Genomic DNA, 55,097 nt, shown 5'->3' with positions numbered 1-55,097 from the left:
TCATCGCGGACGAGCCCACCACCGCGCTGGACGTGACCGTCCAGGCCCAGGTGATGGACCTGCTGGCGGAGCTGCAGGCCGAGTTCCACATGGGGCTCATCCTGATCACCCACGACCTGGGCGTGGTCGCCGACGTCGCCGACAAGATCGCGGTGATGTACGCGGGCCGGATCGTCGAGACCGCCCCGGTGCACGAGCTGTACGCGCGGCCCGCGCACCCGTACACCCGGGGCCTGCTGGACTCCATCCCGCGGCTGGACCAGAAGGGCCAGGAGCTCTACGCCATCAAGGGCCTGCCGCCCAACCTGCTGCGGATCCCCAGGGGCTGCGCCTTCAACCCGCGCTGCCCCCGGGCGCAGGACGTCTGCCGGGTCCAGGTGCCGGAGCTGTTTCCGGTCGCCGAGGACGACGGCACACCGCTGGAGGGGCGCGGCAGCGCCTGCTTCTTCTGGAAGGAGACCCTCCATGACCGCTAACGGGGCCAGCGCGACGAGCGGGGCGGTGCCGCAGGAAGCCGCCTTCGACCAGGAGGTGCCGCGCGGCGAGCCGATCCTGGAGGTCCGGAACCTGGTCAAGCACTTCCCGCTGACCCGGGGCGTGCTGTTCAGGCGGCAGGTCGGCGCGGTCAAGGCGGTGGACGGGGTGAGCTTCGACCTGATGCAGGGCGAGACGCTCGGCATCGTCGGCGAGTCCGGCTGCGGGAAGTCCACGCTGGCCAAGGTGCTGATGAACCTGGAACCGGCCACCGGAGGGTCCGTCCGGTACAAGGGGGAGGAGATCTCCCGGCTGTCCGGCAGCGCGCTGAAGGCCGTCCGGCGCAACATCCAGATGGTGTTCCAGGACCCGTACACCTCGCTGAACCCGCGCATGACGGTCGGCGACATCATCGGGGAGCCGTACGAGATCCACCCCGAGGTGGCGCCCAGGGGTGACCGCCGCAGGGCCGTCCAGGACCTGCTGGACGTGGTCGGGCTCAACCCCGAGTACATCAACCGGTACCCGCACCAGTTCTCCGGCGGCCAGCGCCAACGCATCGGCATCGCAAGGGGGTTGGCGCTCAAGCCGGAGATCATCATCTGCGACGAGCCGGTTTCCGCTCTGGACGTGTCCGTCCAGGCGCAGGTGATCAACCTGCTGGAGCAGCTGCAGGGCGAGTTCAACCTGTCGTACATGTTCATCGCCCACGACCTCTCCATCGTCCGGCACATCTCCGACCGGGTGGGGGTGATGTACCTGGGGAAGGTGGTCGAGATCGGCAGCGACACGGAGATCTACGACCACGCGACCCACCCGTACGCCCAGGCGCTGCTCTCGGCGGTGCCGGTGCCGGACCCGACGGCGCGCGAGTCCCGCGAGCGGATCGTGCTCACCGGGGACGTGCCCTCGCCGGCCAACCCGCCCTCGGGGTGCCGGTTCCGCACCCGCTGCTGGAAGGCGCAGGAGCGGTGCGTGGTCGAGGTGCCGCTGCTGGCCTCGCCGAGCTGGCTGGAGGGGGCGGCGTTCCACGACTCGGCGTGTCACTTCGCGGCGGAGCGCGAGATCGGGCAGAGCGCGGCGGAGCGCGAGATCGGGCAGAGCGCGGCGGAGCGCGAGAACGGACAGGGCGCGGACTGACCTCGCGCACCCGGGACGCGTCCTCGCGCCGAGGGCGCGCCCTTCGCCGTGATGCAACCGAGATCTCCCACAGCCTCCCCAAGTGCGCGCCGTTCCTTGATAGTTGCTCTGCGCCTGTCGATGCTCGCCACTGCGCTGAGGAGGGCTGCCCGGATGGACATGGTGGAGGTGACCGGCGGCGGTCGGGAGAACCTGGTGCCCGGGACCCCACTGCTGGAGGTCGACGACCTGCACATCGAGTTCCACACCCAGGACGGCGTCGCCAAGGCCGTCAACGGGGTGAGCTACTCGGTGGCGGCGGGGGAGACCCTGGCGGTGCTGGGCGAGTCCGGCTCGGGCAAGTCGGTGACCGCGCAGGCGGTCATGGGCATCCTGGACACGCCGCCCGGGAGGATCACCGCGGGGCGGATCCTGTTCCGGGGCGAGGACCTGCTGACCATGAGCCCCAAGCTCCGGCGGACGGTCCGGGGCCGGAAGATCGCGATGATCTTCCAGGACGCGCTGTCCGCCCTCAACCCGGTGCTCAGCGTGGGCTACCAGCTCGGCGAGATGTTCCGGACGCACCAGGGGCTGTCCCGTGCCGAGGCCCGGGCGAAGGCCGTGGAGCTGATGGACCGGGTGCGCATCCCGGCGGCCAAGCAGCGGGTCGGCGACTTCCCGCACCAGTTCTCCGGCGGCATGCGCCAGCGCATCATGATCGCCATGGCGCTCGCCCTGGAACCGGACCTGATCATCGCGGACGAGCCCACCACCGCGCTGGACGTGACCGTCCAGGCCCAGGTGATGGACCTGCTGGCGGAGCTGCAGGCCGAGTTCCACATGGGGCTCATCCTGATCACCCACGACCTGGGCGTGGTCGCCGACGTCGCCGACAAGATCGCGGTCATGTACGCGGGCCGGATCGTCGAGACCGCCCCGGTGCACGAGCTGTACGCACGCCCGGCCCACCCGTACACCCGGGGCCTGCTGGACTCCATCCCGCGGCTGGACCAGAAGGGCCAGAACCTGCACGCCATCAAGGGCCTGCCGCCCAACCTGCTGCGGATCCCCGAGGGCTGCGCCTTCAACCCCCGCTGCGACCGGGTGCAGGACCGCTGCCTGACCGAACTCCCGCCGCTGGTGCCGGTGGCGGACGAGGACGGGGCCGAGCTGCCGGGCCGACGCAGTGCCTGCCACTACTGGCGGGAGACCCTGCACGGCTGAGGCGGGGGCCTACTTGGTGAAGCCGACGTTCTCCCAGACGATGTCGGACAGGCCCTGCGCACCGATGTTGGCGAGGTCGGCGCGGGCGCCGAACAGCTGCGGGCGCTGGTAGAGCGGCAGCACGCCGGCCACCTTCCAGAGTTCGCCGTCGGCCTGGTTGATCGCCTCGGAGGCGGTGCCGGCGTCGGGCGCGGCGCCCGCCCGGTCGAGAGCGGCGTCCACCGCGGCGCTGCCCGCGCCGGCGCGGTTATTGGCGCTGTTCTGGGCGTAGCTGGCGCGGCTGCCGCTGGCCGGGAACGGGGTGCCGAGCAGGGCGTAGACGGCGATGTCGAAGTCGTTGCGGTTGACGTACTTGTCGAAGAACTCGTTGGGGGCGGCGGTCACCGGGGTGACCTTGACGCCGACGTCCTTGAGCATCCTGGAGATGGAGGCCGACTCGCCCTGGGCCACGGCGACCCCGGCCGGAACGATCATCCGCAGGTTCAGCTCGTGGCCGTCCTTCTTCCGCACGTCGCCGTCGAGCTTCCAGCCCGCCGAGTCCAGCTTGCGGGCGGCCTCGGCCGGGTCGAAGCGGGACAGGCCGAGGGAGTTGTCGCGGTAGCCGTTCTGGTTGGCGACCAGCAGGTGGTTGTTGAGCGGGACGGCCGGCCAGTCCAGGCCGTTGAGGTCGGCGCGGATCAGGGCGTCCCGGTTGATCGCCTGGAACACGGCCTGGCGGACGGTCGCGTCGCCCAGCAGCGGGCTGCGGGCGTTCAGGGTGAGCTGCCGGAAGTCCGGCCCGCCGGCCCGGCGGACGGCCGCGCCCTTGGTGTTCTTGATGACCTGGTAGCCGGCCAGGTCGGGGCCGTTGTTGAAGAGGTCGATCTGGCCCTTGGCGAAGGCGGCGCCCATCGCGTCGGGGGTCATGGCGTGGAAGACGATCCGGTCCAGCATCGGCTTGTCGCCCCACCAGTTCGGGTCGGCCACCAGGGTGACGGTCTGCGCGGCCGGGTCCAGGCGGTCGACCTTGAACGGGCCGGCGGTGAGCGGGATCGCGTCCAGGTAGGCCGAGTTGAACAGGTCCGGGGTGGAGACCCTGCTCGCGGGCAGCAGCGGGGCGTTGGCGGCGCCGTTGAACATCGACTGCCACTCGGAGAACGGCCGGTCGAAGGTCATCACGGCCTGGAAGTCGTCCTTGCCCCGCTCGACCGAGCTGACCAGCTCGAAACCGGAGGTGCTGGAGGGCCGGTAGGCCGGGTCCTTGCCGTTCAGGGCGTGCCAGTTGGCCTCGATGTCGCGCCAGGTGATCGGGGTGCCGTCGGACCAGTGGGCCTTCGGGTTGAGCGTCCAGGTGACCACCTGGTGGCCGTCCCTGACCTCGGCGTGGGCCTCCTGGAGGTAGGCCGGGTTGACGGTCTGGGTGCCGGCCGCGTCCGAGCGGAAGAAGGTCGGCAGCAGCGGCTTGCTGACGGCGACGGTCGAGGACTCGGTGCCGTCGCTGTGGATCGGCGACCACTGGTGGGAGAACTGGGCGATCGCCAGGTTCAGGGTGCCGCCCTGGCGCAGCTGGGCGCGGTCGTGCGCGTTGATGTCGATCGAGGTGAGCTTGGGCACCGTGGCGGCGGCGCTCGGCAGCGCGTCGGCGGCCGCGCCGTCCGGCCCGGAGGAGCAGGAGCAGAGTGCGAGGGAGAGCGTCAGGACGGTGAGACCGGCGAGCAGCGCCGTCCGGTGGTGCTGGAGGCGGTGGCCCATCGGCGTGGCTCCCGGAGTGACTGTGACGGATGGTGTGGCGTCACATCTTGCTGACCGGGAGGGGGAGTTGTCGAGGGGCGGGACCGCCGCGTCCGTTCGATGCGGCGGTCCCGCCCCTCGTTCGTGCCCGGCCCGTCAGGCGACGGTGAACTTGTAGGTGCGTTCCTTGTCGCCGGTCTTGTCGAACAACGAGGTGACGGCGTCCGCGACGTCCTGCGGGGTGATCGCGGCGGTCTGGCCGTTCTTCTTGATCTTCACCTTGTCGAACACGCCGTTCAGCTGGGAGTTCAGCGCGTCGAGGTCCCACTTGGGCGCGATCTTGCCGGAGGCGTCCGGGGCCAGCGTGAGCGCCTTGGCGGCGGTCTTCGCGCCGAAGTCCCAGGGCTTGGTGCCGGCCAGGAGGTGGATCTTCCCGTTGGTCACCTGCTTGCCGAGGCTGTCCGCGGCGGCCTGCAGGGCCTGGGTGGAGACCTTGGGCTGGGCGGCCGTGACGGCGAGCGCGATCGGCTGGTCGGGCTTGCCGGCGGCGCGGTCGCGGTAGGCCTGCTCGACCACGTCCATGGCGGCGTTGGAGTCCACCGCCTGCCCGGCCTTGCCGGGGACGACGACCGGGTCGCCGTTGTCGGCGAACTTGACGTAGCCCTCCTGGAGGCCCTGGCCCGAGCCGGCCGCCAGCGAGTCCAGCGCGGCCTTGAGCTTGGCGCGGTCGACCCGGACCTCCGGGGCGACGGCCTTGGTGCCGCCCTGGATCGACTCGATCACGGCGACCGGGTTGTAGTCGTGCGCGGCGAGGCCGTCCACGGTGGCCGTGGTGTCGAAGGTCAGCCCGGCGACCGTCGGGTCGAGGTCGACCGTCTGGTCGCCGATCTTCAGCTTCAGCGGCTGCTGCCCGGCCTTGCCGACGGACGCGTCCAGCGCGTGGATCGCCTGGTCACGGCTGTTGCCGCCGATGTCCGTGCCGAGCACCACGGTGCCCTTGGGAACGTCGGACTGGTTGAGCATCAGGCCGGTGCCGTACGCGGCGGCGCCGAGGAAGAGCACGCCGCCGAAGGCGTAGACACCGAGCTTGACGAGCTTCTTCGCGCCGCCGCGCTTGGCCTTGGCCTTGGCGGGAGCGGCCGGCTCGGCCTTCGCGGGGGCCGGGCCGGGCGGGGGAACGGGCGTCGCACCGGGCACGGACCCGGCGACGGACTGGGCTGCGGGGCCGCCGGGACCGCCCGGGCCGCCGGAGGCGGCCGGGGAGCCGGGGCCGGGGGCCGGGGTCGGCAGCGGGGTGACCTCGGTCGCCTCGGGGTCGCGGCCGGCCTGCCGGGGCCCGCCGGCGGCGGGCTGGGGCGCGCCCGGGAAGAGCCCGCCGGGGCCCGCCGGGGTGGCGAAGGGGTCCTGGCCGGGGGCGGCCGGGCGCTGGGTGGCGAACGGGTCGGCGCCGGTCGGCGCCGAGGCGAACAGGCCCGGCTGCGGACGGTCGTCGGCGCCGCGCGGGACGCCGTCGCGGGGCAGGCCGGGTATGGCGGCCGGCGGCGGGGTGTTCTCGCGGATCGGCGCGAAGCCGTCCACCGAGGTGTCGTCCGGGTTCGGTCCGGCCAGCGGGTCGGCCTGCGGCAGCCCGCCCTGCTGCGGGCCGTTCGGGCGGGCCCCGTTCGGCCGGGCACCGTTCGCCCGGGGCGCGCCCTGCCGCGGCGCCTGCTGCTGCGGACGGCCGCCGCGCGGGCCGCGGGCACCGGCGTCGTGGCCGGTCGGGGCGAACGGGTCGGCGACCGGCGCGAACGGGTCGGCGGCCTCGTACACCCCGGGCTCCTCGCCCGGGGCCCCGGCGCCGTACGGCGAAGCGGGAGCGGCGGGGGCGGGCGCCTTGCCCTGGCCGGGCAGCGGGCGGCCGTTCGGACGGGCGGTACCGGCGGCCGGGGCCGGGGCCGGGCGGGCGCCGTTCGGGGCGGACTGCGGACGGACCTCGGCGGCGGTGCCGGGCGCGGCCGGGGCCTCCGACGCGCTCGGGGCGCCGGCCGCCACCGCGGCCGGGGCGGGCTCGGCGGCCGGGGCCTTCTTCTGCCGCGGCCGGAACCACGCGCCGGTGGACTCGGACTCCGAGGTGGCCGGCGGGATCGGCGGGATCTGCCACTCCGGCGGCAGGTTCGGCGGGGTGGCCGAGCGACTGCCGTCCATCACGCCGAGAACGGGCGAGGCGGGCGCGGAGCGGTGCCGCGGGCTGCCCGGCTCGGCGGACCGGGCCTGCTCGGCCGGGCCATCATCGTTCCTGGCAGTCTCGTTCTTGACGGTGCTGCGGACGACGACCGGCGGGATCGGGCGCGAGCCGGGGATGTTGATCCGGACCCGGGTGGTCAGGGTGGTCTCGGTCTTCGGACCGTCGTCCTCGCCGCCCGACCCGGCGTCGGCCCCGGCCCGGTCGCCGCCGGGGAGGCCCGGGGTGCCGTAGGGCGGCGTGCCCGACGGGTAGGCGTCCGGACCCGTACGCCGGGGCGTCGGGTTGGCGTTGTCAGATTCGCGGCTGCTCAATGCTGCTCTGCTCCGGGTTCGCGGGCGGGCCGTGCGGCGCGACCGCGGTTCGTGGTCGCCGGGCCTGGGGCAAACGGCGGTCGGGTACGACGTACTGCGGGACCACCATACTGGGAAGAACTGAGCGGTGAACGGCTTCGGACAGATCCTGATACGTCCGGTTCCTCCGGTATGAGAGTACGGCGGAGTGGTCCTGACTGCGCGTTGTGTGCGCTACCGTACGCGGCTGGCCGCCGGGGTCAGCGAGGGGGGTTGGGCACGCCGGGGAACCAGCTGGTGCGGGTCGGCAGGGTGGCGCAGATCACGCCCAGGATCGAGCCGATGAACAGCCAGGCCAGCGAGGTGGCGTTGGACCACAGCACGTTGTCGCCCTCCGGCCGGGGCACCATCAGCATCAGCATCGCCAGGAACCAGCCCGCCGCGGGCAGCGCGGCGCCCAGCCGGGTGCCGGTGACCCGCAGGCCGGCGTAGAAGGTCGCGGCGGTGGCGGCGAGCGCCAGCAGAACTCCCACGGGCGGCCACAGGGCCTGCACAAAGGATCCGCAGACCGACACCGCGATGCCCAACAGGAAGAACAGGACATACGCCGCGATCCGGGCGGCGCGCGGGGGTTGGGGCTCGGCCAGCCGCTGCTGGCGGGTGCCGAGGGCGGCCACCGCGATCGAACGGCGTTTCGGCTTGGCGGCGGGCGCGGTCATCGGGCGTTCACCTCGCTGGGAGTCTCGCCGGCAGTCGGGTCGGTGACCGCCAGGCCGGCGAACAGGTCGCGCTCGGGCCGCTCCGGCCCGGCCTGGCCGCGCACCAGTTGGTAGTACTCGGTGGCGAACAGCGGCTGGCCGAGGTGGTTGGAGAGCGCGAAGGAGGCGCCGTTCACGGTGATCTGGGTGGCGTGCGCGGCCAGCGCGGCGGCCTTGTGCCCGGCGTACCCGGAGCCGTCGAGCACGGTGGTGACCACCTCGTCGGCCACCACCCCCGGCACGTCGGCGGGTTGGGCGGTGCCGGGGAAGGCCGACTCGGCGGCGGTCCTGGCGAGCCCGGCCGCGAGCACCGAGTTGGGCATCCGGTTCCAGTACACCTTGGCGATCCGCCAGGGGGCGCCCAGCTCCGGACGGTGCGCCGGATCGGCGGCCAGCTCGTACGCGCGCATCGCGACCCGGTGCGCCTGGATGTGGTCCGGGTGCCCGTAGCCGCCGTTGTCGTCGTACGTGACCAGCACCTGCGGCCGGACCTCGCGGACCACGGCGACCAGGTGGTCCGCCGCCTCGTCCACGTCGGCCCGCCAGAAGCAGCCGGGGGCGTCGTTCTCGGGCACGCCCATCATCCCGGAGTCGCGGTAGCGCCCCGGGCCGCCGAGGAAGCGGAAGTCGGTGACGCCGAGGGCGCGCATCGCCTCGGTCAGCTCGCCGATCCGGTGCGCGCCGAGGGTGTCGTCCCGATCGGCGGTCAGGTGGGCGAGCTCCGGCGGGATCACCTCGCCGCCCTCGCCGAGGGTGCAGGTCACCAGTGTCACCCGGGCGCCCTCGGCGGCGTACCGGGCCATGGTGGCGCCGTTGCCGATCGACTCGTCGTCGGGATGGGCGTGCACCAGGAGGAGGCGGCGGCCGGTAGTCGCGGTCATGGGAGGAAGCCTAACCACCAGCCCGCAGGGGTCAGAGCTTCAGGCCGTTGAGCATCCCGGCGAGGTTCGTGGTGAGCTGGCTGATCGACGGGGCGATCGAGCTGGAGGCCAGGTAGAAGCCGAGCAGCGCGCAGACGACGGCGTGCCCCAGCTTCAGGCTGGAACGGCGGATCAGCACCACCACGATGGTCAGCATCAGCATGACGGCGGAGACGTTCATGGCCATGTCGGCTCGTACCCCTTCTCGGGCGCCGGCCCCTGGAGAGGGCCGGCGGTGGGACCGTACGGGAATCGGGGTCGGGTGACCGGGGCCCGGGACGGGGCCCGACGATCACTCGCGTGACCAGTCATACCCGATGGGTAAGGGGAGCATTACATTCAGTGAGTCGACGCGCGCCGGGGTACCCGGGCACTCGAGGGGCGCGTGGGCCGGTCGGAGGGGGTTTGGACCTCTTTGGGGCGTACCTGGGGGCGATGCTCCGAACGAGTGATGGTCAGTCACCGGGCAGTCGGAGTCAGCCGTCGTAGGGTCTGGTGCCATGACCTCCCACACCCCTGCGGACACCTTCCCCCGGCAGTACGCGCGGACCCTGCGCTACACCGTCGGCGCCCCCCGCTCCTTCTCCGTCGCACCGGACGGCTCGCGGGTCGTCTTCCTCCGCTCGCGCTCCGGCAGCGACCGGGCCAACCTGCTCTGGACCCTCGACACCGCCACCGGCGAGGAGCGGATCGCCGCCGACCCCGCCGTCCTGCTCGGCGGCGGCGAGGAGGACCTCTCACCCGCCGAGAAGGCCCGCCGCGAGCGCAGCCGGGAGAGCTCGGCCGGCATCGTCGGCTACGCCCTGGACGGGGACGGCGAGCTCGCCGCCTTCGCCCTGTCCGGCCGGCTGTTCACCGCCGACCTGATCACCGGCGTCGCCCGCGAACTGCCCGCCCAGGGCCCGCTGCTGGACCCGCGGCTCTCCCCGGACGGCGCCCACGTCGCCTACGCCAACACCGCCGGCGAACTGCGGCTGACCCGCACCGACGGCACCGACGACCGGGCGCTCGCCGAGCCGGACGGCCCGAACGTCACCTGGGGTCAGGCCGAGTTCATCGCCCAGGAGGAGATCGACCGCGACCGCGGCTTCTGGTGGTCCCCGGACGGCGAGCGGCTGCTGGTCGAGCGCGCCGACGACAGCCCGGTGCGCCGCTGGTGGATCGCCGACCCGGCCAACCCGGACCGCGCGCCCGCCGAGGTCGCGTACCCGGCGGCCGGCACCGCCAACGCCGAGGTCGGCCTGTGGCTGCTCGACCTGCACGGCGGACGCACCGAGGTGTCCTGGGACCAGGAGGCCTTCCCGTACCTGGCCCGGGTGCACTGGTCCAAGGGCGGCGTGCCGCTGCTGCTGGTCCAGTCCCGCGACCAGCGCGCCCAGCGGATCCTCGGCCTGGACGTGGCCACCGGCGGCACCGAGGTGCTGTTCGAGGAGCGCGACGAGGCCTGGCTGGAGGCCTTCCCGGGCGCACCGGCCTGGACCCCGGACGGCAAGCTGGTCCGGATCTCCGACGACGGAGGGGTGCGGGCGCTGGTGGTCGGCGACCAGGCCGTCACCGGGGCCGACCTGCACGTCCGGTCGGTCGTCGCGGTCACCGAGCGGGAGGTGTTCTTCAGCGCCTCCGGCGGCACCGGGGAGACCGACCCCGAGCCCGGCTGGATCGCCGTCGGCCGGATCAGCCACGACGGCAAGCAGCTGGCCTGGGAGTGCGCCAACGGCCGCCCCTTCACCTCCGTCACCAGCGCGGTGCACGCCGGCGGGATCACCGTCCGGGCCACCGCCGAGCCCGACCTGCCCGGCACCCTGGTGCAGGTCGCCCGTGACCTGCCGGAGGGCGTGGTGGTCGACGACGTCGCCACCATCACCTCGTACGCCGAGACCCCGGCCATCACCGCCCGCCCGGTGTTCCGCTTCGCCGGCGAGCGCCGCATCCCGGCCGCCGTCTTCCTGCCCACCGGCTACGACCGCGAGCGCGACGGCCTGCTGCCCGTCCTGATGGACCCGTACGGCGGCCCGCACGGCCAGCGCGTCGTCCAGGCGCACAACCCGCACCTCAACTCGCAGTGGTTCGCCGACCAGGGCTTCGCGGTGGTCGTCGCCGACGGGCGCGGCACCCCCGGGCGCGGGCCGGCCTGGGAGAAGTCCATCGCCTTCGACTTCGCCGGGGTCACCCTGGACGACCAGGTGGACGCGCTGCAGGCGCTCGCCGGGGAGTTCCCGCTGGACCTGGACCGGGTCGCCATCCGCGGCTGGTCGTACGGCGGCTACCTCTCCGCGCTGGCGGTGCTGCGCCGCCCCGACGTGTTCCACGCGGCGGTGGCCGGGGCGCCGGTGACCGACTGGGAGCTGTACGACACCCACTACACCGAGCGCTACCTGGGCCACCCGGCCGAGCGGCCCGAGGTGTACCGGGCCAACTCGCTGACCGGCTACGCGACCGGGCTGGAGCGCCCGCTGATGATCATCCACGGCCTCGCGGACGACAACGTGGTGGCCGCCCACACCCTGCGGCTCTCCTCGGCCCTGCTGGCCGCCGGGCGCCCGCACACCGTGCTGCCGCTGTCCGGCGTCACCCACATGACCCCGCAGGAGGAGGTCGCGGAGAACCTGCTGCTGCTCCAGGTCGACTTCGTGAAGCGCTCGCTGGGGCTGTAGCACCCTCCTGACCGGCGCGATCGGCGGCCGGCCCCTCGTCAATGTCACTGGCCTGACGGGGGTACCGGCCGCCGGCATGACATCCGTCATGCCGAAGGCACGACGGCCGACACTGCCGTCGGCCCCCGCCCGCGCGGGACTCTGAGGTGGTGCGGACAGGACCGCACGCGACAACCGTCAGGGGAGAGGAGCCGGGCGATGGGTACCGAGGTGGCCGCCTTCCGCGGCGTGGGCAAGAGTTACGGGCGGGTGCGCGCCGTGGACGGGCTGGACCTGGTGCTGCGGCCGGGCGAGACCGTCGCCCTGCTCGGCCCGAACGGCGCCGGGAAGTCCACCAGTCTGGACCTGCTGCTCGGCCTGCGCGAGCCCGACCAGGGCAGCGTCACGCTGTTCGGCGGCACCCCGCGGGAGGCGATCGCGGCCGGCCGGGTCGGCGCGATGCTGCAGAGCGGCGGGCTGATGGCCGACGTCAAGGTCCGCGAGCTGGTCGAGCTCGCCTGCAAGGTGCACCCGAGCGGTCGGTCGGTCACGGGGGTGCTGACCGACGCCGGGATCACCGAGATCGCCGAACGCCGGGTGGACAAGCTGTCCGGCGGTCAGGAGCAGCGGGTCCGGTTCGCCCTGGCGATCGCGGGCAACAGCGACCTGATCGTGCTGGACGAGCCCACCACCGGCATGGACGTCAGCGTCCGGCAGGCGTTCTGGGCGAGCATGCGGGCACAGGCCGACGCCGGTCGCACGGTCCTGTTCGCCACCCACTACCTGGAGGAGGCCGACTCGATCGCCGACCGCGTCCTGGTGCTGCACCGGGGCCGGCTGATCGCCGACGGCAGCTCCGCCGAGATCAAGGCGCGGGCGGGCGCTCGCCGGATCGCCTTCGAACTCCACGACGGGGACGGCGAGTTCTTCGACGAGGGGGTGCTGCGCATGCTTCCGGGCGTGCAGTCACTGGACGTCACCGCCCGGGTCCCGGGGGTGCGGACGGTGCGGATCCGCACCGCGGACGCCGATGCGAGCGTCGCCGGGATCTACCGGGCGGGCCTGTACCCGCGCGGGCTGGAGGTGACCGGCCTGGGCCTGGAGCAGGCCTTCCTGACCATCACGGGCGAGCTGGACGAGCAGGACCTGGTAGAGGAGAGCGCACGATGACCACCCTGATCAAGCTGGAGGTCCTGCGGACCCTCCGCAACCGGCGCTACCTGCTCTTCACCATCGCCTACCCGGCGCTGATGTACTTCTTCTTCATCCACGCCTACGACTCCACCAAGCTGGCCGGCGGCCTGCCGGTGAAGACGTACTTCATGGTCTCGATGGCCACCTTCGGCGCGGTCGGCTCGGTGCTCTCCGGCAGCGCGCAGCGGATCTCGCTGGAGCGCAAGAGCGGATGGACGCGCCAGCTGCGGCTGACCGCGCTGCCGGGCCGGGCGTTCACCTTCGGCAAGATCGCCGCGAGCGCGGTGACCACGCTGCCGGCGATCCTGGTGGTCTTCGCGGTCGGCGCGAGCCAGGGCGTCTCGTTGAGCGTGGCGCAGTGGATCGGGCTGGCGGCCGCGCTGTGGCTGGGCAGCTTCGTGTTCGCGGCACTCGGGGTGGCGCTCGGGTACGCGGCGGCGCCGGACTCGGTGCAGACGATCGTGATGATCGCCTACATGCTGATGTCGCTGTTCGGTGGGACGTGGTTCCCGGTGAGCGGCTCGCTGGAGAAGTACGCCCAGTTCAACCCGGTGTTCCTGTACAACAAGCTGGCCACCTTCACCCAGCCCGGGCACTCCCTGGACCTGGTCGCGGTCGCCGGGCTGGCCGCCTTCCTCGCGGTGTTCGTCGCCGCCGCGGCCGCACTGTACCGGCGTGACACCCGCCGGGCATGATGATCCACATGAGTGACGCGCGCCGGACCCACCGCACCGACGAGCAGCCGGAGGTGGGTGTGGCGCGCACGTCGTTCATGAACGTTCCCGGCGCCCCGGTGGAGACCCGGCGGCAGCTGCTGGTCAAGGTCGCCTGGATGCTGCTGTGGATGCTCTACCTGGCCTACCCGGCGGGCAGCCTGCTGAACGGGCACCACAGCCTGGTCGGCCGGCTGTTCGGCTGGTGCTGCCTGGTGGGGTTCGTCGCCGGGTACGTCCTGCTGGTGATCTTCCGCTCGCAGGCGGGGATGAAGCCGCGGGCCTGCCAGGTGATCGTCGTGACGATGATCGTGCTCGCGGTCGCGGCCCCCTTCATCCTCGGCGAAGCCTTCCTGACCCTGTTCATCTACGCCTCGGTGTGCCTCGCGATCATCATGCCGCCGAACTACGCGCTGCGCGCGCTGGCCGGCATGGCCGGGCTCACCGCCGCGATCGGTCTGGTGATCCACGCCCAGAAGGACAACATCACCACCTTCGCGCTCAGCGCCTTCCTCTCCGGCGTCGCGATGACCGGCCTGCAGCGGCTGGTCGCCACCATGAAGGAGCTGCGCGAGGCCCGGGCCGTGGTGGCCCACCTGGCCGCCTCCGAGGAGCGGCTGCGGCTCGCCCGTGACCTGCACGACCTGCTCGGGCACTCGCTCTCGCTGATCACCCTGAAGAGCGAACTGGCCGGGCGGTTCATGGACGCGGGCAAGGACGAGGCGGCGCGGGCGCAGGTCGCCGACATCGAGCAGGTCGCCCGGCAGTCGCTGATCGACGTGCGGGAGGCCGTGACCGGCTTCCGCCGACCCACCCTGCCGGTCGAGCTCGCCGCCGCCCGGACCGCCCTGGCCGCCGCCCAGGTCCGGCTGGAGGCCGCGCCGGAGCTGGTCGACGCCTGGCCGTCGCTGGCCAACGAGGAGGCGGGCGCGCTCGCCTGGGCGCTGCGCGAGGCCGTCACCAACATCGTCCGGCACGGCGAGGGCGCCACCGTCTGCACGGTGACGGCGGACGAGAGCTGGGAGGGCGGCGGCGAGCGCTACGCCGTCCTGGAGATCAGCGACGACGGCCGCGGACCGGGCAAGTCCCAGCCGGGCAACGGGCTCTCCGGGCTCGAGGAGCGCCTCGCGCTGGTCGGCGGACGACTGGAGAGCGGCCCCGGCGAGCGCGGCAAGGGCTTCCGCCTGCGGGCCTCGGTGCCGCTGCGGACGGCGGCCGCGCCCTCCGAGACGTCCAGGATCTCCTGACGCTCAACTGCCGCACTCCCACCGTTCGCCGAGCCGGCCGTACCACCAGGGGGCCGGCCGGATGCGCTCGGCGAAGGGGTCGGGCAGGGTGCGCCGGAGGTAGGCGGCGTCCATCGGCCGGAGCACCCGGGCGAGTTCGGCGCGCGGCCGCGGCGGGAGGGCGGACAGCACCTCCGCCAGCACGTCCCGGGCGTGCCGGACGTCGTCGAAGGAGCAGCCGCGGCAGCTGCAGTGCGGCGCTCTCGGGTAGCGCGGGCGGGTCCCGACCGGGCTGAGGAACCGGCGGTACCGGCGCAGGGCCCGGTCGGTTGCGCCGGGGAAGACGTAGTACGACCCGTCCAACTGCTCGTAGCGCTGGATCGCGCGGCTGGTCGAGGTGGAGAGCCCGCGGATCCGGTCCGGTGGAGCGGTGTCCCAACGGCGGGCGGGGTCGGGGTGGGCGCGCAGCGCGCCGGGCCGCTTACGCGGCATCGGCCTTTCGGTAGATCGTCATGCCCGCCATCATGTCAGCTCCGCGCGGTCCAGGTCGCGGTGGTAGCGAACGGCCGGGCGGCCGTCCAGGACGAACTCCCCGGTGACCGTGAAGCCGTTGTGGGTGAGGACGGCCTGGGAGGCGGGGTTGTCGAGCGTGGTGGCGGCGGTCAGCGAGCGCAGGCCGTAGCTGTGGGCGGCGAGTCGGCGGACCTGGGCGACGGCGGCCTTGGCGACGCCCCGGCCGGCAGCGGATTCGGCGATCCGGTAGCCGAGTTCGGCGCTGCCGTCGACGAGGTCCATCAGGTTGATGCGGCCGATCAGGGCTCCGCCCGGATCGAGGATCACGTGGAACCGGCAGATGCCCGCGGCCTGTTCGGCGAGCAGCGCGGCGTGGCGGGCCGGGAAGTCGGCGAAGTACGCGTCGCCGCGGTCGGGCACGGTACGGGCGAACCAGGCCCGGTTGGCGAGTTCGAAGGCGAGCACGGCGTCGGCGTGGTCGGGGCGCAGCGGCTCCAGGGTCAGCATCAGACCAGTCTGGTGCGCACGGCCTCGGTGAACCACTCGAATACTCCAGCCCGTTGCCGCACCTGACAGGCCCTAAGGTCATGACCATGGGTAACACAGAGAACAGCCCCTCGATCCGCGTGCTGCTCGCCGAGGACCAGGGGATGGTCCGGGAGGCGCTGGCGGCGCTGCTCGGGCTGGAGGGGGACATCGACGTCGTCGCGCAGGTGGGTCGCGGGGACGAGGTGGTGGCGGCGGCGCTGGCGAACGAGGTGCAGGTCGCCGTGCTGGACATCGAGATGCCGGGCATGACGGGCATCGAGGCGGCCGCCGAGCTGCGCAAGAAGGCGCCCGGGACGAAGGTGGTCATCGCGACGACCTTCGGCCGTCCCGGCTACCTGCGCCGGGCGATGGAGTCCGGGGCGGACGCCTTCCTGGTGAAGGACGCGCCCGCCTCCGAGCTGGCCGAGGCGGTCCGCCGGGTGCTGCGCGGGGAGCGGGTGATCGACCCGGCGCTGGCGGCGGCCGCGCTGGCCGAGGGCGCCAATCCGCTGACCGGGCGCGAGCGGGACGTGCTGGGCGCCGCCGCGGACGGCGCGGTGAACGCGGACATCGCCAAGCGGCTGCACCTGTCGGAGGGGACGGTCCGCAACTACCTCTCGATGGCGATCCAGAAGACCGAGGCCCGCAACCGCACCGAGGCGGTCCGGATCGCCCGCGAGAAGGGCTGGTTGTAGCTAGTTGAGCCGGTGGCGGGCCGCCCGGGCCTCCTGGCGGACCTTGGCGGCGGTGTCCGGGTCGAAGGCGTCCAGGATCCGCGCGTAGTCGTCCATCTCGGCCGAGCCGCCGAGGAAGTCGCCCATCCGCACCAGGAGTTCGGCCCGTTCCAGCCGGAGCTGGGCCGGGTGGCGGGGGAGCAGCAGGGCGAGTTCGGTGGCCCACAGCTGGGTGCGGGCGTGCTCGGGCCGGTCGGCGGCCCAGGCCCGGATGTTGCCGAGCACCCGCAGCACGATGTCCAGCGGCTGGGCCGGGGTGAGCAGGGCGGGGGTGAAGTCGTACCCGGCGGCGGCGACCAGGTGCTCGACGCCGGCCGGGTCGAGCAGCCGTCCGCCGTGGAAGGGGTCGGCGAGGACGTACTCCTCGCCGCCCGACGGGCCGCCGACAGCGACGACGAAGTGGCCGGGCAGCGCGATGCCGTGGACGGTGAGCCCGGCGCGCCGCCCGACCTCCATCCACACCAGCGAGAGCATGATCGGCAGCCCGCGCCGCCGTCGCAGCACCTCGGGCAGCAGCGAGGACTCCAGCCGCCGGTAGTCGGACTGCCGTCCGTGGAACCGCTCCCGCCCGCCGAGCACGGCGGCGAGCAGGGCGGCGGTCTCCTCCGGTCCGGAAGGCGAGCGTTCGGCGACGGCGATCCGGACGGCCGCCGCGTGCCGTTCGAACGCGGCCTCGCAGGCGGCCAGCAGGGTGTCCGCGCCGGGCGGTTCGCCCGGATCGCCCGGGTCGAGGACGGGATCGTGCTCGGCGGCGGCAAGGAGGCAGAGCAGCACCGGGTCGGGCTGCTCGGCGCGGGCGGCGGTCCGGAAGCGGTCTCTGCTCTGCTCGGTCACGGTGACGGCGGCGGCCTTCGTAGGACGGACGGACAAGCGGACATACCAGGGTGGAACGGTCGGGTGGCTACTCCTGGGGAAGGAGCGCGTAGTGGTAAGTGTGACTGGTCGTGAAGCCGAGTCCGTCATAGAGCGCGATCGCACCGTCGTTCCCCGCCTCGACCTGCAGGAACGCGCCGCTCGCCGCTTCCTCCGCCGCGCGGGCGGCGAGCACCGCCATGACCGTCGTGGCCAGCCCGGCCCGACGGGCGTACGGCTGCACCTCGATCGCGCCGAAGCAGGCCCAGGGCCCGTCGACGACGCACCGTCCGATCGCCAGCGGCGGCTGCCCGGGGGCGCCGGGCACGGTGGCGAACCAGACCGAGGGGCCGCCGTGCAGCACCTGCCGGGCAGCCTCCTCCACCGCCGGGTCCCCGCTGACCCGGCGGTACAGCGACATCCAGTCGGCGTCCGCCGTGCGGGAGAGCCTCACCCGCTCGTGCCCGGCGCCGGCCCGGGCGACCGCGGCCAGCGGCGCGGTGAGCACCAGGGTGGGCGCGTACCCGGCGCCCAGCCGGTCGAGTTCGGCGCGCAGGTCCTCGGGCGAGCCGGGGGTGACCACCTCGACGTACGCGGGCAGTCCGCGCGCCGCGTACCAGCCCCGCAGGGCGGCCAGCGCCCGCGGCAGCGGCAGCCCCGGGTCGCCGAGCGCCTGGGCGGAGTTGGCCCGCCGGGTGAACCCGGACGCGGCGCGCAGCGTCCACTCGCCGAGCGCCTCCTGCTCGACGGCCGGCCAGCCGCGCCCGGCGATCCGCTGCAGCTCGACCGGGGTGGCGGCGGGCAGCGGTGCGCGCCGGGCCGGGAACGGCGGCACGACCTTGCCCGCGACCAGCAGCTTCTCCGGGAAGGCGACCGGCCCGCCCGAGCGCGGCTCGACCACCAGGCCATGATCGTCCCATGATGTGAGAATGCCGATCACATCGCGGAACACCGGCCGGTCGTCGACGAACTCCGAGAGGCGTCGCACGGACACGCGAAGTCCCACGTCAGAGCGGTCTATCCGGACTTCCGGACGGCTCTCCGACTGGTCTCGGGTCATGATCCGGCCACCTCCTGTGCATTTGCGGTCCCAGACCCGCGATACTAGGGGCGGGCATCGACGACGCCGCGCTCACCGCGCACGCGAGCAGAACAGAACGGGCCGCCAGGCCCTTCCGAGGAGGAACGACAGCGTGACCTACGTCATCGCGCAGCCTTGTGTCGACGTGAAGGACAAGGCGTGCATCGAAGAGTGCCCGGTTGACTGCATCTACGAGGGCCAGCGTTCCCTCTACATCCACCCGGATGAGTGTGTCGACTGTGGCGCTTGCGAGCCGGTCTGCCCGGTCGAGGCGATCTTCTACGAGGACGACACTCCGGAGGAGTGGAAGGACTACTACAAGGCGAACGTCGAGTTCTTCGACGACCTGGGTTCGCCCGGTGGTGCCTCGAAGCTCGGCCTGATCGAGCGGGACCACCCGTTCATCGCCGCTCTGCCGCCGCAGAACGCCGACCACTGACGATCGGTGGCTACTGAGCTGTGAGCACGAACAGCACGCGCGCGCCGTTCCCGGGTCACCCGGGAGCGGCGCGCCGCGTTTCGGACCGGCTCCCGGTGTTCCCCTGGGACAAGCTGGAGCCCTACAAGGCCACCGCCCTCGCCCACCCGGGTGGCCTGTGTGACTTCTCCGTCGGCACCCCCGTGGACCCGGTCCCCGAGGTGATCCAGAAGGCGCTCGCCGCCCACACCGACACCCCCGGCTACCCGACCGTCTGGGGCCCGCTGGAGCTGCGCGAGGCGATCGCCGGCTGGCTGCGCCGCCGCTGCGGCGCCGAGATCGGCCCCCGGGCCGTCCTGCCGACCATCGGCTCCAAGGAACTGGTGGCCTCGCTGCCGGCCCAGCTCGGCCTCGGCCCGGGCGACCAGGTCGCCTACCCGCGGCTGGCCTACCCGACCTACGAGGTGGGCGCACGGCTGTGCGGCGCCGAGCCGGTCGAGTACGACTCGGTGGACGAACTGGACGGCTCCCGGGTGCGCCTGCTCTGGGTGAACTCGCCGTCCAACCCGACCGGCCGGGTGCTCGGCACGGACGAGCTGCGCCGCGCCGTCGAGTGGGCCCGGGAGCACCGGGTGCTGCTGGTCAGCGACGAGTGCTACTTCGAGCTGGGCTGGGAGGCCGAGCCGGTCTCCGTCCTGCACCCGGACGTCTGCGGGGACGACCACGAGGGCCTGCTGGCCGTCCACTCGCTCTCCAAGCGCTCCAACCTGGCCGGCTACCGCGCCTCCTTCGTGGCGGGCGACCCGGTGGTGGTCGAGGAGCTGCTGGGGCTGCGCAAGCACGGCGGCATGATCGTGCCGGCGCCCGTCCAGGCGGCGACGATCGCGGCGCTGACGGACGACGCGCACGTGGCCGAGCAGCGGGACCGGTACGCGGCCCGGCGCTCGGCGCTGCGGGCGGCCCTGGAGGCGTACGGCTTCCGGGTCGAGCACTCCGAGGCGAGCCTCTACCTGTGGGCGACCCAGGACCGCCCGTGCTGGGAGACCGTGGCCGAACTGGCCGGACTGGGCATCCTGGTGGCGCCCGGTGACTTCTACGGGCCGTCCGGCGGCCGCTTCGTCCGGGTCGCGTTCACCGCGACGGACGAGCGGGTCGCCGCGGCCGTGGAGCGGCTGACCGCGGCGCGCTGACCGTACGCCGAAGGGGGCCGGTGCTCGCGAAGCACCGGCCCCCTTCGGCTTGCCCGGAGGGGTTACAGCGGCAGGCCGCTGATGTTGCCGCCGTTGACGCCGTTCAGCAGGCCGCCGACCGGGCCGAGCGCGCCGGTCAGACCGGAGAGCGGGTTGTTCGGGCCGAGGTCGGCGCCGCCGAGCCGGTTGGCCGAGCCGTGCTCCGCCAGGCCCAGGACGTCGGTGCCGGGCAGGCCGCCGGGCAGCGCGTGCTCGACCGGGCCGAGCGGCAGGGCGCGCTCCACCGCGCTGGTCGGCAGCGCGTCGGTGACGGCGTTGGTGCCGGGGACGGCGCCGGAGAGCTTGTCGGCGCCGGGCAGGGCCTGGGCGAGCCCGCCGACCGGGCTGGTGCCGGCGTTGGCGCTGCGGGTGCCCATGCCCTTGCCGGTGACGGCCTCGCCGAGCTTGCCGGCCAGGGCCGTGGCGACCTTCGGGGTGACGGCGGAGAGCTGGCCGGTGGTGGCGGCGGTCTGGTCGACCGGGGCGGTCAGCGAACCGGCCTTCTCGTTCGCCTCGGGGAGCTGGTGGGCGACGATGTTGCCCGCGGCGTCGGCGGAGGCCGGCACGCCCGCGGCGACGGTGGCCGCGCCGGTGGTGCCGGCCGCCTGGCCGAGCTGGTGGGTGGTGTGCTGCAGGGTGGAACCGGTGTCGGTGTTGGTCAGCTGGCCCAGCGGCGCCGCGAGGTCGCTCTTGGGAAGCAGGGCGTCCCCGCCCAGGGCGGACGCGGAGCCGGCCGCGACCAGCGGGGTCGCTCCGGCCGCCACGACGAGCGCGGCCTGGGCGATCCGGCGCGTGAGGGGGTGAGACATGGGGCTCCTCGAAGGGGTCTGGGTCCGTCCCGTCCGCCGGGTGGACGATCCGAGCGCGGACGGGACCTGGCGGACGACGTTGTTACCGCTTGAGGAGCCGGAAGGTTTCGGGTGACGCGGGAAAATACCTGACCGATCATCGGATCGTACGATCGCGGTGATGGTGCCCGCCGGGCCCCGCCGGGCACCGTCGGACCGGCCCCGGGCAAGGGGAGTGACGGTTCTCCACCCGGGGTCGCCGGAACGGGCGGTCGGTCCACTGCGGTTGACCGGAATCACCCGTTCGGCGGCAACCCGAACGAATGTGCGTCAGCCTTTGCCGGACGGGGCCAGGGTGACCTGGACGAGCTTGGTCGACGTCCCCGAGGTCTGGGTCTGCCAGCCGTCCTCCGACTGGGTCTTGCGCCAGATCTTCCCGTCGTAGGCGACCGTCGCGATGCCCAGCTGCTGCGCCTGGGCGACCGCCCAGTGGGCCACCTCCCAGCCGCTGGCCCGCTCGGCGCTCGCCCCGGCGTCGGCCCCGGAGTCCGCCGAGGAGGTCAGCGCGGCCGTGGCCGGGTCCGGGGTCAGCGCGACGGCGTTCTCGGCGCCCTTGATCGTCGAGGTGTAGCCGGTGGCCGGGGTGACCGTCCGGCCGAACTCCCGGCGCACGCGGTCCGACAGCACCTGGGTGCGGTCCGGCAGCGCGACCGGGATGGCCGAGGCGCCCGCGGTCGGCGACGGCGAGTCGCCCGGGTCCGGCTTGGCGTAGTCGTGCACCACGCAGTTGAACGAGCCGGGCTCCCGGCCGGCCAGCGCCGAGGTGAGCAGCGTCGCCTTGGTCTCGTGCTTGGCGTACGCCTGCGGGTAGCCGCTCTTCTGCACCGCCTGGGCCGCGTCGGTCAGCGGCATCCGGGTGTAGCCGGGGACCTTGACCAGACCGTCCAGGAACTTGTTGGTCGCGTACACCGGGTCCGCGATCTGCTCCGGGGTGCCCCAGCCCATCGAGGGCCGCTGCTGGAACAGGCCGATCGAGTCCCGGTCGCCGCCCGCGAGGTTGCGCAGCTTGGACTCCTGCATCGCGGTCGCCAGCGAGATCGCCGTCGCCCGGTCCGGCAGCCCGCGCGAGCGCGACACCGCGGCGATCGTCGCGGCGTTGGCGGCCTGCGGCAGCTCCAGCGTGCCGCTGCCGGCCGCGGTCTTCACCGTGCACTCCTCCGCGGCGCCCTGCCGGAACCCGAACCACCAGATCCCGACCACGGCCAAGCCCGCCACCATCGCGAGGCCGAGCAGTCCGACCAGCACGAGCAGCAGCGCGCGCACCGGACCGCGGTGGCGGGGCGCCACTTCGTCGCCCAGCTCCTCGCCCAGCTCCTCGCTGCGCCTTCTCCTGGCCACCGTCGCCCCTCTCGCGCCCGCCATCCTGATCCGACACCGTACCCACTCGGACGGGTGTACGGCGTACTCCGGTTGCCGATCCGGGGGCGTTCCGCGTCACAACACGACCACCCAGAGCACACGTGCGCACGGCTAGGCTGACGCCATGAGCAGCCCGAACCCGACGCCCCTGGACCTGACCCTCGACGGTGGCGCGCTGACCGCGCGCCTCGTCGACTTCCCCTCGGTGAGCGGCGACGAGCAGGCGCTCGCCGACGCCGTCGAGGCGGCCCTGCGCGGTTGCGCCCACCTGACCGTGGACCGCTACGGCAACAACGTGGTGGCCCGGACGAACCTGGGCCGCGCCGAGCGCGTCGTGCTGGCCGGCCACCTGGACACCGTGCCGATCGCCGACAACCTGCCGTCGTACGTCGAGGGCGACCTGCTCTACGGCTGCGGCACCTCGGACATGAAGTCCGGCGTGGCCGTCGCACTGCGCCTCGCCGCCACCCTGACCGAGCCCAACCGCGACCTCACCTACGTGTTCTACGACTGCGAGGAGGTGGAGGCCCACCGCAACGGCCTCGGCCACCTCGCCAGGGACCGCCCGGAGTGGCTGGCCGCCGACTTCGCGGTGCTGATGGAACCCAGCGAGGCCACGGTCGAGGGCGGCTGCCAGGGCACACTGCGGGCGCAGGTCCGGCTCACCGGCGTGCGCGCCCACTCGGCCCGCAGCTGGCTCGGCGACAACGCCATCCACCGCGCCGCCGAGGTGCTCACCCGGCTCGCGACGTACCAGCCGCGCCGGGTGGAGATCGACGGCCTGGAGTACCGCGAGGGCCTCAACGCGGTGCGGATCGACGGCGGCGTGGCCGGCAACGTGATCCCGGACGAGTGCGTGGTCACGATCAACTTCCGCTACGCGCCGGACCGCAGCGAGGCCGAGGCGGAGAAGCACGTCCGCGAGGTCTTCGACGGCTTCGAGCTGACCGTCACCGACTTCGCCCCGGGCGCCCTGCCCGGCCTGTCCCAGCCCGCCGCGCAGGCCTTCCTGGCGGCCACCGGCGGCCGGGCCCGGGCCAAGTTCGGCTGGACCGACGTCGCCCGGTTCAGCGCGCTCGGCATTCCCGCGGTCAACTACGGCCCCGGCGACCCGAACTTCGCGCACAAGCGGGACGAGCACTGCTCGCTGACCGCCATCGCCGAGACCGAGGACCGGCTGCGCGCCTGGCTGACCAGCTGAGTCGAGGGCGTTCGGGCGCGGCCGAACCGACGGTCGAACGCCACCTTCCGGTTGCCCAACCGACCTTCCCCCGTTGCCTGAAAACGGGGGAGGGCGGGCGTAGGGTTTCGTCATGACAGGCACAGGAGACGAGAAGCACTACGGACACGGCCCCGAGCAGGTCGGCGTGCCGCGGAAGAAGAAGGCCTGGCCCGAGAAGCAGAAGGGCCCGGTGCTGGTGCGCCGGGACCAGGTCGGCACCAGCACCACGGACCAGCGCCTGCTGGACACCACGGGGCCCACCGACTGGCTGCACACCGACCCCTGGCGGGTGCTGCGGATCACCTCCGAGTTCGTCGAGGGCTTCGGCGCCCTGGCCGAACTCCCGCCCGCGATCAGCGTCTTCGGCTCGGCCCGGACCGTGGCCGACTCGCCCGAGTACGAGGCCGGGGTGGCCATCGGCCGGGCCCTCGCCGAGGCCGGCTACGCGGTGATCACCGGCGGCGGCCCGGGCGCGATGGAGGCCGCCAACCGCGGCGCCTCGGAGGCCGGCGGCCTCAGCGTCGGACTCGGCATCGAGCTGCCCTTCGAGCAGGGCCTCAACGAGTTCGTCGACCTCGGGCTGAACTTCCGTTACTTCTTCGTCCGCAAGACCATGTTCGTCAAGTACGCGCAGGGCTTCGTGGTCCTGCCCGGCGGACTCGGCACGCTGGACGAGCTGTTCGAGGCGCTCACCCTGGTGCAGACGAAGAAGGTCACCCGCTTCCCGGTGATCCTCTACGGCAGCGCCTACTGGGGCGGCCTGTACGAGTGGCTGAAGAACACCCTGGTCGCGCAGGGCAAGGCGGCCCCGCGCGACCTGGAGCTGTTCCACATCACCGACGAGATCGACGAGGTGCTGAAGATCCTCGCCGAAGCCCGTCGGCCCGTGAACGAGATCTGACGCGAGCGCCGACAACCGGAGGCGAGCCGAGCGCCAAACAGAGGGGCCGCTACGCCAGCCCCCGGCGGGCGACCGCCGGGGGGCGGGTGCCCCGGATCGAGGCGACCATGTCCAGCACCTGGCGGGTCTCCTCGACCTGGTGCACCCGGTAGACCCGGGCCCCCAGCCAGGCCGAGACCGCGGTGGTGGCCAGGGTGCCGAGCAGCCGCTCGTTCACCGGCCGGTCCAGGGTCTCGCCGACGAAGTCCTTGTTGGAGAGCGAGACCAGCACCGGGAAGCCGGTCGCGGTCATCTCCGGCAGCCGCCGGGTGGCCTCCAGCGAGTGCCGGGTGTTCTTGCCGAAGTCGTGTCCCGGGTCGATGATCACCGCGTCCCGGCGGACGCCCAGCTCCACCGCCCGCTCGGCGAGCCCCACGGTGACCCGCAGGATGTCCGCCATCACGTCCTCGTACCCGACCCGGTGCGGCCGGGTGCGCGGCTCGGCGCCGCCCGCGTGGGTGCAGACCAGCCCGGCGTCGTAGCGGGCGGCCACCTCGGCGAGCTTCGGGTCCACCCCGCCCCAGGCGTCGTTCAGCAGGTCCGCGCCCACCTCGCAGACCGCCTCGCCGACCTCGTGCCGCCAGGTGTCCACGCTGATCACCGCGTCGGGGTGGCGCTTGCGCAGCTCGGCCACGAAGGGTACGGTGCGCCGCAGCTCCTCCTCGACCGTGACCTCGTCGCCCGGACCGGCCTTCACCCCGCCGATGTCCAGGATCGCCGCGCCCTCGGCCATCGCGCGGTCGGCGGCGGCGAACGCGGCCTCGTCGGCGAAGGTCGCGCCCTTGTCGAAGAACGAGTCCGGAGTCCGGTTCACGATCGCCATGATCACCAGCTCGTCGTCACCGAATTCCCGCGGTCCCAGGCGCAGTGCCACCGATGTCTCCTCCACAGCTCCTACGGGTGCGATGATGGCCCCCGGCCTCACCAGGACCATGCTGTCATGATCAGCCCGGTTCCCTGGCACCTCGGAGGAGGCCGACCGGGAGTTCGGGAGGACAGCTCGTGTTCTGGGTGATCGTGGTCGCCATGGCCGTGGTGGTCGGCGGCGCCGCGCTGGTGGCGCTCGGCGGGGGCGGCTCGATGCCGGAGGCGGTGCCGGACCGCATCGCCGCGCGGCTGCCGCAGGACCGCCCGCTGAACAAGACGGACGTCGACGACCTGCGGCTGCCGATGGCCGTGCGCGGCTACCGGATGGACGAGGTGGACGACGTCCTGGACCGCCTCGGCGCCGAACTCGCCTACCGCGACTCGCGGATCGCCGAACTGGAGGCCGCCGCCCACCTGCGCGGTGCGGTCGAGGCCACCACCGCCCCCGACCCGGCCGCCGAGCCGCTGCCCGGCCTGGAGTCCTTCGCCCAGGTGGTCGAGCCGGCGGTCACGCTCGCCGAGGAGCCGGCCCCCGAGGACGCGAAGCCGGTGAAGGACCAGTGACCCCCGACGGAGCGGTCCTCGGCGCGGACGGCCTGCGCCGCTGCGGCTGGGGCGACTCCACCGACGACTACCGGGTCTACCACGACACCGAGTGGGGCCGCCCGGTGCACGGCGACGACGCGCTGTTCGAGCGGGTCTGCCTGGAGGCCTTCCAGTCCGGCCTGTCCTGGCTGACCATCCTGCGCCGCCGGGAGGGCTTCCGGGCCGCGTTCGCCGGCTTCGAGATCGGCAAGGTCGCCGAGTTCGGCGAGGCCGACAAGGAGCGGCTGCTCGCCGACACCGGCATCATCCGCAACCGGGCCAAGATCGAGGCGGCGATCGCCAACGCCAGGGCCGCCCGCGACCTGGACGGCGGCCTGGACGCGCTGATCTGGCAGTTCGCCGCCGGCCCGGACCGGCCGACCCCCCGCACACTGGACGAGGTGCCGGCCGTCACCCCCGAGTCGACGGCGCTGGCGAAGGCGCTGAAGAAGGCGGGCTTCCGCTTCGTCGGCCCGACCACCGCCTACGCCCTGATGCAGGCCTGCGGCCTGGTCGACGACCACCTGGCGGACTGCCACGTCCGCACGGGCGGCCCCGAGCGGTAGGTGGACGTCAGCGGCCGACGTACTTCGGCTTCTCCTTGGCGATGAAGGCGCGCACCGCGATCCGGTGGTCCTCGCTCTCCCCGGCCAGGGTCTGCAGCTCGTCCTCCTTGTCGAGCAGTTCGTCCAGCGAGTGCGAAGCGCCGTACGCCAGCGACTCCTTGACGGCGCCGTAGGCCACCGTCGGGCCCTCGGCCAGCTCGCGGGCGAAGACCCGCGCGGTGGCGGCGAGTTCGTCGGCCGGCACGACCTTGGTGGCCAGGCCCAGCTCCATCGCCTCGGCGGCCTTGACCGTCCGGGGCAGCATCAGCAGCTCGGTGGCCTTGGCGTGCCCGACCAACCGGGGCAGCGTCCAGGACGCGCCGGAGTCGGCGGTCAGGCCGATCCCGGTGAAGGCGGTGTTGAAGCCGGCCCGGTCGGAGAGGATCCGGAAGTCGCAGGCGAAGGCGAGCGAGGCGCCCGCGCCGGCCGCCACCCCGCCGACCGCGGCGACGGTCGGCTTGCGCATCCCGGCCAGCGCGCGGGTCAGCGGGTTGTAGTGCTCGGCGACGGTCCGCAGCGCGCCCTCGCCGGTCTCCTCGAACCGCTTCAGCATCGCCAGGTGCTCGTTCAGGTCCTGCCCGACGCAGAACGCCCGCTCGCCCGCGCCGGTCAGCAGCACCGCCCGCACCGCCGGGTCCCCGGCCGCCTCGATCACGGTGTCGCGCAGCGCCACCTTGGTGGCGACGTCCAGGGCGTTCATCGCCTCCGGGCGGTTGATGGTGATGACGGCCAGGCCGCCGTCCAGCTCGTACAGCACGGAATCCGACATCGGCGAGGGCTCCCTAAACGATCGTCGCGTGGGTGGTGGTGCCAGGATGCCGGAGCGCGGGGCGGGCTGGGGAGTGTGAGGTATCGCACCTTCCGGCGGTAGCGGTGACGCCGCCACGCCGGGGCTTATGACGGCAATTGCGGCGGTTGCGGCCGGTCCGGCCGTGGTTGCACCGAGAGTGATGTTGGTCATCAGGCCGTGGCATGCGGGATAATGGCTTCCGATCAATGCGTTCGATACCGGCGGTGGACGGACTGCCGGTGCGTAGCTGAGCGGTTGCAGGAAGGGGAACGAGCATGGCGGCCATGAAGCCGCGGACGGGTGACGGCCCGCTCGAAGTCACCAAAGAGGGGCGGGGCATCATCATGCGCGTTCCGCTCGAAGGCGGCGGACGCCTCGTGGTGGAGCTCACGCCTGACGAGGCCGAAGCCCTGGGCGATGCCCTGATGAAGGTCACCGGCTGACCGCAGCGGGTGCCGCCGTCTCCTGGAGACGTACTGCCGGGCCCGGGTACGACGTCATGTCGGCCCGGGCCCGCGCGCTCTCCGGGGCCCGGGACTACCGTTTGACGGCGCAGAGCAGCCCGTCCGAGACGGGCAGCAGCGCGGGCAGCAGCGCCTCGCTCTCCCGCACGTCCCGGACCAGGTCCCGGACGGCGCCGGTCTGCGGGTCCTGCAGCTCCGGCTCGGCGAGGCGGCCCTCCTGGAAGACCCCCTCGAAGCAGACCATCCCGCCGGGCCGCAGCAGCCGCAGCGACTCCAGCAGGTACTCGCGCGACTCGGCCGGGTCCCCGTCGCAGAACACCAGGTCGTACTGTCCGTCGGCGAGCCGGGGGAGCACCTCCAGCGCCCGCCCCGGTATGAACCGCGAGCGGTTGGCCGCGAACCCGGCCGCCTGGTAGGCCTCGCGGGCCAGCTGCTGGCGCACCGGCTCCGAGTCCACCGTGGTGAGCACGCCGTCCGGCCGCATCCCGCGCAGCAGGTAGACCCCGGACACCCCGGTGCCGGTGCCGATCTCGGCCACCGCCTTGGCGTCCAGCGCCGCGGCCAGCAGCCGCAGGCACGCCCCGCCGCTCGGCCCGATGGCCCGTATGCCGGTGCGCGCGGACTGCGCCCGGGCGTAGGTCAGCACCGCGTCCTCGCCCACGTAGGTGTCGGCGAGGGCCGCGCGCGCGGGCCCGAACTCGCTGATGGCTGCCTCTTTCGGAGCCCCGGGTGGCGGCCCGGTGCCGGGGGATGTCGATATTTCCTGCCACAGATTACTGGCCGGGCGGGAACCGCGTACGGCGGCGGGCCGTTGTCACTGGCGACGGGTGCGCAAGACCTCCCGGGCACTTTTATCCGGGCTTGACGGGTGAGGTGGATATGGTGGTGGCCCTGCTGGGCAGAAGAGCCGACCGAGGAGGTGTGGCCGAGGGCGACGTTCCCGTGCGGCGGCACCCCCGCGGCACCGCGTCGGCCCGTACGCCGAAGCCCGTGATGAACCAGCCTGCGCACTCCGACCTGGACCAGCCCGCCGCCGAGACGTCGGCCGCCGGTACCACCGAGGCCCCTGTCCTCGCGACCTTCGCCGAGGGTCCCGACGCGCAGACCTGGACTCCTCCCACCTGGGAGGAGATCGTCGAGGCCCACAGCGCCCGCGTCTACCGCCTCGCCTACCGGCTGACGGGCAACCAGCACGACGCCGAGGACCTCACCCAGGAGGTCTTCGTCCGGGTGTTCCGTTCGCTGTCCACCTACACCCCCGGCACGTTCGAGGGCTGGCTGCACCGGATCACCACCAACCTGTTCCTGGACATGGTCCGCCGCCGCCAGCGCATCCGCTTCGACGCGCTCGGCGAGGACGCGGCCGAGCGGCTCGCCTCGCGCGAGCCGAGCCCGGCCCAGCACTTCAGCGACACCCACTTCGACGCCGACGTGCAGCAGGCCCTGGACACCCTCGCCCCGGAGTTCCGCGCCGCCGTGGTGCTCTGCGACATCGAGGGCCTGTCCTACGAGGAGATCGCCGCCACGCTGGGCGTCAAGCTCGGCACCGTCCGCAGCCGCATCCACCGCGGCCGCTCCCACCTGCGCGCCGCGCTCAAGCACCGCGCCCCCGGCTCGGCGCCGGGCCGCGAGCGCCGCGGCGGCTCGGAGGAGCCGGTGCCGGTCGGCGCCGTCGCCGAGGTCGCGGCCGCACCGGGCGGGCGCGGACGGAGGCGATCGTGAGCGGAACCAGCCGGTCCGGTCCGGACCGTTCGGATGCGTCCGAACGGTCCTCGACCTGGCGGAGCTGGGCGCTGCCGGGCCGTCGCGGCGCCGGGGATCCGGCGAGCGACGAACCCGGTCACCCCGTGCTGCCCGCCCTCCCGCTGCCCGCCGACACGGCACTGCGCGCGGTGCCCGTACGGCCCGCCGAACCCGCGGTCGAGGAGCACCACCTCGGCGACCGGCTGTCCGCCTTCCTGGACGGCGAACTCGGCCACGACTCCCGCGAGCGGGTCCTGGCCCACCTGGCGACCTGCCCGCAGTGCAAGGCCGAGGCCGACGAGGGCCGGTCCGTCAAGCACCTGCTGACCCGCACCGGCAACCCCGGCCCCTCCTCCGCGCTGATGGCCCGGCTGATGGCCGTCGGCAACCTGCCGGAGGACGCCCCGGCGGACGCCGGCCGGCCGCCCCGGCGCGGCCGCGACGACGACGACCTGCCCGGCGGCGGGATCCCCGCCGCCGGCACCTTCGGCGGCAGCCGGCTCACCGGCGGCTCCTTCGGCCGCGGCGCCGGCGCCTCCTTCGGCGCGGGCGCGCTCGGCGCCGACACCCCGGTGCCCGGGGTCGACCCGCGCGCCTTCGGCCGCGGTTCGGTGCTGCGACCGCTGATGGGGCGGCGCACCACCCGCCCCGAGCCCGCCGCCCGGCCGCAGCCCGCCGTGGCCGCCGTCCGCCCCCCGGCGGCGCGCGGGCGCCGGCTGGTGTTCGCCGCCGCGGGTGCCTTCTCGGTCGCCGCGGTGACCCTCGGCGGCGTCGGCGGCCTCACCCAGGGCGAGGAGCAGCACGGCACCACGGTCAGCCCGGTCGGCGGCAGCGGCACCAGCGACCGCACCGGCCTGGTCCCGATGACCGCGCAGGTCCCGGTGGACTTCCCGGCCCGCCCGGTGGCCGCCACCCGGGACTCGAACCCGCCGTCGTCCCCCGAGCGCTTCCCGGGAAACATCGCGGCCCTGCGCCAGCAGCTCCCCTAGCGATCCCTTCCCCGCCCGGCCACCGGCTGGTCTTTACCACGGCTTCATCCCGCTGTGGACCATGGACCCGCCGGTGGCCATTACCCTGTAGGAACCGTCGTCCGACGAGCTAGGGAGCAAAGGTTGTTCAGCGATGTAGGCGGGCTGGAGATCCTGACCCTGATCGTGATGGCGATCATCATCTTCGGCCCCGACAAGCTGCCGAAGCTGATCCAGGACACCATGAGCTTCATCCGGAAGGTCCGTTCCTTCGCCGACAACGCGAAGGAGGACATCCGCAGCGAGCTGGGCCCGGAGTTCAAGGACTTCGAGTTCGAGGACCTCAACCCCAAGACCTTCGTCCGCAAGCAGCTCATGGGCGACCAGCAGGACCCGCTGGGCCTGAAGGACATGAAGGAGTCGCTCGACATCCGCTCCGTCCTGGACGACAAGCCCGCGGTGGCGGTCAACGGCCGCGCGGGCAGCGTGGGTTTCGACAAGCCGGCCCCGGCGCCCGCCTCCACCGGCGCCCCGCTGCAGCCCGGCGAGCGGCCCCCGTTCGACCCCGACGCCACCTGAGCGCACGACGCGTGGACCCGACGCCACCGCCCCGCCCGGCCGCCCGGCTGAGCGGGGCGGTGGCGTGCGCGCCGCTATTGTGCTGATTGTTCCCGCTGAGCCGTCCGTCACATCCGCGTCCGCGCGGACCAGGAACGGCCCCCGGGAACGCCGAGGTGCGCCACCATGGGAGCGCGCCACGGCAGGCACACGTGCGGTTGAGGAGGCCCGGGGATGGACGCGACGAGTCAGGCGGGAGGGGCGACGGCCACGGCCGGCGGCCCGGTGGTCGGCGGGCAGGCCGGCCCGGCGGACCCCCTGCTGCCCTACCTGTCCGCCGACTTCCCCTGGTACGGCCTGGACGACGGCTGGACCGGCCGCCGCTTCCTGATGCAGGCGGGCGCCGGCGGCCCCCGCGGCGGCTCGGCCGGCGTCGACTACGGCACCCTCGGCCACGGCGACGAGCCGGCCAAGCAGTTCGAGCCGCGCGACGTGCGGAAGTTCGCCGTCGTGGTCACCATGGCCCGCCGGGACAGCCGCCGCAGCGCCGACAACACCGGCACGCTGGAGGCGACCTCCGTCTCCTCCGCCGCCTGGCTGGCCGGCTCCGGCCTGCTCGCCGCGACCTGGCCCGGCCAGCTGGACCGGGCGCTGCGCCAGGACTGGCTGGACCAGCAGAGCAACCTCGCCTGGGACCTCGCCGACGACCTGGCCGGCCCCGGCTGGTCCACCCTGAGCCTGCCGGTCAACGGGCTGCCGCAGCCCTTCCGCTACCGCGAGTCCGAGTACGGCTGGGTGCTCGCGGGCGAGGCCCCCGGGGTGCTGCTCGGAGCCTTCGGACGGGGCGTCAGCGCCTACGGCGTCGGCTTCTCGACCGTTCCGGACCTGGGCAGCTACACCCGGCCGTAGGGCCCGACGGACGACGAGGGCCGGGTGGTGTCCCGCACCACCCGGCCCCGTTGTTCGCCCGCTCGCCGGCCAAAGGGGCTCGGGGCGGGTGTTCGCCCGCTCGCCGGCCAAAGGGGCTCGGGGCGGGTGTTCGCCCGCTCGCCGGCCAAAGGGGGCTCGGGGCGGGTGTTCGCCCGCTCGCCGGCCAAAGGGGGTTCGGGGCGGGTGTTCGCCCGCTCGCCGGCCAAAGGGGGCTCGGGGAGGGGTCCAGCTCTCAGAACTTGTTCTTGGGCGTCAGCCCGAGCGACATCCCGGACAGGCCGCGCTGGCGGCCGCCGAGCTTGCCGGCCACGGCGCGCAGGGCGGCGCCGGCCGGGGAGTCGGGGGCGGCGAGCACGACCGGGCGGCCGTCGTCGCCGCCCTCGCGCAGCCGGACGTCGATCGGGATCGAGCCGAGCACCGGCACGGTCGCACCGACGGTGCGGGTGAGCGCGTCCGCGACGGTCTGGCCGCCGCCGGTGCCGAACACGTCGATCATCTCGTCGCAGTGCGGGCACGGCATGCCGGACATGTTCTCGATCACGCCGACGATCTTCTGGTGGGTCTGCACCGCGATGGTGCCGGCCCGCTCGGCCACCTCGGCGGCGGCCATCTGCGGGGTGGTGACGATCAGGATCTCCGCGTTGGGGACCAGCTGGGCCACCGAGATCGCGATGTCGCCGGTGCCGGGCGGCAGGTCCAGCAGCAGCACGTCCAGGTCGCCCCACCACACGTCGGCGAGGAACTGCTGCAGCGCGCGGTGCAGCATCGGGCCGCGCCAGACCACCGGGGCGTTGCCCGGGGTGAACATGCCGATCGAGATGACCTTCACGCCGTTCGCCTGCGGCGGCATGATCATGTCCTGGACCTGGGTCGGCCGGCCCTCGACGCCCAGCATGCGCGGCACGCTGTGGCCGTAGATGTCGGCGTCCACGACGGCGACCTTCAGCCCGTCCGCGGCCATCGCGGCCGCCAGGTTGACCGTCACCGAGGACTTGCCGACGCCGCCCTTGCCGGAGGCGACGGCGTAGACGCGGGTCAGCGTGCCCGGCTTGGCGAACGGGATCTCCCGCTCGGGGGCGCCGCCGCGCAGCAGCTGGGAGAGCTCCTTGCGCTGCTCGTCGCTCATCACGTCGAGCTCGACCTCGACGCCGGTCACGCCGGCGACCCTGCCGACCGCCTCGCGGACCCGGGTGACGATGGTGTCGCGCATCGGACAGCCGGAGACGGTCAGGTAGACCGCGACGCGCACCGCGCCGTCCTCGGCGATCTCGACCGATTTCACCATGCCGATCTCGGTGATCGGGCGGTTGATCTCCGGGTCGTTGACGGTCGCCAGCGCCTGGCGCACGGAGTCCTCCGTGACGCCGGCCGCGACCTCTGTCTCGTTGGCCATGCCTTGATGGTACGGCGCCGGGCGAACTGCTTAACCGGTCGGTAGCGTGCCGCCGGTCACAAGGGCTCGGAGGCGTCCCGCCGTTCGTCGATCTCCTTGAGCAGCGACTGCAGCTCGGAGCGGATGCTGCCCAGCTCGGAAGCGATGAAGGCGCGGGTGGCCACCTCGCCGAGCCCGTGCCGCAGGGCCGCGACCTCGCGGGCCAGGTACTCGGTGTCGGCGATGTTGCGGTCGCTGCGGGCCCGGTCCTGCTCCATGTTGACCCGGTCCCGGTTGTCCTGCCGGTTCTGCGCCAGCAGGATCAGCGGCGCCGCGTACGAGGCCTGCAGCGACAGCGCCAGGGTCAGGAAGATGAACGGGTACTCGTCGAAGCGCGCGGCCGGCGGCAGCAGGGTGTTCCACCCTATCCAGACCACGACGAACACCGTCATCCAGACGATGAACCGCCCGGTGCCGAGGAAGCGGGCGATCCGCTCCGACAGCACGCCGAAGGCCTCGGGGTCGTAGGACGGCAGCGTGATCAGGCCGGGACGGGCGGTGCGCGGCTGGTCGAGCCGGGTGCGGTTGGAGCCGGTGATGGGGGAGGTCTCCAGGCGGTCCCGGTTGCTGCCCTCGCGGGTGCGCAGTTCGCGCAGCTGGCGCAGCTCCCGCAGTTCGCCCTGAAGGCGCCGGCGCGCGGAGTCGCCCGGCCGTCCGTTGCGGTCACCGTCCACCGTGCAGCTCCTCTCCGTCGTCGCCCCCGTTGTGCAGCGCGGCGTCGCGCCAGTCCTCGGGCAGCAGGTGGTCGAGCACGTCGTCTACGGTCACCGCGCCGAGCAGGTGGTCCGCCTCGTCCACGACCGGGGCGGCCACCAGGTTGTACGTCGCCAGGTAGCTGGTGACCAGCGACAGCGGGGTGTCCGGCGGCAGCGCGTCCAGGTCGTCGTCCACCAGCTCGCCGACCAGGACGTACGGGGGCTCGCGCAGCAGCCGCTGGAAGTGCACCGCGCCCAGGTACTTGCCGGTCGGGGTCTCGTTCGGCGGCCGGCAGACATACACCTGGGCGGCCAGCGCGGGCTTGTGGTCGCGGATCCGGATCCGGGCCAGCGCCTCGGCGACCGTCGCGTCCGGCTCCAGGACGATCGGCTCGGTGGTCATCAGACCGCCGGCGGTGTCCTCCTCGTAGGACAGCAGACGGCGGACCGGCGCGGCCTCCTCGGGCTCCATCAGCCCGAGCAGCCGCTCGGCCTCGTCGCCGGGCAGCTCGGAGAGCAGGTCGGCGGCGTCGTCCGGGTCCATCGCCTCGAGGACGTCGGCCGCCCGCTCCTCCTGGAGCTTGCCGATGATCTCGACCTGGTCGTCCTCGGGCAGCTCCTCCAGGACGTCCGCGAGCCGCTCGTCGGGCAGCGCGGCGGCCACCTCGGCGCGGCGCTTGGCGGACAGGTGGTGCATCACGCTGGCGAGGTCGGCCGGGCGCAACTGTTCGAAGGTGGCCAGCAGGTTCGCCGCGCCCTGGTCCTGCTCGGGCAGCGCGAAGCCGGTGACGTCCTGCCAGTCCAGGGTCAGCCGCTCGCCCTTGCCCTTGCGCAGCCGGGTGGCCCGGCCGACCTGGACGAAGACCTTGCTGACCTCCCACTCGCGCAGCCGGGTCTGCACCATGCCGACGTCCAGCACGGTGACGTCCTCACCGGTCTTGGTCCAGGTGACGGTGCGGTCCAGCAGTTCGGCGAGCACCAGGGTCTCGGACGGGCGCTGCTCGAAGCGGCGCAGGTTGATCAGGCCGGTGGTGAGCACCTGGCCGGACTCCAGGCTGGTCACCCTGGTCATCGGCAGGAAGATCCGGCGCCGGCCGACGACCTCGACCACCAGGCCCAGCACCCGCGGCGGGCGGCCGCCCAGGCGCAGCGAGACGACGACGTCCCGGACCCGCCCGACCTGGTCGCCGTTCGGGTCGAAGACCGCGATGGCGGAGAGATGGGAGATGAAGACCCGGGTGCCTGGCCCTGCCATGGACTCCCTCGACTCGCTCGACTCGCTGGACGTGCTGGACTAGCTGGACGTGCTGGAGGCCGTCCGACGTGCGCCGGGGCGCGCGTTCGGCCAAGGCTACCGGTGCGGGGTACGCGAGGCCCGGTGGGGCACGTCAGCGACTGCGGGCGTACGCGGAGCCAATTCTCTCCGACGTTTCGGGCGGGCTTCAGCGGCGCTTGAAGAGCAGTTTGGGCAGCCCGGCCGGGATCGGACGGCGGGTGGTGGCCGGGGTGGGCATCGGCTGGGCGGCGTGCGAGCCGTCCGGCATCGCGCCCGGCCGCTCGGTCAGCGCCCCGACCGGCCGCAGCCGCAGCACCCGGCACTCGCGCGCCCAGCGCTCGGCGATGGCATCGGTGTCGGGTGCGTTCAGCCGCTTGCCCTTGAGCTCCTCGACGGCGCCCAGCCAGGCCTCGCCGTGCGGCGCCAGCTCGACGACCTCGGCGTTCCAGCCGGTCAGCCGACCGCCCTTGTCCTTGCTGCGTACGGTGATCACCGCCCCGGCGCCCGCGGTCAGGCCGTGCAGCGGCTGCTCGGCGCCCCCGCCGACCACCACCACCGCGCCGTCGTGCCAGGCGTGCCAGAGCGGGCGGGCCTCGGCCTCGCCGTCCGCGCGCACCCAGAGCAGCCCGGACTTCTTCGCGGCCTCCTCCAGCAGGGCCTGGTCGAGGAAGTCGTCGGCGGTCGGGGCGGCGGAGTTGCGGTCCATGGCGGACAGCGTACGGCTTTCCGGCCCGCGCCCGTCCGCCGGATGCCCGCGGGCGTCCACGGCCGTCCACCGGACGTCTCAGCCTCCGGGCGACAGTTCCATCGGCGAGCCATGGGCCTTACCGTATGACCGCCCCACCCCCGCGACCAGCGAAGGAGCGCCGTGCCCGCCGCCCGGCCCGCGACCGCCCCCGCCCCCACCACCGCCGCCGACGACCCGCGGCCCGCGCAGCCGCTCCCCACCCTCGACCTGCTGCTGCTCGCCGTCTCGATCGGCGGCATCTCCTTCTCCGGCCCGCTGATCTCCGCCACCGCCGCGCCCGCGCTGGCCATCGCCTTCTGGCGCAACGTCATGTCGGTCGGCGCCCTCGGCCCGTACGCGCTGCTGCGCCACCGCGCCGAACTGCGCGGGATCGGCCGGCGGGCGCTGCTGCTCGCGATCGCCGCCGGGGCGCTGCTCGCGGTGCACTTCGCGCTCTGGATGCCCAGCCTGCGGATGACCTCGGTCGCCTCCGCCACCGCCCTGGTCACCACCACCCCGCTGTGGACGATCCTGCTGATGCGCCTGTTCGGCGTCCGCGCGCCGCGGATGGTCTGGATCGGCACGATCGTCGCCTTCGCCGGCGTGCTGCTGCTGACCGGCGTGGACCTCTCGATGTCCCCGCGCGCGCTGCTCGGCGACGCGCTCGCCCTCGCCGCCGGCCTGGCCGCGGCCGGGTACATGCTGCTGGGCGCCGAGGTCCGCAAGACCGTCAGCACCACCGGGTACACGCTGGTCTGCTACACCACCACGGCGGTCGGCCTGCTGGCGATCTGCCTGGCCACCGGGACGCGGCTGTCCGGCTGGTCGGCCGGGGCCTGGTGGCAGATCGTGCTGCTGATGGTCACCGCACAGCTGCTCGGGCACTCGCTGAGCAACCGGGTGGTGCGCACCCTCGGTCCGTCGCTCACCTCCACCGCGATCCTGCTGGAGACCCCGGGCGCGGCGCTGATCGCCGCCCTCTGGCTCGGCCAGTGGCCCCCGGCGGCCGCCTATCCGGCGGTGGTGCTGATCCTGCTCGGCCTGGTCCTGGTCGCCCGCGGCGGGCGCGGGTAGCGGGCCCGGACGCGCCCTACAGCCAGCCGTTGCGGCGGAAGCCCCGGTACATCCCGATGCAGATCAGCGTGATCGCGCCGAGCACCATCGGATAGCCGTACGCGTGGTGCAGCTCGGGCATGTAGTCGAAGTTCATGCCGTACACGCCGGTGATCATGGTGGGCACCGCGAAGATCGCCGCCCAGGCGGTGATCTTGCGCATGTCCTCGTTCTGCGCCACCGACACCTGCGCCAGGTTCGCCTGCAGCAGCGAGTTCAGCAGCTCGTCGAAGCCGTGCACCTGCTCGGTGACCCGGGCCAGGTGGTCGGCGACGTCCCGGAAGTACTTCTGCATGTCCGGGTCCACCAGCCGCTGCAGCGGCTCGGACAGTTGCTGCATCGGGCGCAGCAGCGGCACCACCGCGCGCTTGAACTCCAGTACCTCGCGCTTGAGTTGGTAAACCCGGCCGACGTCCGCGCTGCGCGCGCCCTTGGCCGAGAAGACGCCGTACTCGATCTCGTCCACGTCGTTCTGCAGCCGGTCGGCGACCAGCAGGTAGTTGTCCACCACGTGGTCGGCGATCGCGTGCAGCACCGCGGCCGGGCCCTTGGCGAGCAGCCCGGCCTCGTCCGCGTCCGCCTCCAGCCGGTGCCGCAGATCCTGCAGCGAGCCGTGGCCGCCGTGCCGCACGGTGATCACGAAGTCCCGCCCGGCGAAGACCATCAGCTCGCCGGTCTCCACCACCTCGCTGGTGGGCGTGAGTTGGTCGTGCTCGACGTAGCGGATGGTCTTGAAGACGGCGAACAGGACGTCGTCGTAGCGCTCCACCTTGGGGCGCTGGTGCGCGTGCACCGCGTCCTCCACCGCGAGCGGGTGCAGGCCGAAGCGCTGGGCGATGCCCTCGAACTCGGCCTCGGTCGGCTCGTGCAGCCCGATCCAGCTGAACGAGCCTGCGGGATCCGGGAGTTGGTGCGCCGCCTTGACCCGGCGGGCGGCCTCGCGCGGGCTGCAGGCCTCGCCGTTGCGCCGGCCGTGCTGGTAGACCGCGCAGTCCACGACCGCCGAGCCGCTGCCCTCCGGCACGGCGTCGTACGGGCCGGCGGCGCCCCGGCGGCGGTTGGTGCGGACGGCGGCACGCAGGCTGTTGATCATCGACATGGCAGGCTCCCTGGGAAGGAGCCGTCGCACGGCGGCGCGGAAGGGACGCGGGCATGGCCGTGGTGCGACGGCGCGGAACACCGGTGAAGGGGATGAGGGTGCTCTCCCGGCCGGTCCGTCCGACGCCGACCCGCGCCCGGGCCACTACGGCTGGATCAGCCGCTACGGCCTGCGAGGCGAGGGGTGCGGGGAAGTCGGGGCCGGGCAGAGCTGCCGGTACTGCATGGTCGGCCGGTATCCACCGCAACCACCTCCTTCGCGCCGCCGCCCCGAGACGTTCGATCCCGGTGGCCAGTCGCTCACCCTAACATCTGACCGAGCATCGGCGCCCCGGGGTTTCCCGGGCCTTCGCCCGTACGCCCCCGCGCGGACGCCACGGCCGCGCGGGTTACGCTCACCGGCATGGCGCACGACTTCCCGTCCTTCGGCGACCCCCACGGCGGCGACTCCCCGGAACTCACCCGGGAGGCGGTGCTGGCCGCCGTCGAGGCCCGGCTGATCTCCACCTTCGGCGAACCGAGCGGACGCGCCGCCGTCACCTTCCTCGGCACCGACCGGATCGAGGTGCTGCGGTTCGGCCCGGACGCCGAGGGCCTGGTCCGCTACGCGACGCTCGGGATGTCCGCCGCCCCGATGGCCGACCCGACCGCGCTGGTCGCCGACCAGCTGCGCGGACCGCGCGCCGAGCTGGTGCTGACGGTGCGCGGCGGACGCGACGGCGTGCTGCGCAGCCTCGCCACCTTCGCCGCGACGCCGCAGGTCGAAGGCCTGGTGGTGGCCCCGGGCGGCTCGCTGGACCTGGGCGCTCCGCTCTGGGACGGCGCCCCCTTCACCTCGGTGCTGGCCGCCGAGCCGGGCGGCCTGGTCGAGGACCTGGAACTGGCCGAGCCCGCCGAGCCGGTGCGCTTCCTGCCGCTGCTGCCGATGACGCCCAACGAGGCGGGTTGGAAGCGGGTGCACGGCGCGGCGGCCCTCCAGGAGCGCTGGCTGAACCAGGGCACCGACCTGCGCGACCCGCAGCGGCGCGGCGTCAAGCTCGACTGACGCTGCGGTCCCGCGCAGGCCCCTTGCGGCGAGGCGTACGGCTCCGCCCACACGCCTCGCCGCACTCCGGTACGCCGGAGCGCGACCCCACGCGCCGTCAGCGCACGATCGGCTTCGCCCCGGTCGCCTGGGCCAGCAGCGCCTCGTACACCTCCGGGTCGGTGGTGTGCTCGCCGAGCCGGACGGTCTTGCGGCTGCCGTGGTAGTCGCTGGAGCCGGTGACCAGCAGGCCGAGCTCGCCCGCCAGACCGCGCAGCCGCTGCCTGGTCTCCTCGTCGTGGTCGGTGTGGTCGACCTCCAGCGCGGCCAGCCCGGCCGCCGCGAGGTCGGCGATCACCTGGTCCGAGACCGTCCGGCCGCGCTTGACCGCGCCGGGGTGGGCGAACACCGGCACGCCACCGGCCGCCCGGACCAGCCGGACCGCCTCCACCGGGTCGGTCTCGTGCTTGCGGACGTCCGCCCGGCCGCCGTTGGCCAGCCAGTCCCGGGTGAAGGCGTCCGAGACGGTGGTCACCACGCCCGCCTCGACCAGCGCGCTGGCGATGTGCGGCCGCCCGACCGAGCCGGCCCCGGCGATCCGCTGCACCTGCTCCCAACTGATGTCCGCCCCGAGCTCCCGGCAGCGCTCGACGACCGCCCGTCCGCGCCGGAACCGGTCGGTGCGCACCAGTTCCCGCTCGGCCTCGAACTCCGGCTCCGCCGGGTCGAACAGGTACGCCAGCAGGTGCATGCTGATGCCGTCCACCACGCAGGACAGCTCGGCGCCCGGGACGACGGTCAGCCGGGCGCCGTCCGGCAGCGCGTGCACCGCCCCGGCGGCCTCGGCGTGGCCGGCGACGGTGTCGTGGTCGGTCAGCGCGACCACGTCGAGGCCGGCGGCGACCGCCGCGGCGACCAGCTCGGCCGGGGTGTCGGTGCCGTCGGAGGCGTTGCTGTGGGCGTGCAGGTCGATGCGCACGGGGCGGACTCCTGGGGCTCCGGGGGCGTGGGTGCCGCCCAGGATAGGCCGTTCGGACGGTCAGCCGAGCAGACGGGGGGTGAGCGCCCCGCAGGGCAGCAGCTCCAGTTCGGCGCCGGCCTCGCGCAGGTCGGTGAGCACCAGTTCGTCGTACATCACCAGGGCCGACTGCTCGGGCCAGGCGATCGCCCAGAGCCAGAGCCCGCGGGCCTCGCCGACGAACACCGCGCGGTCGGCCGGGGCGTCCGGGACGTGGAACATCGGGGTGGGCCGCCCGGCGGCCATCAGCTTGGCGTCGGCGGGCTTGTAGAGGCCGACCGAGTCGCCCGGGTCCGGCCCCGGGAGGCCGGCGTAGCGGGCGCCGAGCCCGACTCCGAGCTCCTCGGCGACCAGCACCAGCTCGCCGAAGCCGCCGAGCGGGGCGGGCCCGGAGCAGGCGACGGCGGTGGCCCGGGCGCCCGAGACGTCGTCGCCGACGTGGGCGATGCCGGTGTAGAGCCAGCCGACCGGGAGCGGCCAGGGCAGCCAGACGGGGACCTGCGAGCGGGCGACGGCGACACCCAGGGCTTCCACGCTCGGGGGTAGCACCGGCTGCATCGGCTGCACGGCTCCGTGCCGGTCGCACTGCCAGGTGTCCGAAAAAAGACCGGGGGCGCGGACCCGACCGGCGCACCTCGGGCAGCTTGGCTCGCCCCTCATAGCCGACAACGCTCCTCCCTCCGGACCGCCGCGTCAAGGACGATCACCCGTACGGACGGCTCGGTGGCACCTGTCGGTGCTGGACGCCCGGCCGGCGCGGGTGGGGGTGCGGCGCGGGCGGTCCCCGTTGGGGGATGTCCCGTGGCGGGTGGCGGCAAACGTCCCGGGGGCGGGGGTGGGTCGGGGCAGGGGGCGCGGCCGGGTCGGGGGCCGGACGCACTGACGCCCCGTCATCGGCGATCGCGGTGACGGGGCGTCAGTCGGGTATCGGTACGTCCGGATCGGACGTTCCCGGCTCGTCGGCGGCGGGTGAGGCCTCCCGGTCGGGGGCGCCGCGCCGGGTCAGGCGGTCGGGCACGGGCGGATGAGCAGGCGTTCGCCGGTGCGGGCGGCGTCCTGGACGAGCTCGCGGACGGTTTCGGCGTCGGCGATCACGCGGTCGGTCGCGGAGCCGTTGGCGTCGTCCAGTCGGAGGATCTCGAAGCGCATGGGCTTGGTCATGGGCGTCTCCTTTCCGGGCCCCGACGGGCGGGGCGATTGCGGCTGAGTGGGTATCAGCCCTTTCGGGGTCTTGCGGATCCGGCGCTGAAGCCGGACCGGGCGGGTCGTGCGTGCGGCGGTCTGCTGCGGCAAGGGCTCCCCCTGCTTGCCTGGTGCGTCCAATGCCTCGTGAACCACGGTGTCGTGGCGGTGCTACTGGGCCGTTGCCCGTCCGTAACGTCCAGGTTTCGGCTGATCGGCACCCGTGTGCGGGCCGGCGATGATTCCCGGACAGAATCAAAGATTACCGTAACTAACGAATTTTGTCCTGCGCCGAGACCGGTCGAACTTCCGGAAGTGGTAGAGACCACTTCGGTGGAGGTGGCCGCCCGGGGCGCCGCTCAGGCCCAGAACGCGGCCAGCGCCTCGGCCGTGGCGGCCGGCCGCTCGGCGTTGGGGGAGTGGCCCGCGCCCGCGACGACCACCCGGCGGGCGCCCAGCCGCTCCGCCATGGCGCTCTGCTCCGGCACCGGCCAGGCGTAGTCCCGCTCCCCGGACAGCACCAGCACCGGCAGCGCCCCGGCGGTCACCGCGGCCAGCTCGTCCACCCGGTCCGGCGCCGCCACCAGGTGCCCGCCGGTGACGGCCAGCGCCCGCGGCACGTTGGCCACCCAGCGACGGTGCAGGAACTCCGCGACGGCCGGTGCCAGGACGGGCTTCGGCTCCCCGCTGCTCTCGTCCATCTGCCGCATCACCTGCCAGATCTCCTCCAGGCTCATGACCGGCAGGACATCCAGCAGCAGTTTGGTCCGGGCCGCCTCGGCCGGATCGATCGCCCCCGGGCCAGTAGCGAGCAGGGTCAGCGAACGCCACGGCAGCGGGCCCTCGGCGGCCGCCGCGAGCACCGCCTCCCGGACCACCTGGCCGCCGAAGGAGTGCCCGAGCACGTGCACCGGCCCGCCCTCCGCCGCCAGCACCCCGGTCAGCGCCCGGACGTCGGCGCCCAGCGCGTCCACGGCGTACGCCGCCGCGTCGTCCGGCCCGCCGGTCTCGTACTGTCCCCGCTGGTCCACGGCCGTCACCCGGTACCCGGCCGCCGCGAGCGGCTCGAGCAGCGCGATGAAGTCCTCCTTGCTGCCCGTGAACCCCGGCACCAGCAGCGCCGACCCGCGCACCGGGCCGGCCGGCTCCGCCCGCAACGCCGCGAACTCCCCACGCGCGGTCACCACCCGCTCCGCCCGGGCACAACCGGGCAGGGTCAGGAACGGCGGAGTACTCATGAACGGCTTCCCTCCCGCGACACGCCACACGCGACACCCCGAGCCTATGCCGTCCCGGCCCCCCACCCCACCAGCCCGGACACCCGGTGGCGGAGGCTGGTGGCGGACCCCCTGAGGCGGCCCCGCTGCCGCTGCTCGCGGCGCGACCGGCGGCGGAAACGCCGGACGGGGTGGGGCGCCGCTGCCTCAGGCTGTGCGGACACGGGGGCGCGCGCGCTGGGGGGCTTGGGGGAGTAGAAGCGCCCGGAGCAGGGGGCTGGCAGCTGCCCGGGGCGGTATGGGGGCTTCATGACAGGGCAGCCGCGCGGTACTACCCGCGTGGCGCGCGTGCACCGCGGGCCTGCCGGGGTGGAAGCGCCCGGGGGCCGGCTTCCTGCTGTGGGGTGGCGGCGCGGGGGCGCGCCGGGAAATGCCCGAGGGGGCGGGCGGGCTGGTGTGGCCCGGCCCGCCCCCTCGGGGGTGGGGTGTGTCAGCCCTCCGGAGTGGTCTCCGGGGTGGCCACGGCCTTGCGGGCGCGGGTGCGCTTGCGCGGGGCCGGCACCTCGGCGGCCGGGGCCTCGGTGGCCGGGGCCTCCGGGGCGGGCTCGGCGACGGCCTTGGGCTTGCGGGTGCGGGTCCGGGTGGCCGGCTTCTCCTCGGCCGCGGCCTCGGCCACCGGGGCGGCCTCGACGGCCTCCGCCTTGGGCTTGCGGGTCCGGGTGCGCGTCGCGGGCTTCTTCTCGGCCGGGGCCTCGACGGGAGCCTCAGCCGCCGGGGCGGCCTCGACGGCCTCCGCCTTCGGCTTGCGGGTGCGGGTCCGGCGCGGCTTCTCCTCGGCCGGGGCCTCGGTCGTCTCGACGGTCTCGACGACGGCCTCCGCCTTCGGCTTGCGGGTCCGGGTGCGGCGCGGCTTCTCCTCGGCCACCGGCTCCACCGGCTCCACCGGCTCCACCGCGACCACGGCGGCCTCGACGACCGCGGCAGCCTCGGCCACCGCCTCGGCCGCCACCGGGGCGGTCTCGCCCCCGGCGGCGCCACCGCGCGAGCGGCGACGGCGGCGGCGCGGGGCGGTGTCGCCCTCGGCGCCCTCGACGGCCGGGGCCGCCTCGGTCACCGCGGCGACGGCAGTCGCCTCGCCCTCGCCGACCTCCGCGCCACGGCGGGTGCGGCGGCGCTCCCGGGTGCGGCGCGGCTTCTCCTCGGCCGGGGTCTCGACGGCGGGACGGCCGGAACCGGCGCGACCGCCGCGACCACCGCGGCCGGAGCGCGAGCCCCGTCCGCCGGTCTCGCCGAGGTCCTCGATCTCCTCCGCGCCGAGCCCGGCCCGGGTGCGCTCCGAGCGCGGCAGCACGCCCTTGGTGCCCGGCGCGATCTTCAGCAGCTCGTACAGGTGCGGCGAGGTGGAGTAGGTCTCCTCCGGGTCGTTGAACGACAGGTCCAGCGCCTTGTTGATCAGCTGCCAGCGCGGGATGTCGTCCCAGTCGACCAGGGTGACGGCGGTGCCGGAGGCGCCGGCCCGGCCGGTGCGGCCGATCCGGTGCAGGTAGGTCTTCTCGTCCTCGGGGCACTGGTAGTTGATGACGTGGGTGACGCCCTCGACGTCGATGCCACGAGCCGCCACGTCGGTGCAGACCAGCACGTCGACCTTGCCGTTGCGGAAGGCGCGCAGCGCCTGCTCGCGGGCGCCCTGGCCGAGGTCGCCGTGGACGGCGCCGGCCGCGAACCCGCGCTGGGTCAGCTGGTCGGAGACGTCGGCGGCGGTGCGCTTGGTGCGGCAGAAGATCATCGCCAGCCCGCGGCCGTCGGCCTGCAGGATGCGCGAGACCATCTCGACCTTGTCCAGCGAGTGCGCACGGAAGATGTGCTGCTCGATGTTGGCGACGGTGGTGCCGGTGTCGTCCGGGGCGGCGGCCCGGATGTGGGTCGGCTGGCTCATGTACCGGCGGGCGAGGCTGATGACCTGGCCCGGCATGGTGGCCGAGAACAGCAGGGTCTGCCGCTTCGCCGGCAGCATGGTGATGATCTTCTCGACGTCGGGCAGGAAGCCCAGGTCGAGCATCTCGTCGGCCTCGTCCAGGACCAGCGCGCGGACCTTGGACAGGTTCAGCTTCTTCTGCCCGGCCAGGTCCAGCAGGCGGCCCGGGGTGCCGACCACGATGTCGACGCCCTTGGTGAGCGCCTCGACCTGCGGCTCGTACGCCCGGCCGCCGTAGACGGCCAGGACCCGCACGTCGCGGACCTTGCCGGCGGTCTGCAGGTCGTTGGTGACCTGGGTGCAGAGCTCGCGCGTCGGGACGACGATCAGCGCCTGGGGGAAGTCGGAGAGCTGCTCCTCGGTCGCCCGGCCGGCGTCCACGTCGGCACGCACGGTGACCCGCTCGATCAGCGGGAGGCCGAAGCCGAGGGTCTTTCCGGTGCCGGTCTTGGCCTGGCCGATGACGTCGTGGCCGGTCAGCGCGACCGGGAGGGTCATCTCCTGGATCGGGAAGGGATGGACGATGCCGACGGACTCGAGCGCCTCGGCGGTCTCCGGGAGGATCCCCAGGTCCCGGAACGTCGTCTTGATGGGTTCAGCGGTGGTGGACAGGGTGCTGCCTCTTCCGTTTTCGGAGGGGCCGAGAGCGAGCGGCGGGCGGGCAGCCGCGCGGCTGCGTACGGGCCTGGGCGGCCCCGATTACAGCTGCGCGGACGCACAACCGCGCCGGTCCCTGCGGCCGGCCGGTGCGCGCGGCCCGATGGCGGGGCGCGTCGCCGGCGGCGTCGGGGAGGGTTCCCGTGAGGGACCTGCGCGGGACCTCCGCCAGGTGGGCGTGGTCTCGGCGGCCCTCGCTCGGCCACTGATGCGGTGCCAAGGCTTGAAGTCCAAGCCATGGTCGGAGCCGATCGGCTCTCCGACCGGGCATCCGCGTACGTGAGTACCCGTGCCTCCGGTGCGGACACGTCCGAGGGGACGGCGCCGCTACGGAGCGGGCTCGTGCGGGCCACCGAGACGGCGGTGACACCGTGCGAGCACGACGGGGCTCCGTACCACCATACAGTCAGGCGACGACTCGAACACGTGACGCGTCTGACATTGCCCCGGGCGACCGGGCCGCGAACGGCCGATCCGGCAGGTCACCCGGGTGCGCCGGGTGGTGGGGCGGGCGGTCGGGCGGGACTAAGGTGGCGGGTCATGGAGACCCATGGTGAGACGCAGGACGGCGCCGGCTCGATCGGCGACTGGGCCACGTGCTCGGCCGAGCCGGGCTACCGCGCGGCGGTGCTGGATCTGCTCGGCGCGCTCGCGTACGGCGAGCTGAGCGCCTTCGAGCGGCTCGCCGAGGACGCCAAGCTGGCGCCCGACCTCGCCGACAAGGCGGCGCTGGCCCGGATGGCCTCCGCCGAGTTCCAGCACTACCAGCGGCTGCACGACCGGCTCGCCGAGATCGGCGCCGACCCGCAGGAGGCGATGCGCCCCTTCGTCGAGCCGCTGGAGCTGTTCCACCGGATGACCGCGCCCTCGGACTGGCTGGAGGGCCTGGTCAAGGCCTACGTCGGCGACGCCATCGCGACCGACTTCTACCGCGAGGTGGCCGTCCGGCTGGACGACGACACCCGCGAGCTGGTCCTCGGCGTCATGTCCGACACCGGCCACGGCCAGTTCGCCGTCGACAAGGTCCGCCAGGCCATCGAGGCCGACCCGCGGGCCGGCGGGAGGCTCGCCCTGTGGGGCCGGCGGCTGATGGGCGAGGCGCTCAGCCAGGCCCAGCGGGTCGTCGCCGAGCGGGACGCGCTGTCCAACCTGCTGGTCGGCGGCGTCCAGGTGCAGGGCTTCGACCTGGTCGAGGTCGGCAAGATGTTCAACCGGATCACCGAGGCGCACACCAAGCGGATGGCCGCCCTCGGCCTCGCCTCCTGAGCCGCCCCGGGCCCGCCCTCAGGCCGGCCGGTGCCGCCGCGGCGCGCGGTGGGCGCCGGCCCGGTGCGGGTGGTGCCGGTGCGCCGGGGCCAGCCCGGCGGCCAGGTCCGGCCGGGCCAGCAACGAGGTGAAGACGCCCGCGGCCAGCGCCGAGAACGCCACCGCGACCACCGGGTAGCGCCCGTTCAGGCAGAAGTGCGCGACCACCCCGCCGAGCAGCGCGGCCGCCAGCGCCGTTCCCGCCACCGTGAGGCGCGACGCCCGGAAGTACGCCGGCAGGCCCAACAGCGCGATCGCGGCCGCGACCAGGCCGACCAGGGCGAAGACGAGCGATTCGATCAGCAAGGCGGCCTCCCCGGGGGACGGGCGGACGGCACCGGCGCCGTCCCTGTCGCCGTACCCCGGCCGATCCGCCGGTACACACGACGGTGCCCCGCTCCCGGCGGGGAACGGGGCACCGGAGGATGAGCGGCGGCGCCTCAGAGGGTGCCGAAACCGACCTTGCGGGCGGCCTGCTCGCCGATCTCCACGTACGCCAGGCGCTCGGCCGGGACGATAACGCGGCGGCCGTGCTCGTCGGTGAGCGAGAAGAGCTTGGTGGAGCCCTCCAGCGCCTTCGCGACCGCGCTCTCGACCTCATCGGCAGTCTGCGAGCTCTCGATCACGATCTCGCGCGGCGCGTTCTGCACGCCGATCTTGACCTCCACGGCTTCCGTCCCTCCGGGGTTGCAGCCTCCACGCGCGGGCACCGGACCGCCTGGAACAAGCGTTCGCGGCGACCGCGCCGTACGGCTTCACCATAGAGCACCCGATCACCGCACCGGCGAAGGTCGGCGGATCGTCAGCGCTGAGCGGAACCCTCCGCCGGCACGTCGCCCGGGTGCATCGGGAAGCCCTTCAGGCCCCGCCACGCCAGGCTGGCGACCAGCCGCACCGCCTCGTCGCGCGGGATCTCCAGCCCCTGCGACAGCCAGTACCGGGCGGTGATCTGGGCCAGCCCGCAGACCCCGGCGGCCAGCAGCTTCGACTCCGCCTCCGGCAGGTCGGTGTCCTCCTGGATCACCTTGCTGACCAGCGTCGCGCTCGCCTCGGAGGCCCGCTCCACCCGCTCCCGCACGGCCGGCTCGTTCGTCAGGTCCGACTCGAACACCAGCCGGAAGGCGCCCGACTCGCTGGAGACGTAGTTGAAGTACGCCTCCATCGTCGCGGCCACCCGCAGCTTGTTGTCGGTGGTCGTGCCCAGCGCCTCCCGGGTCGACTCGACCAGGGCGTCGCAGTGCTTGTCCAGCAGCGCCAGGTAGAGCTCCAGCTTCCCGGGGAAGTGCTGGTAGAGCACCGGCTTGCTGACCCCGGCGCGGTCGGCGATGTCGTCCATGGCGGCCGCGTGGTAGCCCTGCGCGACGAACACCTCCTGGGCGGCACCGAGCAGTTGTTCACGGCGGGCGCTTCGCGGCAGGCGGGCACCGCGCGGGCGCTCCTGCGCCTCCTGGATGGCCGTCACGGCGCTCCTCACTTCGGGCTTGTTCGGGGCTGGCAAGAGGGCCGATTCTACTTTTCGGTAACCACGCCCGCGTTCGGCGAAGGTGAGAAAAGCTGCCCGATCCGCTTGTCAGGAGCCCACAATACGGCGCTGACCTCGGCGTCGGCAGTGGTCCGACGAGGGATGGGACAGCCGCACCACCACCCCCGCCACCCCCGGTCGGGGCTCACTACCATCGTCCACCATGAGCAGCGCTGAGCAGCAGGTACGTACGGTCGAGGTCCCCGGCGCGGTGCTCGCGGTGCACCGGCCCGCCGGGGAAGCCCCCGCCGACGGGCGCGAGCCCGGCCTCTTCGTGCACGGACTCGGCGGCTCCGCGGCCAACTGGACCGCCCTGATGGACCGGCTCTCCGGCCAGGTCGACGGCGAGGCCGTCGACCTGCCCGGCTTCGGCCACTCCGACCCGCCCACCGACGGCAACCTCAGCCTCTCCGGCCACGTCCGCGCCGTCATCGGCTACCTGGAGGCCTCCGGCCGCGGCCCCGTCCACCTGTTCGGCAACTCGCTCGGCGGCGCCGTCGCCGTCCGGCTCGCCGCGCTGCGCCCCGACCTGGTCCGCAGCCTCACCCTGGTCTCGCCCGCCCTGCCCGAACTGCCCCCGCAGCGCTCCGCCTGGCCCACCGGCCTGCTCGCCCTGCCCGGCCTGCCCGCACTGCTGCGCCGGCTGCCGGCCGGGCGGCGCGACGCCGAGGCGGCCACCGAGGACCTGCTGCGCCTGGTCTACGGCGACCCGGCCGGTCTGAGCCCGGCCGCCCGGGCCGAGGCGGTGGCCGAGTACCGGCGCCGGCTGGAGCTGCCGCACGCCGTGCCGGCGCTGATCGGCTCGGCCCGCGGCATCGTCTCCGCGTACACCGAGCGCGGCGACCAGGCGCTGTGGCGCCAGGCCGAGCAGGTCGCGGCGCCGGTGCTGCTGGTGTACGGGCTGCGCGACAAGCTGGTCGCCTACCGCTCCGCCCGCCGCGCCTGCGCGGCCTTCGCCGACGCCCGGCTGCTGGTGCTGCCCGAGTCCGGGCACGTGGCGATGATGGAGCACCCCGACGCGGTCGCCCGGGCCGTGCGCGAGCTGATCGCGGCCACCGCCCGCTGAGGCGGGCGGGGTACCCCGTATAGCGCCCGGTAACGGCCCGGTTCGGGGCGAGGTCACGGCGGTTCACTCGTTCAGGTGGCACGCAGGCAGGTGAGCGATGGGTGACCGGAGGCCGGTCCTACCGTTCTGCTGCCGGACCGAACAGGTGTGGGGGAGAGCCGCAGACACCGGACCACCCGGTGGGCGGCGGGCAACAGCACGGGTCCCGGCGTACCGCCCCACGGCTCCGGTAGCCCCTCGGAGGGGGTAGCAACCAGAGGAGGTCTTCCGTGCGCGTCGCCCTGCTCACCGAGGGTGCCCGTCCGCATCCCGACCGTGGCGCCGGAGCCTGGTGCGACCGGCTGGCCGAGGGCCTGCCGGAGCACGAGTTCGAGCTGTACCTGCTGACCGGCCCGGAGGGCCTCGGCGCCGCCGCCCGGCTCTCGCCCGCCTGGCGGGACGCCCGCGACCTGACCCTGTGGGGGCGGCCCCCGCGCGGCCGGGCGCCCGGGGCACCGCGCAGACGCCAGTACGCCCGGGCGTACGAGGAACTGGTGCGGGCGCTGGTGCTGCCGGGGGAGCGGGCCGGCTTCGGGGCCGGGCTGTACCGGCTGGCGGCGCTGGCCCGGGAGGACGGGGGCACCCTGCCCGCCTTCCTCGCCTCCGCCCACGCCCAGCGGGTCCTGGAACGGACCTGGCGGCTGCCCGGCGCGGCCACCTCGGCCGGACAGCCGCTGGTCCGCGACGTGCTGGTCGCCGCCGACCTGCTGGAGCAGTGCCTGCGCCCGCTGTCCGCGCCCTGGTACGGCGCCGGGCCCGGCGGCCTGGGCGGCGCCGACCTGTGCCACGTGGTCGGCGCCGGCCCGGCCGCGCTGCCCGCCCTGGTCGCCCGGCACCTGCACGGGGTGCCGTTCGTGGTCACCGAGCACGGGCTGCACCTGCGCGAGCAGTACCTCGGCTTCCCGCCCCGAGCCGAAGGGCGCGCCGGTGCCGAAAGGGTGGGCCCCTCCTGCCCGCTGGCGGGCAAGGAGGGCGAGCGACGAGCGAGGGACGAGCGCCGGAGCGACGACCGTCGGCATCGGGTTCGAGCACCCGGAGGCGAGCGGGCGAGTCATCCGCCCCGAGCCGAAGGACGCGCCGGTGCCGAAAGCGAGGAGCGACGAGCGAGGGACGAGCGCCGGAGCGACGACCGTCGGCATCGGGTTCGAGCACCCGGAGGCGAGCGGGCGAGTCACGAGGCGCCGTACCTCCCCCAGCCTTCGGCCGGGGGGACCCCCACGCCGGTCCGGGCGCTGCTGCTGTCCTTCTTCCGGGCGCTCACCGAGGAGACCTACCGGCAGGCCGCGATACTCACCCCGGGCAGCGCCCACGACCAGCAGTGGCAGCGCCGCTGCGGGGCCGACCAGGCGCGCACCCGGGTGGTGTACGAGGGCACCTCGGCCGTGGACCGCCCGGCGGCCGGCCCGGAACCCGCGCGGCCGACCCTGGTCTGGGCGGGCGCGCTGGAGCCCGGGCGCGACACCGAACTGATGCTGCACGCCTTCGCCCGGGTCCGCGCCGAACTGCCCGCGGCGCGCCTGGTGGTGCACGGCGAGGAGGCGGCTCCCGGCTACCTGGCGCACTGCGTGGCGGTCGCCCAACGGCTGGGCGTGTCGCGCGCCGTGGACTTCGCCGGACGGCCCGGCTCGCTCGCCGAGGCGTGGCAGGGCGGCACCGTCGCCGTCTTCTCCGCGCTCTCCCAGCGCAGCCCCCGGCTGCTCGCCGACGCCATGCTGAGCGGTCGCGCGGTGGTCTCCACCGACGTCGGGGTGGCCCGCGAGGTGGTCGGCCCGACCGGGCTGCTGGTGCCCGCCCGCGACCCGCGCGCCCTGGCCGGGGCCTGCCTGGCGCTGCTGCGCGACGAGGAGCGGCGCTCGCGGCTCGGCCTGGCCGGGCGGCTGCGGGCGCAGGAACGCTTCGCCGTCGAACCGGTGATCGGCGCCTTCCGGGAGATCTACCTGGAGCTGGTCTCGCAGTACCCGGCCTTCCCCGGGGGCGGCGGCGCCGGCCAGGGCGGCCGGGCGCCGCGCCCGTTCGCCCGGCCCGCCGAGTACTGGCTCACCGACGGGCCGCGCGGCCGGGACGAGCGGGACGACCGGAGTGAGCGGGGTGACCGGGACGACGCCCGGGCGGACGGAAACGACGGCTCCGGGGGTGCGCGGCCGCCCGCCGACGACGGGCTCCGGCCCGATGCTTCCGCGCCCGGTCCGCGCCGCCGGGGCGGGCAGTTCGCCGCACTGTCGGCGCTCGCCGACACCCCGACCGGACGGTCCGGGCCCGAGCCGACGCGATCCGCCGGGCAGGCGCTCGCGGAGGCCGTCTGATGTCCGGCCCGACAGGCCCGACAGGCCCGAGCGCGAACGCCGACCCGGTGCGCGAGGTGATGGCCGAGCACCGGGAGCTGTGCGAGCGCGCAGTCGATCCGCTGGAGATCGCCGCCGGACTGGAGGAGGCCGGGCTCGGGCCGGACGCCGCCGCGCGCTGCCGGCACGCCGACCTGTTCTCGCTGGCCGAGGAGCTGTACGCCCGGGTGCCCCGGCGGCCGCCGGGGCCCGGGCCGTCCGGGGAGCGGCGGGGCGGGGCCGTCGGCCGGGCGGCGCTGACCGCCGCCGTGCTGGCCACGCTGCCCTGCGCCGGGGTGGTGGCGCTCGGCGCCCGCTGGCCGGTGCTGCTGCCCGCCGCCGTCCCGCTGGTGCTGCTGCCCGCGCTGACCGGACCGGCCCCGGTCGAGTCCGGCCCGCCGCCGTGCGGGCCGGCCTGCCCGGGGGAGCTGGGTCCGGTCGGTGTGCCGGTCCGGCCCGCCGGCTCGCGGTGGCGCCCCGCCGCGCTCGGGTACGGGCTGGGCCTGGCGGCGCTGCTGCTGCTTCCGCTGGCGGCGCCGGGCCGGGACCGGCCGCTGGCCGCCGCGCTGGTGCTGGCCGCCGCGGTGTCGGCGGGCTCGACCGAGCGGGCGGCCCGCTGGTACCGGCAGGTCGGCCGGGGGCACCTCGGGGCGGCCCGCACGCTGGCCGAGTTCCGGGCCCGGATGCGGCCGGTGCTGCCGGTCGCGGTCGCGCTGCACCTGGCGGTGCTCGCGGTGCTGACCTACGCCGCGCTGGCCGTCCTGGCGGTGGTCGCGCCGCGTCCCGGTCCCGGTCACGGCGACGGGCTGCTGCACCTGGCCGCCGAGCGGGCCGGCGCCACGGCGTGGGCGGCGCAGGGCGTGCTGGGCCTGCTGCTGGTGCTGCCCGCGCTGCTGGCGCGCTGCGGCCGGGCGACGTCGGCCGCGCTGGGCGCCGTGGCCGCGCCCGCCGCGACGGCGGTGCCGCTGGCCCTGGGCCGCCCCTGGCCGTCGGCCGTCCTGCTGGGCGGTGGGGCGGTCGCCGCGGCGCTGCTGGCGCACGGCTGCACGGTGCTCGGCCGGGCGGGCTCGCACCGGTGAGCCCGGCCCGATGAACCCCTGTCAGATCTCGTTCGCTGTTTTCAGTCCGCCAGGTCGTCCCCGACCTCGCTTCGTGGAAGGACGCCCCCGATGAGGGTGCTGCTGCTGGGCGCCGACGGCTTCATCGGCCGCCGGGTGACCGATCGTCTGCTGATGGACCAGGAGTTGCAGGTGACGGTGCTCGGCCGGCGCGACTCGGCCGACATCCGCTTCGACCTGACCACCGGGAGCCCGGGCGCGCTGGCCCGTTTCCTGGACGCGGTCGCGCCGCAGGTGGTGATCAACTGCGCGGGCGCCACCTACGGCAGCTCGCGCACCCTGATCCGGTCGAACACGCTGGCCGTCGCGACGGTCTGCGAGGCGATCCGGCGCAGCCGGGAGCCGGCCCGGCTGGTGCACGTCGGCTCGGCCGCCGAGTACGGGCCGGTGCCCGGCGGGGTGCCGGTGTCCGAGCAGGCCGAGCCGCGGCCGGTCGGCCCGTACGGGGTGTCCAAGCTGGCCGGGACGGAGCTGGTGCTGGCGTCCGGGCTGGACGCGGCGGTGCTGCGGGTGTTCGACGTGGTCGGCCCGGGGGCGCCGACCGCCTCGCTGTTCGGGCGGCTCGCGGAGGGCCTGCGGCGGGCGCTGGAGCGGGACGAGGGCCAGGTGCGGATGCCGGACCTGTCCGGATACCGGGATTTTGTGGACGTGCGGGACGTCGCGCGGGCGATCCAGGCGGCGGCGGTCTCGGCCGCCACGGGGGTGATCAACGTCGGCAGCGGGCACGCGGTGCGGGCCCGGGACGCGGCCCAGCTGCTGGTCCGGGCGTCGGGCTTCGAGGGGGCGATCGTGGAGGAGAACCGGCAGGTCCTGCTGCCCGCGCAGGTCGGCGGGCAGGGCGGTGACCACCTGCCGGGCCATGGTCACCAGTCGGGGCAGTACCTGCCGGGGCACCGGGTGGAGGAGCGTCGGCCGGAGGGGCGGCCCGCCCCGGGCGAGCCGGTGCCGTGGCGGCAGGCGGACGTGCGCACCGCCCGGGACCGTCTCGGCTGGCGGACACAGGTGCCGCTGGAGGAGTCGCTCGGGGACGTCTGGCTGGAGACGGCCTGCCGGGTCTGAGGTCGGTCCGGCGGTGCCCCGGGCCCGGAATCAAGGGCCCGGGGCACCATCGACGGCGCGGTGGGCGGTTCCACGATCCGGCGCGGCCCGTCTCGCCCATCGGACGTGCTGTCTCGGAATACCGGCGGGGCATGACACTGTTGGCGTAGAGAGCCACCCGCGTGGCGGAGCAACAACCCCGTCCGAGGCTGGCCCTTGGCCACCTGAACAAGACACCCATCGGAGTCCCCGTGTCGTTGCCACCCCTGGTCGAGCCGGCCGACGAGCTCACCGTTGACGAGGTCCGCAGGTACTCCCGCCACCTGATCATCCCGGACGTCGGGATGGCGGGGCAGAAGCGGCTGAAGAACGCCAAGGTGCTGTGCGTCGGCGCCGGCGGCCTGGGCTCGCCCGCGCTGCTGTACCTGGCCGCCGCCGGTGTCGGCACTCTGGGCATCGTCGAGTTCGACGTGGTCGACGAGTCGAACCTGCAGCGCCAGGTCATCCACGGCCAGTCGGACGTCGGCCGCTCCAAGGCGGAGTCGGCGCGCGACTCGGTCAAGGAGATCAACCCCTACGTCGACGTGGTCCTGCACGAGGAGCGCCTCGACAACTCCAACGTGATGGAGATCTTCTCCGGCTACGACCTGATCGTGGACGGCACCGACAACTTCGCCACCCGCTACCTGGTGAACGACGCCGCGGTGCTGCTCGGCAAGCCGTACGTGTGGGGCTCGATCTACCGCTTCGACGGCCAGGCCAGCGTGTTCTGGGCCGAGCACGGCCCCTGCTACCGCTGCCTCTACCCGGAGGCCCCGCCGCCGGGCATGGTCCCGTCCTGCGCCGAGGGCGGCGTGCTGGGCGTGCTGTGCGCGTCCATCGGCTCGATCCAGGTGAACGAGGCGATCAAGCTGCTGGCCGGCATCGGCGACCCGCTGGTCGGCCGGCTGATGATCTACGACGCCCTGGAGATGAACTACCGCCAGGTGAAGGTCCGCAAGGACCCGAACTGCGCCGTCTGCGGCGAGAACCCGACGGTCACCGAGCTGATCGACTACGAGGCCTTCTGCGGCGTCGTGTCGGAGGAGGCGCAGGCCGCCGCCGCCGGTTCGACCATCACCTCGAAGCAGCTCAAGCAGTGGCAGGACGACGAGGAGGACATCTACCTCATCGACGTCCGCGAGCCCGGCGAGTACGAGATCGTCAACATCCCCGGCGCGGTGCTGATCCCGAAGAACGAGTTCCTGATGGGCGACGCCCTGGAGAAGCTCCCGCAGGACAAGAAGATCGTGCTGCACTGCAAGTCGGGCGTGCGCTCGGCCGAGGTGCTGGCCGTGGTCAAGGCCGCGGGCTTCGCCAACGCCGTCCACCTGGGCGGCGGCGTGCTCGGCTGGGTGAACCAGATCGAGCCGCACAAGCCGGTCTACTAGGCAGCCGGTACGCGAAGGGGCCCCCCCCCGCGGCGGGGGGGGGCGGCGCCCCGCCCGCGCCCCCCCCCCCGCGGCTCGGTCAGCGCCCTCGCCGAGGAGACGCTCGGCAACATCGCCCTCGTCCA

54 protein-coding genes (1 of these 54 running past the window's edge) are annotated in these 55,097 nt (G+C 74.1%); 27 read left to right on the top strand and 27 right to left on the bottom strand.

The features are described from left to right. From ACWCYO_RS03095 to ACWCYO_RS03085, 3 genes are all read left to right on the top strand, one after another. Positions 1-476: the end of an ABC transporter ATP-binding protein gene (locus ACWCYO_RS03095; RefSeq protein ID WP_449783162.1), read on the top strand. 583 nt of this gene lie to the left of the window's left edge; the window shows 476 of its 1,059 coding nt (coding positions 584-1,059); its start codon lies beyond the left edge, outside the window; the stop codon is at positions 474-476. Then, the gene (locus tag ACWCYO_RS03090) at positions 466-1,614 is read left to right on the top strand and encodes an ABC transporter ATP-binding protein (RefSeq protein ID WP_449783161.1); all 1,149 of its coding nucleotides are present in this window, start codon (positions 466-468) and stop codon (positions 1,612-1,614) included. Before ACWCYO_RS03095 ends, ACWCYO_RS03090 begins: the two co-directional genes overlap by 11 nt. A gap of 153 nt (positions 1,615-1,767) precedes the next feature. Continuing rightward, positions 1,768-2,817, top strand: coding sequence for an ABC transporter ATP-binding protein (locus ACWCYO_RS03085; RefSeq protein ID WP_449783160.1), 1,050 nt, complete (start codon positions 1,768-1,770; stop codon positions 2,815-2,817). Between the two features lie 9 nt (positions 2,818-2,826). Here the strand turns inward: ACWCYO_RS03085 and ACWCYO_RS03080 are convergent, their stop codons facing one another. The 5 genes from ACWCYO_RS03080 to ACWCYO_RS03060 form a co-directional block, all read right to left on the bottom strand. Beyond that, complete coding sequence (locus ACWCYO_RS03080) at positions 2,827-4,548, bottom strand: ABC transporter family substrate-binding protein (RefSeq protein ID WP_449783159.1); 1,722 nt, start codon at positions 4,546-4,548, stop codon at positions 2,827-2,829. A gap of 135 nt (positions 4,549-4,683) precedes the next feature. Then, positions 4,684-7,062 (bottom strand): peptidoglycan binding domain-containing protein, encoded by a 2,379-nt coding sequence (locus ACWCYO_RS03075; protein WP_449783158.1) that lies wholly within the window; start codon positions 7,060-7,062, stop codon positions 4,684-4,686. A 239-nt stretch (positions 7,063-7,301) separates the two neighbouring features. Next, entirely contained in the window at positions 7,302-7,760 is a 459-nt protein-coding gene (locus tag ACWCYO_RS03070) for a DUF6113 family protein (protein ID WP_270144409.1), read from the bottom strand. Continuing rightward, the gene (mshB, locus tag ACWCYO_RS03065) at positions 7,757-8,680 is read right to left on the bottom strand and encodes an N-acetyl-1-D-myo-inositol-2-amino-2-deoxy-alpha-D-glucopyranoside deacetylase (protein WP_270144407.1); all 924 of its coding nucleotides are present in this window, start codon (positions 8,678-8,680) and stop codon (positions 7,757-7,759) included. The genes ACWCYO_RS03070 and mshB overlap by 4 nt, the downstream gene beginning before the upstream one ends. Positions 8,681-8,711: 31 nt before the next feature. Beyond that, positions 8,712-8,906: a DUF2304 domain-containing protein gene (locus tag ACWCYO_RS03060; protein WP_270144405.1), complete on the bottom strand. Its 195-nt coding sequence runs from the start codon at positions 8,904-8,906 to the stop codon at positions 8,712-8,714. A gap of 313 nt (positions 8,907-9,219) precedes the next feature. Here ACWCYO_RS03060 and ACWCYO_RS03055 point away from each other — a divergent pair, with 313 nt between their 5' ends. From ACWCYO_RS03055 to ACWCYO_RS03040, 4 genes are all read left to right on the top strand, one after another. Beyond that, on the top strand, positions 9,220-11,373 hold the full coding sequence (locus ACWCYO_RS03055; protein ID WP_449783157.1) for a prolyl oligopeptidase family serine peptidase: 2,154 nt from the start codon (positions 9,220-9,222) through the stop codon (positions 11,371-11,373). A 198-nt stretch (positions 11,374-11,571) separates the two neighbouring features. Then, positions 11,572-12,522: an ABC transporter ATP-binding protein gene (locus tag ACWCYO_RS03050; protein WP_270144401.1), complete on the top strand. Its 951-nt coding sequence runs from the start codon at positions 11,572-11,574 to the stop codon at positions 12,520-12,522. Further along, positions 12,519-13,241: an ABC transporter permease gene (locus ACWCYO_RS03045; RefSeq protein WP_270144399.1), complete on the top strand. Its 723-nt coding sequence runs from the start codon at positions 12,519-12,521 to the stop codon at positions 13,239-13,241. The genes ACWCYO_RS03050 and ACWCYO_RS03045 overlap by 4 nt, the downstream gene beginning before the upstream one ends. An 8-nt stretch (positions 13,242-13,249) precedes the next feature. Continuing rightward, the gene (locus tag ACWCYO_RS03040; RefSeq protein ID WP_449783156.1) at positions 13,250-14,506 is read left to right on the top strand and encodes a sensor histidine kinase; all 1,257 of its coding nucleotides are present in this window, start codon (positions 13,250-13,252) and stop codon (positions 14,504-14,506) included. Between the two features lie 3 nt (positions 14,507-14,509). Here ACWCYO_RS03040 and ACWCYO_RS03035 read toward each other — a convergent pair whose 3' ends face one another. Beyond that, on the bottom strand, positions 14,510-14,977 hold the full coding sequence (locus ACWCYO_RS03035) for a hypothetical protein (protein WP_449783155.1): 468 nt from the start codon (positions 14,975-14,977) through the stop codon (positions 14,510-14,512). A gap of 30 nt (positions 14,978-15,007) precedes the next feature. Beyond that, complete coding sequence (locus ACWCYO_RS03030) at positions 15,008-15,505, bottom strand: GNAT family N-acetyltransferase (RefSeq protein ID WP_449783154.1); 498 nt, start codon at positions 15,503-15,505, stop codon at positions 15,008-15,010. Between the two features lie 86 nt (positions 15,506-15,591). Between ACWCYO_RS03030 and ACWCYO_RS03025 the strand changes: the two genes are divergently transcribed. After that, positions 15,592-16,221 (top strand): response regulator transcription factor, encoded by a 630-nt coding sequence (locus ACWCYO_RS03025; RefSeq protein ID WP_270144393.1) that lies wholly within the window; start codon positions 15,592-15,594, stop codon positions 16,219-16,221. Here the strand turns inward: ACWCYO_RS03025 and ACWCYO_RS03020 are convergent, their stop codons facing one another. Then, on the bottom strand, positions 16,222-17,130 hold the full coding sequence (locus ACWCYO_RS03020) for a transglutaminase family protein (RefSeq protein ID WP_405000653.1): 909 nt from the start codon (positions 17,128-17,130) through the stop codon (positions 16,222-16,224). It lies immediately after the preceding gene. A gap of 31 nt (positions 17,131-17,161) precedes the next feature. Beyond that, on the bottom strand, positions 17,162-18,172 hold the full coding sequence (locus ACWCYO_RS03015) for a GNAT family N-acetyltransferase (protein WP_449783153.1): 1,011 nt from the start codon (positions 18,170-18,172) through the stop codon (positions 17,162-17,164). A gap of 133 nt (positions 18,173-18,305) precedes the next feature. On the opposite strand from ACWCYO_RS03015, the gene fdxA reads away from it, so the two are divergent. Both fdxA and dapC read left to right on the top strand, forming a co-directional pair. Beyond that, the gene (gene fdxA / locus ACWCYO_RS03010) at positions 18,306-18,632 is read left to right on the top strand and encodes a ferredoxin (RefSeq protein WP_030287402.1); all 327 of its coding nucleotides are present in this window, start codon (positions 18,306-18,308) and stop codon (positions 18,630-18,632) included. A gap of 20 nt (positions 18,633-18,652) precedes the next feature. Continuing rightward, a complete protein-coding gene (dapC, locus tag ACWCYO_RS03005) occupies positions 18,653-19,801 on the top strand; it encodes a succinyldiaminopimelate transaminase (protein ID WP_270144386.1) in 1,149 nt (382 codons plus the stop codon). A 62-nt stretch (positions 19,802-19,863) separates the two neighbouring features. On the opposite strand, the gene ACWCYO_RS03000 is transcribed toward dapC, so the two are convergent. Both ACWCYO_RS03000 and ACWCYO_RS02995 read right to left on the bottom strand, forming a co-directional pair. Continuing rightward, a complete protein-coding gene (locus tag ACWCYO_RS03000) occupies positions 19,864-20,649 on the bottom strand; it encodes a hypothetical protein (protein ID WP_270144384.1) in 786 nt (261 codons plus the stop codon). Positions 20,650-20,958: 309 nt separating this feature from the next. After that, complete coding sequence (locus ACWCYO_RS02995; RefSeq protein ID WP_449783152.1) at positions 20,959-22,026, bottom strand: hypothetical protein; 1,068 nt, start codon at positions 22,024-22,026, stop codon at positions 20,959-20,961. 145 nt (positions 22,027-22,171) lie between these two features. On the opposite strand from ACWCYO_RS02995, the gene dapE reads away from it, so the two are divergent. Together dapE and ACWCYO_RS02985 are read left to right on the top strand one after the other, a co-directional pair. After that, positions 22,172-23,248 carry a succinyl-diaminopimelate desuccinylase gene (gene dapE, locus ACWCYO_RS02990; RefSeq protein ID WP_270144381.1) on the top strand — a complete coding sequence of 359 codons (1,077 nt, stop codon included), beginning with the start codon at positions 22,172-22,174 and terminating at the stop codon, positions 23,246-23,248. 112 nt (positions 23,249-23,360) lie between these two features. After that, the gene (locus ACWCYO_RS02985) at positions 23,361-24,170 is read left to right on the top strand and encodes an LOG family protein (RefSeq protein WP_270144379.1); all 810 of its coding nucleotides are present in this window, start codon (positions 23,361-23,363) and stop codon (positions 24,168-24,170) included. Between the two features lie 49 nt (positions 24,171-24,219). On the opposite strand, the gene folP is transcribed toward ACWCYO_RS02985, so the two are convergent. Then, positions 24,220-25,032 (bottom strand): dihydropteroate synthase, encoded by an 813-nt coding sequence (gene folP / locus ACWCYO_RS02980; protein ID WP_270151021.1) that lies wholly within the window; start codon positions 25,030-25,032, stop codon positions 24,220-24,222. Between the two features lie 179 nt (positions 25,033-25,211). On the opposite strand from folP, the gene ACWCYO_RS02975 reads away from it, so the two are divergent. Both ACWCYO_RS02975 and ACWCYO_RS02970 read left to right on the top strand, forming a co-directional pair. Beyond that, a complete protein-coding gene (locus ACWCYO_RS02975) occupies positions 25,212-25,640 on the top strand; it encodes a DivIVA domain-containing protein (RefSeq protein WP_270144377.1) in 429 nt (142 codons plus the stop codon). After that, positions 25,637-26,227 (top strand): DNA-3-methyladenine glycosylase I, encoded by a 591-nt coding sequence (locus ACWCYO_RS02970; RefSeq protein WP_449783151.1) that lies wholly within the window; start codon positions 25,637-25,639, stop codon positions 26,225-26,227. The genes ACWCYO_RS02975 and ACWCYO_RS02970 overlap by 4 nt, the downstream gene beginning before the upstream one ends. A 7-nt stretch (positions 26,228-26,234) precedes the next feature. On the opposite strand, the gene ACWCYO_RS02965 is transcribed toward ACWCYO_RS02970, so the two are convergent. Further along, entirely contained in the window at positions 26,235-27,035 is an 801-nt protein-coding gene (locus ACWCYO_RS02965; protein ID WP_270144372.1) for an enoyl-CoA hydratase-related protein, read from the bottom strand. Positions 27,036-27,331: 296 nt separating this feature from the next. On the opposite strand from ACWCYO_RS02965, the gene ACWCYO_RS02960 reads away from it, so the two are divergent. Beyond that, the gene (locus ACWCYO_RS02960) at positions 27,332-27,499 is read left to right on the top strand and encodes a DUF3117 domain-containing protein (RefSeq protein ID WP_270144370.1); all 168 of its coding nucleotides are present in this window, start codon (positions 27,332-27,334) and stop codon (positions 27,497-27,499) included. Positions 27,500-27,593: 94 nt separating this feature from the next. Here the strand turns inward: ACWCYO_RS02960 and ACWCYO_RS02955 are convergent, their stop codons facing one another. Continuing rightward, on the bottom strand, positions 27,594-28,226 hold the full coding sequence (locus tag ACWCYO_RS02955; protein ID WP_207809516.1) for an O-methyltransferase: 633 nt from the start codon (positions 28,224-28,226) through the stop codon (positions 27,594-27,596). Between the two features lie 287 nt (positions 28,227-28,513). Between ACWCYO_RS02955 and sigE the strand changes: the two genes are divergently transcribed. From sigE to ACWCYO_RS02935, 4 genes are all read left to right on the top strand, one after another. Beyond that, positions 28,514-29,242, top strand: coding sequence for an RNA polymerase sigma factor SigE (gene sigE, locus ACWCYO_RS02950; protein ID WP_405000809.1), 729 nt, complete (start codon positions 28,514-28,516; stop codon positions 29,240-29,242). Continuing rightward, the gene (locus tag ACWCYO_RS02945; protein WP_449783150.1) at positions 29,239-30,252 is read left to right on the top strand and encodes an anti-sigma factor family protein; all 1,014 of its coding nucleotides are present in this window, start codon (positions 29,239-29,241) and stop codon (positions 30,250-30,252) included. Before sigE ends, ACWCYO_RS02945 begins: the two co-directional genes overlap by 4 nt. A 123-nt stretch (positions 30,253-30,375) precedes the next feature. Next, entirely contained in the window at positions 30,376-30,810 is a 435-nt protein-coding gene (locus tag ACWCYO_RS02940) for a sec-independent translocase (protein WP_270144367.1), read from the top strand. A gap of 213 nt (positions 30,811-31,023) precedes the next feature. Continuing rightward, on the top strand, positions 31,024-31,698 hold the full coding sequence (locus tag ACWCYO_RS02935) for a hypothetical protein (RefSeq protein WP_270144366.1): 675 nt from the start codon (positions 31,024-31,026) through the stop codon (positions 31,696-31,698). Positions 31,699-31,951: 253 nt separating this feature from the next. Here ACWCYO_RS02935 and ACWCYO_RS02930 read toward each other — a convergent pair whose 3' ends face one another. From ACWCYO_RS02930 to ACWCYO_RS02915, 4 genes are all read right to left on the bottom strand, one after another. Continuing rightward, complete coding sequence (locus ACWCYO_RS02930; protein WP_270144365.1) at positions 31,952-33,112, bottom strand: Mrp/NBP35 family ATP-binding protein; 1,161 nt, start codon at positions 33,110-33,112, stop codon at positions 31,952-31,954. Between the two features lie 56 nt (positions 33,113-33,168). Further along, positions 33,169-33,765 (bottom strand): DUF1003 domain-containing protein, encoded by a 597-nt coding sequence (locus tag ACWCYO_RS02925; protein WP_405000808.1) that lies wholly within the window; start codon positions 33,763-33,765, stop codon positions 33,169-33,171. Positions 33,766-33,814: 49 nt separating this feature from the next. Continuing rightward, positions 33,815-35,101: a magnesium transporter MgtE N-terminal domain-containing protein gene (locus ACWCYO_RS02920; RefSeq protein ID WP_270144363.1), complete on the bottom strand. Its 1,287-nt coding sequence runs from the start codon at positions 35,099-35,101 to the stop codon at positions 33,815-33,817. 187 nt (positions 35,102-35,288) lie between these two features. After that, entirely contained in the window at positions 35,289-35,828 is a 540-nt protein-coding gene (locus ACWCYO_RS02915) for a hypothetical protein (protein WP_270144360.1), read from the bottom strand. A 162-nt stretch (positions 35,829-35,990) separates the two neighbouring features. Between ACWCYO_RS02915 and ACWCYO_RS02910 the strand changes: the two genes are divergently transcribed. Beyond that, positions 35,991-36,923, top strand: a complete 933-nt coding sequence (locus ACWCYO_RS02910) for a DMT family transporter (protein ID WP_449783149.1) — start codon at positions 35,991-35,993, stop codon at positions 36,921-36,923. Positions 36,924-36,939: 16 nt separating this feature from the next. Here ACWCYO_RS02910 and ACWCYO_RS02905 read toward each other — a convergent pair whose 3' ends face one another. Beyond that, positions 36,940-38,061 (bottom strand): magnesium and cobalt transport protein CorA, encoded by a 1,122-nt coding sequence (locus ACWCYO_RS02905; RefSeq protein WP_270144357.1) that lies wholly within the window; start codon positions 38,059-38,061, stop codon positions 36,940-36,942. Positions 38,062-38,463: 402 nt separating this feature from the next. Between ACWCYO_RS02905 and ACWCYO_RS02900 the strand changes: the two genes are divergently transcribed. Next, a complete protein-coding gene (locus tag ACWCYO_RS02900) occupies positions 38,464-39,105 on the top strand; it encodes a suppressor of fused domain protein (protein WP_270144355.1) in 642 nt (213 codons plus the stop codon). 97 nt (positions 39,106-39,202) lie between these two features. On the opposite strand, the gene ACWCYO_RS02895 is transcribed toward ACWCYO_RS02900, so the two are convergent. The 5 genes from ACWCYO_RS02895 to ACWCYO_RS02875 form a co-directional block, all read right to left on the bottom strand. After that, a complete protein-coding gene (locus ACWCYO_RS02895; protein WP_270144353.1) occupies positions 39,203-40,063 on the bottom strand; it encodes a PHP domain-containing protein in 861 nt (286 codons plus the stop codon). 60 nt (positions 40,064-40,123) lie between these two features. Further along, positions 40,124-40,762 (bottom strand): DUF6758 family protein, encoded by a 639-nt coding sequence (locus ACWCYO_RS02890; RefSeq protein WP_270144350.1) that lies wholly within the window; start codon positions 40,760-40,762, stop codon positions 40,124-40,126. A gap of 342 nt (positions 40,763-41,104) precedes the next feature. Then, positions 41,105-41,263, bottom strand: a complete 159-nt coding sequence (locus tag ACWCYO_RS02885; RefSeq protein WP_270151502.1) for a hypothetical protein — start codon at positions 41,261-41,263, stop codon at positions 41,105-41,107. A 380-nt stretch (positions 41,264-41,643) separates the two neighbouring features. Further along, entirely contained in the window at positions 41,644-42,522 is an 879-nt protein-coding gene (locus tag ACWCYO_RS02880; RefSeq protein WP_449783148.1) for an alpha/beta fold hydrolase, read from the bottom strand. A gap of 469 nt (positions 42,523-42,991) precedes the next feature. Then, complete coding sequence (locus ACWCYO_RS02875; protein WP_449783147.1) at positions 42,992-44,974, bottom strand: DEAD/DEAH box helicase; 1,983 nt, start codon at positions 44,972-44,974, stop codon at positions 42,992-42,994. Between the two features lie 699 nt (positions 44,975-45,673). On the opposite strand from ACWCYO_RS02875, the gene ACWCYO_RS02870 reads away from it, so the two are divergent. Further along, positions 45,674-46,399, top strand: a complete 726-nt coding sequence (locus ACWCYO_RS02870; RefSeq protein WP_270144345.1) for a ferritin-like fold-containing protein — start codon at positions 45,674-45,676, stop codon at positions 46,397-46,399. 18 nt (positions 46,400-46,417) lie between these two features. On the opposite strand, the gene ACWCYO_RS02865 is transcribed toward ACWCYO_RS02870, so the two are convergent. The 3 genes from ACWCYO_RS02865 to ACWCYO_RS02855 form a co-directional block, all read right to left on the bottom strand. After that, positions 46,418-46,744, bottom strand: coding sequence for a hypothetical protein (locus ACWCYO_RS02865; RefSeq protein WP_270144343.1), 327 nt, complete (start codon positions 46,742-46,744; stop codon positions 46,418-46,420). A gap of 134 nt (positions 46,745-46,878) precedes the next feature. After that, positions 46,879-47,106 (bottom strand): DUF3107 domain-containing protein, encoded by a 228-nt coding sequence (locus tag ACWCYO_RS02860; protein WP_270144341.1) that lies wholly within the window; start codon positions 47,104-47,106, stop codon positions 46,879-46,881. A gap of 134 nt (positions 47,107-47,240) precedes the next feature. Continuing rightward, positions 47,241-47,900, bottom strand: coding sequence for a TetR/AcrR family transcriptional regulator (locus tag ACWCYO_RS02855; protein ID WP_270144339.1), 660 nt, complete (start codon positions 47,898-47,900; stop codon positions 47,241-47,243). Between the two features lie 223 nt (positions 47,901-48,123). Here ACWCYO_RS02855 and ACWCYO_RS02850 point away from each other — a divergent pair, with 223 nt between their 5' ends. The 5 genes from ACWCYO_RS02850 to moeZ all read left to right on the top strand — a co-directional run bounded on the left by ACWCYO_RS02850 (position 48,124) and on the right by moeZ (position 54,972). Further along, entirely contained in the window at positions 48,124-49,026 is a 903-nt protein-coding gene (locus tag ACWCYO_RS02850; RefSeq protein ID WP_270144337.1) for an alpha/beta fold hydrolase, read from the top strand. A gap of 269 nt (positions 49,027-49,295) precedes the next feature. Continuing rightward, the gene (locus ACWCYO_RS02845) at positions 49,296-51,368 is read left to right on the top strand and encodes a DUF3492 domain-containing protein (protein ID WP_449783146.1); all 2,073 of its coding nucleotides are present in this window, start codon (positions 49,296-49,298) and stop codon (positions 51,366-51,368) included. Beyond that, the gene (locus tag ACWCYO_RS02840; RefSeq protein WP_449783145.1) at positions 51,368-52,465 is read left to right on the top strand and encodes a hypothetical protein; all 1,098 of its coding nucleotides are present in this window, start codon (positions 51,368-51,370) and stop codon (positions 52,463-52,465) included. The genes ACWCYO_RS02845 and ACWCYO_RS02840 overlap by 1 nt, the downstream gene beginning before the upstream one ends. Before the next feature lie 90 nt (positions 52,466-52,555). Further along, a complete protein-coding gene (locus tag ACWCYO_RS02835) occupies positions 52,556-53,563 on the top strand; it encodes an NAD-dependent epimerase/dehydratase family protein (protein ID WP_270144332.1) in 1,008 nt (335 codons plus the stop codon). A gap of 230 nt (positions 53,564-53,793) precedes the next feature. Beyond that, positions 53,794-54,972, top strand: coding sequence for an adenylyltransferase/sulfurtransferase MoeZ (gene moeZ / locus ACWCYO_RS02830; protein ID WP_270144330.1), 1,179 nt, complete (start codon positions 53,794-53,796; stop codon positions 54,970-54,972). The last annotated feature ends 125 nt before the right edge of the window (positions 54,973-55,097 follow it).

This window comes from Kitasatospora sp. NPDC001683, assembly GCF_053596495.1.
Note: the sequence above shows the minus strand (reverse complement) of the source record. Positions and strands in the feature narration are given on the sequence as shown.

Excerpts from the sequence above, each read along its gene's own strand:
- ACWCYO_RS03055 (WP_449783157.1), top strand. The coding sequence starts at position 9,220 with ATGACCTCCCACACCCCTGCGGACACCTTCCCCCGGCAGTACGCGCGG.
- ACWCYO_RS03085 (WP_449783160.1), top strand. The coding sequence starts at position 1,768 with ATGGACATGGTGGAGGTGACCGGCGGCGGTCGGGAGAACCTGGTGCCC.
- ACWCYO_RS02885 (WP_270151502.1), bottom strand. The coding sequence starts at position 41,263 with ATGACCAAGCCCATGCGCTTCGAGATCCTCCGACTGGACGACGCCAAC.
- ACWCYO_RS02930 (WP_270144365.1), bottom strand. The coding sequence starts at position 33,112 with ATGGCCAACGAGACAGAGGTCGCGGCCGGCGTCACGGAGGACTCCGTG.
- ACWCYO_RS02965 (WP_270144372.1), bottom strand. The coding sequence starts at position 27,035 with ATGTCGGATTCCGTGCTGTACGAGCTGGACGGCGGCCTGGCCGTCATC.
- ACWCYO_RS03015 (WP_449783153.1), bottom strand. The coding sequence starts at position 18,172 with ATGACCCGAGACCAGTCGGAGAGCCGTCCGGAAGTCCGGATAGACCGC.
- ACWCYO_RS03030 (WP_449783154.1), bottom strand. The coding sequence starts at position 15,505 with ATGCTGACCCTGGAGCCGCTGCGCCCCGACCACGCCGACGCCGTGCTC.
- ACWCYO_RS02880 (WP_449783148.1), bottom strand. The coding sequence starts at position 42,522 with ATGAGTACTCCGCCGTTCCTGACCCTGCCCGGTTGTGCCCGGGCGGAG.
- ACWCYO_RS02960 (WP_270144370.1), top strand. The coding sequence starts at position 27,332 with ATGGCGGCCATGAAGCCGCGGACGGGTGACGGCCCGCTCGAAGTCACC.
- ACWCYO_RS03090 (WP_449783161.1), top strand. The coding sequence starts at position 466 with ATGACCGCTAACGGGGCCAGCGCGACGAGCGGGGCGGTGCCGCAGGAA.
- folP (WP_270151021.1), bottom strand. The coding sequence starts at position 25,032 with ATGGCGATCGTGAACCGGACTCCGGACTCGTTCTTCGACAAGGGCGCG.
- mshB (WP_270144407.1), bottom strand. The coding sequence starts at position 8,680 with ATGACCGCGACTACCGGCCGCCGCCTCCTCCTGGTGCACGCCCATCCC.
- ACWCYO_RS02850 (WP_270144337.1), top strand. The coding sequence starts at position 48,124 with ATGAGCAGCGCTGAGCAGCAGGTACGTACGGTCGAGGTCCCCGGCGCG.
- sigE (WP_405000809.1), top strand. The coding sequence starts at position 28,514 with ATGAACCAGCCTGCGCACTCCGACCTGGACCAGCCCGCCGCCGAGACG.
- ACWCYO_RS02890 (WP_270144350.1), bottom strand. The coding sequence starts at position 40,762 with ATGAGGGGCGAGCCAAGCTGCCCGAGGTGCGCCGGTCGGGTCCGCGCC.
- ACWCYO_RS03040 (WP_449783156.1), top strand. The coding sequence starts at position 13,250 with ATGAGTGACGCGCGCCGGACCCACCGCACCGACGAGCAGCCGGAGGTG.
- ACWCYO_RS03045 (WP_270144399.1), top strand. The coding sequence starts at position 12,519 with ATGACCACCCTGATCAAGCTGGAGGTCCTGCGGACCCTCCGCAACCGG.
- ACWCYO_RS03060 (WP_270144405.1), bottom strand. The coding sequence starts at position 8,906 with ATGGCCATGAACGTCTCCGCCGTCATGCTGATGCTGACCATCGTGGTG.
- ACWCYO_RS02920 (WP_270144363.1), bottom strand. The coding sequence starts at position 35,101 with ATGGCAGGGCCAGGCACCCGGGTCTTCATCTCCCATCTCTCCGCCATC.
- ACWCYO_RS03050 (WP_270144401.1), top strand. The coding sequence starts at position 11,572 with ATGGGTACCGAGGTGGCCGCCTTCCGCGGCGTGGGCAAGAGTTACGGG.
- ACWCYO_RS03035 (WP_449783155.1), bottom strand. The coding sequence starts at position 14,977 with ATGCCGCGTAAGCGGCCCGGCGCGCTGCGCGCCCACCCCGACCCCGCC.
- ACWCYO_RS02870 (WP_270144345.1), top strand. The coding sequence starts at position 45,674 with ATGGAGACCCATGGTGAGACGCAGGACGGCGCCGGCTCGATCGGCGAC.
- ACWCYO_RS02985 (WP_270144379.1), top strand. The coding sequence starts at position 23,361 with ATGACAGGCACAGGAGACGAGAAGCACTACGGACACGGCCCCGAGCAG.
- ACWCYO_RS02900 (WP_270144355.1), top strand. The coding sequence starts at position 38,464 with ATGGCGCACGACTTCCCGTCCTTCGGCGACCCCCACGGCGGCGACTCC.
- ACWCYO_RS03000 (WP_270144384.1), bottom strand. The coding sequence starts at position 20,649 with ATGTCTCACCCCCTCACGCGCCGGATCGCCCAGGCCGCGCTCGTCGTG.
- ACWCYO_RS03025 (WP_270144393.1), top strand. The coding sequence starts at position 15,592 with ATGGGTAACACAGAGAACAGCCCCTCGATCCGCGTGCTGCTCGCCGAG.
- ACWCYO_RS02875 (WP_449783147.1), bottom strand. The coding sequence starts at position 44,974 with ATGACCCTCCCGGTCGCGCTGACCGGCCACGACGTCATCGGCCAGGCC.
- ACWCYO_RS03070 (WP_270144409.1), bottom strand. The coding sequence starts at position 7,760 with ATGACCGCGCCCGCCGCCAAGCCGAAACGCCGTTCGATCGCGGTGGCC.
- ACWCYO_RS02840 (WP_449783145.1), top strand. The coding sequence starts at position 51,368 with ATGTCCGGCCCGACAGGCCCGACAGGCCCGAGCGCGAACGCCGACCCG.
- dapE (WP_270144381.1), top strand. The coding sequence starts at position 22,172 with ATGAGCAGCCCGAACCCGACGCCCCTGGACCTGACCCTCGACGGTGGC.
- ACWCYO_RS02935 (WP_270144366.1), top strand. The coding sequence starts at position 31,024 with ATGGACGCGACGAGTCAGGCGGGAGGGGCGACGGCCACGGCCGGCGGC.
- ACWCYO_RS02905 (WP_270144357.1), bottom strand. The coding sequence starts at position 38,061 with ATGTCGATGATCAACAGCCTGCGTGCCGCCGTCCGCACCAACCGCCGC.
- ACWCYO_RS02835 (WP_270144332.1), top strand. The coding sequence starts at position 52,556 with ATGAGGGTGCTGCTGCTGGGCGCCGACGGCTTCATCGGCCGCCGGGTG.
- ACWCYO_RS02915 (WP_270144360.1), bottom strand. The coding sequence starts at position 35,828 with ATGGACCGCAACTCCGCCGCCCCGACCGCCGACGACTTCCTCGACCAG.
- ACWCYO_RS03080 (WP_449783159.1), bottom strand. The coding sequence starts at position 4,548 with ATGGGCCACCGCCTCCAGCACCACCGGACGGCGCTGCTCGCCGGTCTC.